This window comes from Collinsella aerofaciens (assembly GCF_015558785.1).
GTDB classification, from domain to species: Bacteria; Actinomycetota; Coriobacteriia; order Coriobacteriales; family Coriobacteriaceae; genus Collinsella; species Collinsella aerofaciens_P.
The window spans coordinates 22,008-70,394 of sequence record NZ_JADMOP010000012.1; the positions used below are offsets into that span (position 1 = coordinate 22,008).

A 48,387-nucleotide genomic window follows, 5' to 3' on the forward strand; every position below is an offset into this window, starting at 1 on the left:
GCACGGGGGCGTAGCTCAGCTGGGAGAGCGCTTGACTGGCAGTCAAGAGGTCAGGGGTTCGATCCCCCTCGTCTCCACCCGAGCATTGAATGAGGCTCCAACGCAAGTTGGGGCCTTTTCTTATTTATCGATTGACGCCATGTGTTGGTTGGGTAGCATCTTGGCGACATACCCATTGTTAATTACGAATATGAATGTTAATAACTTTACGTCTCTGGATGGCAAAGCTAGTTTGCAGCGCTAATAACAAAGAGGCCGGGCATAATGCCCGGCCTCAAAATACTCTGGTGGGCCCTCCGGGATTCGAACCCAGAACCCAGGGATTATGAGTCCCCTGCGCTAACCGTTGCGCCAAGAGCCCTTATGAACGGTGAATGCAATTCTAATAAAGCAACTCAGGCCTAATTTCTTCGCTTCACGTCGTGAAATACTACCATGCACGAGCAAGTCGCACAACGCAAGATCAAGTCCAATGCTAAACAACAACCAATCTAGGCGTGTCGCAGAAAAGACGTGTTTTAGAAAAAATTAAGGCCATTAATTCAGGGCTCCAACACATTTAACCGTGAAATCAAGCCGATGTCATTTCAAAACCATGCCGGTTTACTACGATGGATCGACGACTCCCGAGCACCGCGTGTTCTCCGTTTGCAAAACCACAGGTAGGGAGCCCGACGGTTGCACGAAAAGGCGTGCGTGGTTGAACATTCCTGATTCATCGTAGTAAACCGGCATAGTTCTGAGGCGCAGAGGAGGGGCGGTTCGCAATCGGACCCGATAATGGGACTGGCGGCGCACAGGAAACCCGGTTGCGCGGGGCAGGTCGTGTTCCGCGCGCGCCGGCGCGGGCGAAAGTTTTTCCGAAATTGTCCTTGCATCGGCGGGGGAGTTCCCGTATAGTACTTCTACACACGGGGGCGTAGCTCAGCTGGGAGAGCGCTTGACTGGCAGTCAAGAGGTCAGGGGTTCGATCCCCCTCGTCTCCACCCGAGCATTGAATGAGGCTCCAACGTAAGTTGGGGCCTTTTTTCATATAGGCATACAAGGTCAAAGGCGGCACCATGATCCTCCTGGTCGACAAGATCGAAAAAAGCTTCGGCGCACGCGTCCTCTTTAGCGGCGCGTCCTTCCAGATCAACCCCGGCGAGCGCTTCGCGCTCGTGGGCCCCAACGGAGCCGGTAAAACCACCATGCTCAAGATCATCATGGGCATCGACAGCCCCGACGCCGGCCAGGTCCAGTACGCCAAGGACTGCCAGGTGGGCTACCTAGAGCAGGAAACCAACCTGGAGCAAAAGGACACCACCATCCTTGCCGAGGTCATGGCCGCCGCCAAGGAAATTCGCCGCATGGGCGAGCGCGCCAACGAGCTGCAGGCCCAGATCACCGAGCTCTCCGAACAGGGGAAGGACGTCGACGCACTCCTCAACGAGTACGGACAGGTCCAGGACCGCTTTGAGCACCTGGGCGGCTACGAGCTCGAGAGCAACGCGCGCAAAATCCTGTCCGGTCTGGGCTTTAAGGTCACCGACTTTGAGCGCCCGTGCTCCGAGTTCTCGGGCGGCTGGCAGATGCGCATAGCGCTGGCCAAGCTCTTCCTGCGCCACCCCGACCTGCTGCTTCTGGACGAGCCCACCAACCACCTGGACCTCGAGAGCGTCCAGTGGCTGCGCGGCTTTATTGCCAACTACGACGGCGCCGTCCTCATCGTCAGCCACGACCGCGCCTTCATGGACGCCTGCGTCGACCACGTCGCCGCGCTCGAGAACCGCCGCGTGACCACCTACACCGGCAACTACAGCAGCTACCTCAAGCAGCGCGAGGACAACCTGGAGCAGATGCGCGCCAAGCGCGCCGCCCAGGAGCGCGACATCGCCCACATGCAGGTCTTCGTCGACAAGTTCCGCTACAAGCCCACCAAGGCCGCCCAGGCCCAGGAGCGCATCCGCAAGATCGAGCAGATCAAAAAGGAGCTCGTCATCCTGCCCGAGGGCCACAAGCACATCGACTTTAAGTTCCCCGACCCGCCGCGCTCCGGCGACATGGTCGTGGGCCTCGAGGGCGTCTCCAAGTCATACGGCGATAAGCACATTTACAGCGACATCGACCTCAAGCTCTACCGCGGCGAGCACGTGGCGCTCGTCGGCCCCAACGGCGCCGGCAAGTCCACGCTCATGAAGATCCTCGCCGGCCTTGAGCCGCCTACCACCGGCACCCGCGATTTGGGCACCAACGTGGGCGTGGCCTACTACGCCCAGCACGCACTCGAGGGCATGACCGAGTCCAACACAGTCCTGCAAGAGATCGACACCGTCACGCCCAAATGGACCGTGCCGCAGCAGCGCAGCCTGCTGGGTGCCTTCCTGTTTAGCGACAACGATTCCATCGAAAAGCAGGTCCGTGTCCTCTCCGGCGGCGAAAAAGCGCGTCTCGCGCTCGCCAAAATGCTCGTGGCCCCCGAGGCGCTCCTGTGCCTGGACGAGCCCACCAACCACCTGGACATCGACTCGGTGGACATGCTCGAGAACGCCCTGCAAAACTTCCCCGGCACCATCGTGCTGATCAGCCACGACGAGCACCTGGTGCGCGCCGTTGCCAACCGCGTGATCGACATCCGCGATGGCAAGGTCACGGTCTACGACGGCGACTACGACTACTACCTCTACAAGCGCGAGGACCTCGCGGCCCGCGCCGCCGCCGAGGCGGCAGGGGAGAGTGCGCCGGCCGCGACCAAGTCCGCTAAGGTCACCGCGGCCCAGCCCGACACCCCCGCCACCGCTTCCAAGCCGGCCGAGGGCAAAAAGACCAAGGAGCAAAAACGCGCCGAGGCCCAAGCCCGCGCCGCGCTCAACAAAAAGCTCAAGGGCGTGCGCAACCAGCTCAAGAAGATCGAGGCAGAGCTGGACAAAAAGCGTGCCCGCTATGACGAGCTTATGAAATTGATGGCGAGCGAAGAGCTTTATGCCGATCAGGATAAGTTCAACGCCGCGCTGGGGGAATATAACGGCCTTAAGCAAGAGCTGCCCAAGCTCGAAGACGAATGGCTGGAGCTTTCCACCCAGATCGAAGAGGAGACCGCGCGTGAGCTCTCGTAAGGCCGCTGCCGTGGCGATGAGCATCATCGCCATCGCCTGTCGCATCTGCGGCATCTTTATGAGCGCGATGACCGTGCTGCTGTGCTTTAGCGGCCTGACCGCCAAGCTGCAGATCGTAGGCTTTGTCGTTGAGCTTTCGCGCGCGCTGCCGAGCGCCATCGCCGGCTACGGAGTCATCACCTCACCGTTTGGCGGCGTGTTCCGCTTAGATTACGCCATCGTCGCTGTGATCCTGTTTGTAATTGACTACCTGCTCACGCGCGCCTCGCGCCGCGTCCGCTAGGGGAGTGCCATGTCCAGCAGCTACCTCATGAACCTACTTGCCAGCGCCGTCGCCGTCATCGTCGGCATCGTTATCCACGAAAGTGCACACGCCGCCGCGGCCTGGGCACTCGGCGATAAGACAGCCCGTTCGCGCGGTCGCGTGTCGCTCAACCCGCTCAACCATATCGACCCGTTTGGCACCATCATCCTGCCGCTGCTGATGCTCGCCGCCGGAGGCCCGGTGTTCGCCTTTGCCAAGCCGGTGCCTGTCTACCTCAACAACCTCAAGCACCCCAAGCGCGACGAGGTCCTGGTGAGCGTTGCCGGCCCCGCATCAAACATCGCCCTCGCGTGCCTCGCTGCCGCTCTCATGCAAGTAACGTACGGCAACCTCTATGCAAGCATGTCCTTTGCCGTAGCGTCACAGATCATGAACTTCGGCGCCAAGTTTATCGTGGTCAACTTGTCGCTCGCGTTCTTTAACCTCATCCCGATCCCGCCGCTCGACGGCTCGTCGATCATCGTGCCCTTCCTCAAGGGCAAGTCGCTCGCCAACTACTACCGCCTGCAGCAATACGCCATGCCCATCCTCATCCTGGTGCTGTACCTGCTGCCCATGTGGACCGGCATCGACGTAATCGGTCGCTATTTCGACGTTACCGTGTATCCGCTCGCTGAGCAGCTGCTTAACTTCGCAATCGCCGGCATCTAAGGTAAACTAACAGGTCGACCGTGCAAAACGGTCGTAACATGCACCCAAACCGCGCCGCGAAGGCGCCGTCAAAGGAGGTCGAAGATGTCGTATCGCGTGTCGACGCAGGTCTACAGCGGACCGTTCGACCTGCTACTGCAGCTGGTAACCCGCCAAAAAGTAGATATCGGCGCCATCTCGATCAGTGAGGTGGCCGAGCAGTACCTTGCCGAGGCCGAGCGCATCGAGGCGCTGGACCTGGACGTGGCGAGCGACTTTTTGCTGGTCGCGGCAACCCTTTTGGACATCAAGGCCGCCTCGCTGGTACCGCAGGAAGCCCCGCGCAAAGTCGATGACGACGATGACGAGTTCGACGAAGACCTCGAGGAGCTCAGCGCGCTTGACGGCGACGCCCTGCGAGAGGTCCTGATCCAGCGCCTGATTGCCTACAAGCAGTTTAAGGGCGCGGCTGCGGCCCTCGGTGCCCGCATGCAAGCCGAGAGCCGCATGCACCCGCGTGTGGCCGGTCCCGACCCGGAGTTCCTGGGGCTCATGCCCGACTACCTGGCTGGCATCACCCTGCGCGGCCTGGCCGTCATCTGCGCCGACCTGGACGGCAAGCGCCAGACCTTCCTGCTGGAAGCCGAGCATGTGGCACCGCATCGCGTGCCGCTCGACCTGACCGTGGCCTCGGTCGACCGCTTTACCATGGCGCACCAATCTTGCACCTTTCGCGAACTACTGGACGGCGATGCCACCACCGAGCAACTCGTCGTCACCTTCCTGGCCATGCTTGAGCTCGCCAAGCGCGGCTCGCTCACATTGAGCCAGGACGAGATCTTTGGAACCATTCAGATCAACCGCGTCGAGGGCGCCGAGGCCTATGTGCCCGGCGAGGGCCCCGAGCTCACCGAATAGGAGCGGCAACCATGTCAACCCTTTCTACCCTAGAGGCAAACAGCCTCAAAGGCGCTCTCGAGGCGCTGCTGCTGGTTTCGAGCGACCCCGTGAGCGCGCCCGCGCTGGCAGGTGCGCTGGATATCGCCCCCGGTGAGTGCGCATCGCTGCTCGCCGAGCTCAAAGTTGAGTACGAGGAGGCCAATCGCGGCTTTCAGTTGCGCGAAGTCGCCGGCGGCTGGCGCCTGTTTACACACCCCGCCTACCACGATGTGGTCGAGGCCTACGTGCTGAGCTGGGACACGCAAAAGCTGTCGCAGGCAGCGCTCGAGACCCTGGCCGTCATCGCCTACCACCAGCCCGTCACGCGTGAGGTGGTCAAGGGCATCCGCGGCGTCAACTCCGACGGCGTCATCGCATCGCTCGTGGACAAAGGCCTGGTACGCGAACTCGGCCGCGACCCCCAGCGCGGTCAGGCCATCATTTACGGCACGACCAACGCCTTTTTGGAGAAGTTTGGTCTGCGCTCCACCCGCGACCTGCCCGATCTGGAGCAGTTTGCCCCCGACGAGCAGTCGCGCCAGTTTATCCGTGAGCGTCTGAGCGGCCGCAGCATTCAATCCACGCTCGAGGAGCAGGCCGAAGACCTGGACGAAGAGCGCGAACTGCTCGATACCGATGTTGAGGACGCCGCAGATGAGGAAATCCTGACCAGCGTTGATAGCTCGGAGGATTTACATGACGAGAACTAACAAAGCAGAGGAGACGCGCACCGCAAGCGCCACGGACACCGCAGCACCCGGCGCCCAGACCGTCTACCCGCACACCATGCGCCTACAGCGCTTTTTGGCGCGCGCGGGCGTGGCGAGCCGCCGCGGCTCGGAGGACCTGATGACCGCCGGCCGCGTGACCGTCAACGGCCAGGTCGCGACCGAACTCGGCACCAAGGTCGACGTCGACCGCGACCACATTGAGGTCGACGGCATGCCTGTCAAGCTCAACCAGGGCGCCGTGTACCTGATGCTCTACAAGCCGACCGGCTACCTCACCACCATGAGCGATCCGCAGGAACGCCCCTGCGTGGCTGACCTGGTCCCGCGCGACCGCTTTCCGGGGCTCTTCCCGGTGGGTCGCCTGGACCGCGACACCACAGGCCTTTTGCTCTTTACCACCGACGGCGACCTGTCCCAGGACCTGCTGCACCCCAGCAAGCACGTCTACAAGACCTACCAGGCGCTCGTGGACGGCGAACTGTCCGACCGCGATCTTACACCGCTGCGTCGCGGCATCGAGCTCGACGACGGCCTGTGCCAGCCGGCGATCTGCCGCGTCATCAGCGCGCGCGAGGCCGAGGCTGTGGCTCCGCAAGGCGTCAAGCCCGGCACCACCGCCGTGGAGGTCATCATCCGCGAGGGCCGCAAGAACCAGGTCAAGCGCATGCTGAGCAAAATCCACCACCCGGTGATCCGCCTGCACCGCTGCAACTTTGCCGGACTGGAGCTCAAGGACGTGGCCAAAGGCTCGTGGCGCGAGCTCACCGACCGCGAGGTGCAGATCCTCAAGGCCGGCGGCATCCCGCCCAAGCAGGCCAGCTCCAAGCGCGCCACCGCATCCGCGACTAACACCGCCAGCCGCACCCGCCATCACGGCAGCCACGGCTCCGCGCCCAAGCGCAACACCTACCGCGAGCGCTACACGGGCTAGCCAGCCCGCCAATCCGTAGCGCCTGCGTCCCATACCAGCACGTCAACCACCGAAAGGAAGCATTGCATGATCGTCGCCATCGACGGCCCCGCCGGTTCCGGCAAGTCCACCATCGCCAAGGAGATCGCCCGCCAGCTGGGCTTTAACAAGCTCGATACGGGAGCCATGTATCGCGCCGTCACGTTCGCCGCGCTCGACCGCGGCATCGATCTGGACGACGAGGCGGCCATCGACGCCCTCGCCGAGCAAATCGAAATCCGTTTTACCAACGGCACCGGCGAGGACACGCGCCTGACCATTGACGGCAAGGACGCATCGGCTGCCATCCGCACCCCGCAGGTAGACGCCAACGTCTCCAAGGTCTCGGCCTACCCGGGCGTGCGCGCCGCCATGCTCATCCACCAGCGTCGTGCCGCCGAGGACCGCGATATCGTGGCCGAGGGTCGCGACATCGGCACCGTCGTATTCCCCAACGCGCAGGTCAAAGTGTTCCTGACCGCCGACCCGCGCGAGCGCGCCCGTCGCCGCGTGCTGCAGCGCCACCAGAACGATGCGCAGCCGCTCACCACCGAGCAGCTCGAGGCCGAGGTCGACGAGACCCTCGACGCCCTCAAGCAGCGCGACAAACTCGACAGCAGCCGCGAGGTCGCACCGCTCGTGCCCGCCGAGGACGCCGTGCACGTCGACTCCACCGCCCACACCATCGACGAGGTCGTCTCGATAATCGAGGGCCTCATCAACCAAAGGAGGTAGCCCATGCGCCTGTTTAAACAGACGCCCGAGGATTACTACAACGCCCCGTACGCCGAGTTCCCGGCGCTCATCCGCGGCACCGTCGTCGTGGTCATGGGCATCCTGTGGGTCTTCTCCAAGCTCATGTGGCGCTGGAAGGTCGAGGACGCCGACCTGCTGTTTGAGCGTCAGGAAGGCCGCGGCAGCGTGGTCATCTGCAACCACACCTCGATGGCCGAACTCTTGGCCGTGGAGACGGCGCTGTTCTTTGGCGGCCGCCGCATCCGCCCCATCTTTAAGTCCGAGTTTGCCAAGACCAAGATTGTGCGCTGGGCCTTTAGCCGCGTGGGTGGCATTCCCGTCGAGCGCGGCACCGCCGACATGAAGTGTCTGCGTGCCGCCCAGCATGCACTGCAGCGCGGCGAGGACGTCCTGATCTTCCCCGAGGGCACGCGCATCCGCTCGCGCGAGATCAAGCCCGAGGTCCACGGCGGCTTTGCGCTCATCGCCCAGATGGGCAAGGCACCCGTCAACCCGCTCGCCATCTGTGGTTGGTCCGACATTACGCCTAAGGGCAAAAAGCTCATGCGCCCCAAAAAGTGCTGGATCCGTGCCGGCAAGGCCATCTCGCTATCCGACGCACCGGCCGAGCTTAAACGCAAGGAGCGCCTGGCATGGTTTGAGTCCGAAGCCATGAATCGTGTCTACGCCATGCGCGATGACTTGTGCGCCGAGCATCCTGGCAGGTTCTAGCCATGGGCGAGGAAGTTATAAACACCGCCGAGGCTGTGCTCGGCAAGGCAGACGCCCCCATCATCGAAATCGCCGCCCACGCCGGCACCTGCTACGGCGTGCAGCGTGCGCTCGATATGGCCCTGGCGGCAGCCCCACAGGCGGGGGAGAACGCTCAGGTCCACACCCTGGGTCCGCTCATCCATAACCCCATCGTGGTGCGCGAGCTTGCCGAGGCGGGCGTCGGTCTGGCCGAGACCCTGGACGACGCCGCATCGGGCACCGTGATCATCCGCGCGCACGGCGTGGTGCCGCAGGTCATTGACGTCGCTCGTGAGCGCGGCCTTACCGTGGTCGACGCCACCTGCCCCTACGTGAAGAAGGTCCATGTGGCGGCCGAGCGCCTGGTGCGCGAGGGCTACCGCGTGATCGTCGTGGGCGAACCGGGCCACCCCGAGGTCGAGGGCATTCTGGGCCACGCCGGGGATGACGCTCTAGTCGTGAGCTGCGCCGCCGATGCGGACGCGCTGCCGCTCAAGGGCAAGGTGGGCCTGGTTGTGCAGACCACCCAAACTGCGCAGAACCTGGCCGAGGTTGTGGCCTCCATCACCCCGCGCGTGCAGGAACTGCGCGTGATCAACACCATCTGCGCCGCCACGAGCGAACGGCAGCAGGCAGCCGCAACCCTCGCCAACCGCTGTGATTGCATGGTCGTCGTGGGCGGCAAGAATTCGGGCAACACGCGCCGCCTGGCGCAGATTTGTGCTGACGTCTGCGAGCACACGCATCACATTGAGGAAGCTTCCGAGCTTGAGGCCGCATGGTTTGCCAACGCGCGCCACATTGGCATCACCGCCGGAGCCTCCACCCCGCAAGAACACATCGAACGCGCCGTTGCGCGCATCAAGGAGCTTTGCCGCTAATCATGGACCAGACCGTACCCGCATACGCCACCGAAGTGGCCGATTACGGGCGCAGCCGCGACCCCGAGCCGGGTGAGGGCGCGCTCGTAAAGAACGTGCGTCCCGAATCGCCCGCATGGGATGTGGGTATCGAGCCGGGCATGCGCGTGCTCACGGTCAACGGCGAGCAACTCACCGACATGATCGTCTGGCTTTGGGAAGCAGACGACGATACCGTCGAGCTGGAGGTTCTCGACCCGCGCGACGGCACTGTCACCCCCGTGGAGCTCGACCGTTTTCCCGGCGAGGATTGGGGTCTTGAGTTCGACGGCCCCATTTTTGACGGCATGCGTACCTGCGTAAACGCCTGCGTGTTCTGCTTTATGACGATGCTGCCCAAGGGCGGCCGCTCCACGCTCTACATTCGCGACGACGACTATCGCCTGAGCTTTTTACAGGGTAACTTTGTCACGCTCACGAACCTTTCCGACGAGGACGTGCAAAACGTTATCAATCGCAACATGAGTCCGATGAACGTGTCGGTCCATGCCGTGAGCTCCGACGTCCGCCGCCGCATGATGGGCCGCAACGCCCAGCGCGGCATGGACGTGCTCGAGGCCATCATGGCCGCCGGCATCGAGATTCATGCGCAGATTGTGCTGTGCCCCGGCATGAACGACGGCGAGGAGCTGGAAAAGACCTTACGCTTTTGCGAGGAGCACGAGCAGATCACCAGCCTGGGCATTGTGCCGCTCGGTTTTACCAAGCACCAGAACCGCTTTAGCTGGTCCTACAGCGACAAGCCCGAGCTGGCGCGCGAGACCATTGCCATGATTCGGCCCTTCCAGGACCGCGCGTACGAGCGCTTTGGCCGCCACACCTTCCAGATGAGCGACGAGTTCTACCTGGACGCCGGCATCGATCCGCCCGAGGCAGACTTTTACGACGGCTACCCGCAGTACTACGACGGCATCGGCATGATCCGCTCGTATCTGGACGAGACAGACGATGTCCTTGCCGCCGACGCTGAGCGCCTTGCCCGCGTTCGCAAGGCTATGACCGCCCGCAACCAGCGCCTAGTATGTCTTTCGGGCGCCAGCGCTCGCGATACCGTGGCGCGCTTCGTGGAGTCTCCACAGGGCCTTTCCGGCACCGTCACGGCCATCAAGAACCGCTACTTTGGCGGTAACGTGGACGTGACCGGCCTCATCGTCGCGAGCGATATCCTGGAGCAGCTGCCGCAAGACCTGTCGGGGGTTATGCTCTTTGTGCCTAAGCTCATGTTCAACGCTGACGGCATGACGCTTGACGAGTATCATCGTGACGATTTACTCGCAAGCCTTACCAGTCGCGGCGCCGAGGTTCATGTGGTGTCGACCATGCCGCATGAGCTGCTCGATACCCTGGAGCACATCCTTGGCATTGTGCCTGCCGACTCTAACACTTCCGCTGACCCTATCCATTAAAGGAGAGCAGATGAAACCTATCGTCGCCGTCGTTGGACGCCCCAACGTGGGCAAGTCCACGCTCGTTAACCGCCTGGCCCAGACCTCGGACGCTATCGTCCACGAGTCACGCGGCGTCACGCGCGACCGCTCGTATCACACGGCCGATTGGAACGGCCGCGAGTTCACCATCGTCGACACGGGCGGCATCGAGCCGCTCAAAAGCGACGACGTCTTCGCCACGTCCATCCGCGATCAGGCGCTCGCCGCCGCCGAGGAAGCCGCCGTCATCCTGTTTGTGGTCGACGGCCGCACCGGCGTCACCGAGGAGGACGAGTCGGTCGCCCGCATGCTCAAGCGCTGCGACAAGCCGGTCTTTCTGCTGGTAAACAAGCTCGATAATCCCGATCGCGAGAACGACAACATCTGGGAGTTCTATTCGCTCGGCATCGGTGAGCCCACGCCGCTGTCGGCCCTGCACGGCCACGGCACGGGCGACCTACTCGATGACATCGTGGCCCTGCTCCCCGAGGAAGAGGACGAGGTCGCCGACGAGTTCCCCGATGCACTGAATGTGGCCATCATCGGCCGCCCCAACGCCGGTAAGTCATCGCTGTTCAACCGCATCCTGGGTGCCGACCGCTCCATCGTGTCCAATATCGCCGGCACCACGCGCGACGCCATCGATACCGTCGTCGAGCGCAACGGCAAGCATTACCGCATGGTCGACACCGCGGGCATTCGCAAGAAGAGCACCGTATACGAGAACATCGAGTACTACTCCATGGTCCGCGGCCTGCGCGCCATCGATCGCGCCGACGTGGCGCTGCTTGTCGTCGACGCCTCCGTGGGCGTTACCGAGCAGGACCAGAAGGTCATGGGCCTCGCCATCGAACGCGGCTGCGCCATCGTCGTGCTGCTCAACAAGTGGGACCTGCTCGACGACGACCGTAAGCGCGAGGCCTGCATGGAGACCATCGACCGCCGTCTGGGCGTCATGGCTCCCTGGGCCCAGTACCTGCGCATCTCTGCCCTGACCGGCCGCAGCGTCGAGAAGATCTGGGCGATGGTCGATGCCGCCGAAAAGACGCGTTCGCAAAAGATCAGCACCTCGCGCCTCAACACGTTCCTCACCGACCTGCGCGAGTTTGGCCACACCGTGGTAGACGGCAAGCGCCGCCTGCGCATGCACTACGTGACCCAGACGGGCGTCAACCCGCCGACGTTCACGTTCTTCGTCAATCACAGCGACCTGGTCAACGACACCTACCAGCGCTACGTGGAGAACCGCATGCGCTCGACCTTCGACTTCGCCGGCACGCCCATTCGACTCTTCTTTAGGAAGAAGGAGCAAAAGGATGCATAATCCGATTCTTCTGACTGCCATCTGCGCCGTGGTCTCGTTCTTTATCGGAGCGATTCCGTTTGGTCTGATTCTGGGCCGTGTGTTCAACCACACCGACATCCGCAAGGCAGGCTCAGGCAACATCGGCACTACCAACGCATTGCGCGTGGCCGGCCCCAAGGTGGCCGCGCTCACGCTGCTGCTCGACTGCCTTAAGGGCGCCATCTGCGTCCTTATCGCGCGTCCGCTCATCGCGAGCGTGGGCTATGGCTTCCCTGTGAGCATCATGGCTCCCGGTGCCGCCGGCGACTGGATGCTCGGCGTCATTTGCCTGGCTGCCGTGTGGGGACACATCTTCTCGCCCTACCTTAACTTCCACGGCGGTAAGGGTATCGCCGTGGGCCTGGGTGTGATCCTTGCCTGGTACTGGCCCATTGGCCTGTCGCTGCTGGGCATGTTTATCGTGGCCGTCGCCATTACCAAGTTTGTGTCGGTGGGCTCGCTTGTCGCGGCCATCGGCCTTCCCATCGCTGCCTGCGCGGTCTTTCCGTACAGCAGCCTGGGCCTCAAGTTTTGCATGGCGATGATCGGCATCACCGTGGTGTGGGCCCATCGCGCGAACATCAAAAAGCTCATGACCGGTAAGGAGTCCAAGCTCTCGTTTACCAAGCGCGTCACCGAGCCCGACGATAAGTAGGAGAGAGTCATGAATGTTGCGCTGATTGGCTCCGGCTCCTGGGGAACCGCCGTCGCCGGCCTTGCCGCCGCGCGAGCCGAGCGCGTGATCATGTGGGCCCATAGCGAGCAGACGGCCGCCGGCATAAACGGCGAGCATCGCAACCCCCGCTATCTGGTGGACTATGTGCTGCCGGAAAACGTTGTCGCCACGACGGATTTGGCCCAGGCGCTCGACGGCGTCGAGGCCATCATCTTTGCCGTGCCCTCCACGCACCTGCGCGACGTCTGCCATCAGGCAGCACCCTTCATCGCCGCCGACACCCCGGTGCTCTGCCTCACCAAGGGCATCGAGCCCGAGTCTGGCCTGCTCATGAGCGAGGTCATCGCCAGCGAGATCGGCAACGAAGCACGCGTGGCGGCGCTCTCGGGCCCCAACCATGCCGAGGAAATCTGCCGCGGCGGGCTTTCGGCTGCCGTCATCGCCAGTGAAGACCAGCAAGTGGGGGAGACCTTTAAGGAGCTGCTGCTTTCCAAGGCCTTCCGCATCTACCTGTCGCAGGACATGACGGGCGTCGAGGTATGCGGCGCCATGAAAAATGTCATCGCCATCGTGTGCGGCATCTCCGCCGGTACCGGCGCGGGCGATAACACGCTCGCCCTCATCATGACGCGCGGTCTGGCCGAGATCAGCCGTCTGGTGCACGCCCGCGGCGGTCAGGCCATGACCTGCATGGGACTTGCCGGCATGGGCGACCTCATCGCCACCTGCACTTCGGAGCATTCGCGCAACCGCACCTTTGGCTACGAGTTCGCTCATGGCGTGTCGCTCGACGAGTACCAGGCGCGCACGCATATGGTGGTCGAGGGTGCCGTCGCGGCCCGCAGCGTCAGCGAGCTTGCCCGTTCACTGGGCGTAGACATTCCGCTCACCTTTGCCGTGGAGCAAACGCTCTACAACGGTGTTACTTTGGATAGGGCGCTCGAGATTCTCACCGACCGCGTCCCCTCTCAAGAGTTCTACGGACTCGCCGACTAGCGCAGAAAGGCTACTACCATGGGTTCCATCAAAATCGCTCCATCCGTCCTTTCGGCCGACATGGCCAACCTGAAGGGCGAGCTCGACAAGATCGCCGGTGCCGACTACGTGCACTTCGACGTCATGGACGGCCACTTTACCGGTAACCTGACCTTTGGCGTTGACATCCTTAAGGCCGTCAAGCGCTCCACCGACGTGCCGGTCGACGCGCACCTGATGGTGTCGAATCCCGACGAGACGGTCGATTGGTACGCCGACGCCGGTGCCGACATGATTACCATGCACTACGAGGCTTCCACGCACCTGCACCGCACGCTCACCCATCTGCAGCAGCGCGGTGTCAAGGCCGGTGTGGTGCTCAACCCCGCCACCCCCGTCTGCGTGCTCGAAAGCATCATCGACGTTGTCGACATGGTGCTACTGATGAGCGTTAACCCCGGCTTTGGCGGCCAGAGCTTTATCCCCGGTACCATCGCCAAACTGCACGAGCTCAAGGCCATGTGTGAGCGCCACGGCGTTTCGCCCCTCATCGAGGTCGATGGCGGAATCTCTTCCAAGAACATCGCCGAGGTCGTCAAGGCCGGCGCCAACGTGCTCGTAGCCGGCTCCGCCGTATTTAAGTCCGAAGATCCCGCCGCCGAGGTTGCGCTGCTGCAGAAGCTGGGCAATGAGGCAGCACAGGAGGCATAAACCCTTATGACCGCAGGTCAAAACCGCATACCCGTGAATCTTGACTATGCCGCCTCGACGCCCATGCGCGCCGAGGCGCTCCTTGCGCAGCGCGAGTACGACAACAGCGAGCTTGCCGGCGTCAACCCCAACTCGCTGCACTCGCTTGGCCGCAAGGCCGCCGCACGCCTGGAAGTCGCCCGTCGCGAGATCGCCCGTAGCTTTGGCGCACGCGTTCGCCCGTCCGAGATCATCCTTACCAACGGCGGTACCGAGGCCAACCAGCTGGCGCTGCTCGGTCTTGCCGAGGGCGCTCGTCAGCGCGATCGCAAGCGCGATCGCGTAATCGTTTCGGCCATCGAGCACGATTCGATTCTGGACAACCTGCCGCTGCTGCGTGCCGCCGGCTTTACCGTCGACTTGGTGCAGCCCTGCCGCGCGGGCTACATAGAGCCTGCCATGCTTGTCGAGCTGCTCGGCGACGACGTTGCGCTCGTGAGCATTATGGTCGCCAACAACGAGACCGGCATGGTGCAGCCTATCCGCGAGCTGGCCGCCGCCGCACATGCTGCCGGCGCCTTGTTTCATACCGATGCCATCCAGGGCTACTTGCACATTCCGCTCGATGTCACCGAGCTGGGCGTCGATGCCATGACCGTTGCCGCGCACAAGATCGGCGGCCCTGTGGCATCCGGTGCGCTCTACCTTAAGAACCGCACGCCGCTGCGTCCGCGCATCTTTGGCGGTGGACAGGAAGCCGGCCGTCGCGCCGGTACGCAGGATCTGCGCACGCAGCTGGCTTTTGCCGCTGCCGCTTCCGTGTTGCTGCCGAATGTGGGCCAGGAGCGTGCGACGCTGCAGGCCCTGTCCGACAAGCTCTACGCCACGCTTACGGCCCATCCTCGCATTCACGCCACGATGTGCGACTACGCGCAGGCCGATCGTCTGCCGGGTATGGTTTCAATCTACGTCGACGGCATGGACTCCGAGGAGCTCATCATCAAGCTCGATACCGCCGGCTTTGAGGTTTCGGCCGGATCGGCTTGTTCGAGCGGCAGCATGGACCCGAGCCACGTGCTCAGCGCCATGGGCATCGGCCGCGAGCAGGCATTGGGGTCGCTGCGCATCTCGTTTGATGACCGGGTGAACCCGGGCGATCTGGACGACTTTGCCCAGACGCTGTTGTCGATCGTAGGTGCCGCATGATCGTCGCCCAGCTCGAGCGTGCCCTGCTGACGCGCTACCCCAAGGCGGACGCCGAGGGCTGGGATCATGTTGGGCTATCTGTGGGAGATCCCGCTGCCGAGATCCGCGGTGTTGCCTGCGCGCTCGACGCGACCGAGGCCAACGTGCGCCGCGCTCTCGAGGCCGGCGCTAACGTGCTGCTGACGCATCATCCCATCTATATCAAGGCGCCCGAGGCCTTTTGTCCAGCCGATTCTACGCGTCCCCAGTGCAGCGCTGCACTGTACGAGGCGGCTCGTTGCGGCGTGAGCATCATCTCGCTTCACACCAACCTGGACCGCTCGCACGAAGCGCGCGTTCGCTTGAGTGAGTTGCTGGTCGCCGAGCCCATGAGCTCGCTGGAGCATGTGGACGAGCCTGAGCTCACCGGTCTGGGCACACTCGCGACCCTCCACGACGCCTGCAACCTGCGCAATCTCGCCAACCGTGCCGCCACGGCCTTTGGCAGCGATCCGCGCGTATGGGGCGAAGCCGAGCACCTGTGCCGCACCGTCGCCATTTTGGGCGGCTCCCTGGGCGACTTTGGAGAGCTCGCCATCGCCGCAGGCGCAGATGTTGTCGTGACGGGTGAGGCGGGCTACCACGTGGCGCAGGACCTTGCCTTGCGTGGCCTGAGCGTGATTCTGCTCGGGCACGACCGCTCCGAAGAGCCGTTCGTGGATATCTTGATGAACTCTGCAGTTGACGCTGGGGTCGACCCCCGTCATGCGATTAAAATACTGAACCCTTGCCAATGGTGGACTGTGACAAAAGGAGAGAACTTATGAGCGCCGGCGCTACGCTACTCAAGCTGCAACAGATCGATTTGGAGCTCGCCCGTAACAAGAGCGAACTTGCCAATATGCCGGAGCTCAAGGAGCTCGCCTCAAAGCGTAAGACCTATGTGAAGCTCAAGTCCGAGATGACCAAACTCTACGCCCAGCGCAAGGATCTGGACATTGAGCTCGACGACCTCAACACCACCGAGATCCAGACCAATAACGCCATCGAGGCTGCAAAGAAGCGTCACGTCGACGGCTCTGATTACCGCGAGGTGCAGGACCTGGAGAATGAGCTTGCCACCCTGGCCAAGCGTCTGGACAAGATCGAGCACACCCGCAAGGACGTCATCGTCGCCCATAAGGAAGCGCTCGACCGCGAGGCTCGCGCGCAGGCCATTATCGCTAAGTTCGAGGAGGGCGTGAAGGCAGATACCAAGGCCGCTCGTGCCAAGGCTGCCGATCTCCAGGCCCAGATTGACGCCGCTACCAAGGAGCGCACCGCGCTGGCTGCCACGCTGCCGACTGACGTGCTCACCGATTACGAGCGCCTGCTCAAGCAGTTCCGCGGCCTGGCCGTCGAGACCATTCAGGGCAACATCCCCACGGTCTGCCATACCGCGCTGCAGGCATCGTCCATGAGCGACCTAAACCACGACGGTAGTGAGATTACGCACTGCCCGTATTGCCACCGCCTGCTCGTGCTCCCCAGCAAGGAAGCTTAAATGATGACGGCGGCACCCAACAATTCAATGCAACTTGAGGGAAAAACGATCCTGCTGGGCATTACCGGCGGGATCGCCGCCTATAAGTCGTGCAATATCGTGCGCCTGCTGCAAAAGCGCGGCGCGCGCGTTAAGGTCGTTATGAGCGAGCATGCTACGGAGTTTGTGGGGCCGCTCACCTTCCGCGCGCTTACGGGCGAGCCGGTCGCTGTGGGCCTGTTCGACGATCCCTCCGACCCTATCCACCACATTTCGCTCGCGCAGGAGCCCGACCTGGTTGTCGTGGCGCCCGCGACGGCCAATATCATCGCCAAGATGGCCAACGGCGTCGCCGATGACCTTATCTCCACCACGCTGCTTGCCACGCCGCGACCCATCGTGATCGCACCCGCTATGAACAACGGCATGTGGAAGGCACCGGCGACGCAGGCCAACATGGCCACGTTGCGCGACCGTGGCGTCCATGTGGTGGGACCCGGCAGCGGCTACCTTGCCTGCGGCGACGTGGACACGGGGCGCATGAGCGAGCCCGAGGACATCGTCGAAGCCATCTGCGAGGTGCTCAACCCCGCGCCCCAGGACCTTGCAGGCAAGCGCATCGTGATCACCGCCGGTCCTACGCACGAGCCGATCGATCCGGTGCGCTTTATCGGCAACCGGTCTTCGGGCAAGATGGGCATCGCACTGGCAGGGGAGGCCGTACGCCGCGGCGCTGCGGTCACGCTCGTGCTGGGGCCGACGTCACTCGACGTGGGTCGCGGCGTGGAGTGCGTGCGCGTGCAGACCGCCGCAGAGATGCTGCAGGCGGCGCTGGGTGCCTTTCAGACGGCCGATGCGGCCATTTGTGCAGCCGCCGTCGCCGACTACACCCCCGTATCCCCTGCGGACCACAAGCTCAAAAAGGCCAACGAACGCTTGGATCGCATCGAACTGGTCGAGACGGTCGATATTTTGGCCGAGCTTTCACGCCAAAAGGGCGAGCGCCGTGTGATCGGATTTGCAGCCGAGACCGATAACGTCGTGGAGTACGCTAAGCGCAAACTTGCCCGCAAGGGCTGCGATGCGATCATCGCCAACGATGTCTCGCGCGCCGATTCGGGCTTTGGAACAGACACCAACAAGGCCTGGATTGTGAGCACAGCGGGTACACAGGAACTTCCCGTACTAACAAAACCCCAGCTCGCAGATACAATTTTAGACTTGCTCAAAAATAATTAAAAAAGTTCTTGCACAAGTCCAAAGTTTCGGGTTAATATACTCCTTGTTGCGAGTGAGAGCAGAGCAACAAACAAAAGCTTCGGGACGTGGCGCAGCTTGGTAGCGCACTTGACTGGGGGTCAAGGGGTCGCTGGTTCGAATCCAGTCGTCCCGACCAGAAGTTTGCAGGTCAGGCACCTAGTGCCTGACCTTTTTTTATTAAGAATCAACGGGGTAAGCAACAAAGAATCAACAGCTTTCTTGATCGATACCTTCGCTCAACAAAAACCTGTACGTCAGCCTCCAAATACGACAATTTTCGACATGTTTGGAGGCTGACGTACATAAATACGGTACATTCACGTTGCGACAGCGTCCTCCACATGTCTGGACTCTCTATGCTTACGCTGGATAGACATCGCCAGAACGGGTATAGTATCGAAAGTTTTGTCGTTTACCAGCGGGGGAGTCCTGTGGGCATCAAAAAGAAGATCAAACAGGAGCTTATCGGCACTTCCGATTACCCGTCGAATAAGATCTTTACGATCTCCAATTTCATTACCTTTACGCGCCTGGTCCTCACGCTCGTCTTCCTGTACCTGTTTGTGACGGACAACAACCGTGTCGTCGCCATTGTCATCTATGCCATCGCGGCTTCCACCGACTGGATGGACGGCCAGATTGCCCGCATGACCAAAACGGTCTCGTGGCTCGGCAAGGTTATGGATCCCATCTGCGACCGTGCGCTGTTGTTTACCGGCGTGCTGGGCTTGGTGGTCCGCGGCGAACTGCCCATCTGGGTCTGCGTGCTCATCATCGGCCGCGATATCTACCTGGGCATCGGTACACTCATCGTGCGCCACTACCACCGTCGTCCCATTGACGTCGTCTTTCCCGGCAAGATTGCCACCGCGCTGCTCATGACCGGCTTCTCGCTCATGTTGCTTGGCTTTCCCGTCGTGGACGGCTGGCGACTGCTGCCCGCCGCGTTCACGGCTTTTCCGGGCCTCAACGGCAGCTCGGTGCCCCTCGGCATCTTCTTTGTGTATGGCGGCGTGATCTTCTCCATGCTCACCGCTGTCATCTATTCCATTAAGGGAGGGGCGGCCATTAAACAGGCCATCGCGCATCCCGAGGACGAGGACACCGACTTTCTCAACCCCGAAATCGAAGACTGATTCATTGGGGTATGATTACGTACGGTTCATTCTTTGCGGCACGTCCGCGTTAGATAGGGGTTGTCATGGACAACAAGGTTAACAATATGCCTCAGAACGATAAGACCGCGGACGCTACCTGCGTTTTCCGCGTTCCTTCGAGCGATGTCACCGTTCCCGACCTTATGGCCAACGTGCGCATCACCGCTCCGGTTCTGTCCATCGTCAAGGGTCCGCAGACCGGAGCTGCCTTTGAGCTCGAGGACGACGTGACCACCATCGGCCGCGATCCCGCGAACGGCATCTTCCTCAACGACATGACCGTCTCGCGCAGCCACGCACGCATTATTCGTGAGGGCCTGGGCGCCCGTATTGAGGATCTGGGCTCGCTCAATGGTACGTGGGTTGACGGCGCCATCGTCAACGGTGCTCCGCTGCACGACGGCTCTTCCGTTCAGATCGGTACGTTCACGCTCATCTACCACGAGAGCACGCCGGAGCGCATCGAAACCGGTGAGTAGGTAATGGCCGAACGCAACTATCTGAGTATCGGCCAAGTCGTCAACCTTCTTCGAGGCGCATACCCCGATCTATCGAACTCAAAAATTAGATTTCTAGAAGATGAGGGGCTCATCACCCCTCATCGTACGCCTAAGGGGTATCGCCAGTACTCCAAGGAAGACGTTGATCGTCTCGAGGTCATCCTGCACCTGCAGAAGACCCGCTATATGCCGCTCAACGTCATTAAGCAGCGCTTGGAAAACGCAACGGACCTGTCCACTTTGGCTTACGAGGTGGGTCTTCTGTCCGATGTTCCGCTTAAGACGGAGCCCAAGGAGACCAAGCAAAAGCTGCATCCCATCGAGACTATTCCCGATATGCTCGGCGTCGAGATTTCGTTTATCCGCTCCCTTGCCGAGAACGATCTTATCCGCATCATCAAGAGCCCGCAGAACCGAGAGCTCGTCGATGGCCGAGATTTCCCGATTATCCGTTACTGCTCGGAGCTGTCGCGCTTCCACATTGAGCCGCGCAACCTGCGTCAGTACGTTTCGTCGGCAAATCGCGAGTCTTCGATGTTTGAGCAGGTTCTCGTGAGCATGCTCGGCATGGATACCTCCGATGACGAGCGCGACGCCAAGCTCGAGCGCGCTTTTAAGAAGCTGCACGACCTCACCGAGGGTGTTCACACCGCGCTCCTTAAGAACCGTGTCTTTGAGTCGCTCAACGCCGTGGTCGAGGACGCTGACATCGATGCCCTCGATGAGGAGATCGCGCGTTCCGAATCCACCAAGGCTAAAAGCGATGCGACAAGCGTCCCTGCGGTTGCCGCGCACGACGAGTCGCTCGTGCAGCCGTCCAAGGTCGTCGTTCCCTCGCATAGCTCGTCTGCTAACACGGGCAAATAACCGCCGTTCACCCGGCAATCCATGAAAGGTCACCCATGTACGACTTCGAATCTCATATCGTCGATATCCCCGACTATCCCGAGGCCGGAGTCGTCTTTAAGGACATCACGCCGCTCTTTGGAAATCCCGAGGCCCTGAAGGCCATGGTGGATGCCTTGGCCGAGCATTTTGCCGACATGGGCATTACCAAGGTCGTAGGACCCGAGGCCCGCGGTTTTATGGTGGGCGTGCCCGTGGCCGTCGCCCTGGGTGCCGGCTTTGTTCCCGCACGTAAGCCGGGCAAACTGCCGCGCAAGACGGTAAGCGAGAGCTACGAACTCGAGTATGGAACGGATTCTATCGAAATCCACGCCGATGCCATCAGCTCTAAAGATACCGTGTTGATTCTGGACGACTTGGTCGCGACGGGCGGAACCGTCGAGGCAACAGGTAAACTGGTGCGAGATATGGGCGCAAAGCTTGTGGGTTACGGTTGTATCCTTGAGCTTGCGTTTCTCAACCCGCGCAAGAAGCTCACGCCTTCTAACGAGGACGTTGAGCTCTTTAGCCTGGTAACGGTGGACTAGCCGCTACCCTTAGATACCGGAAAGGAAGCTACATGCGCACAGCAAACACGCACAGAAACATGGCACGCTGCGCTGCTACGGCAACCCTCGCTTGTGTTTTGGGCCTGGGCCTCGTGGCTCCGGCCTACGCCGATACCGCATCCGACCTTGCCGCTGCCCGTACCAAACTCGAGCAGATTGGCACCCAAACCCAGCAAATTCATGAAGAGCTCTCCGCACAGACGCAGGAGCTTGATCAGACTGCAGGCGAGATCACGCAAAAGCAGCAAGAGATTGCCGAGGGCCAGGCAAAGCTTTCGTCCTACGTTGCCGGTGAGTACAAGACCGGCGGTCTGAGTCTCCTTCAAGTTCTGACGGGCGTCGATGATCTGGGCGATATGCTCAACCGTCTGTTCTACTACGGCAAGGTTTCCGACAAGCAGGCCCAGACCATTCAGGAGGTCAAGGACCTTAAGCAGCAGCTCACCGATAAGCAAGCCGAGCAGGAGAAGAACGTCGCCGCGACGCAGAAGAAGGTCGACGAGCTCAATGCCCAGCAGGCTGAGGCCCAGAGTGTCGTGAACTCCCTGGATTCACAGCTGCAGGCCGAGCTTGCTGCCGAGGCCGAGGCCAACGCCGCGCTTCAGGCTGGCATCAATGCCAGCACCGCCGAAAAGGCCACGGTGAGCAACGACACCGCCGGTACGACCGAGAACACCAATAATGGTGGCGGCACGACCAATAATGGTGGCAGCAATACGCCTGCGCCCGCTCCCGCTCCTGCCCCCACGCCGCAGCCCGTGACGCCCGCTCCGGCTCCGACGCCTTCCGCACCGAGCCAGTCCGTTGACGGTGGTACCGTTGTTTCGCGCGCCTACAGCAAGCTCGGTTATGCTTATTCTTGGGGCGGCATTGGACCGAACAGCTTTGACTGCTCCGGTTTTGTAAGCTACTGCCTCACCGGCCGTTATTGCCGCCTTGGCACCACGGGCACCTTTATGGGCTGGACCCGCGTGTCCGATCCCCAGCCTGGTGACGTCGTGGTTAACTCTTACCACACAGGCATCTACATTGGTAACGGCCAGATGATCCATGCTTCCGACTACAAGACGGGCGTCATCATCAGCTCCGTCGCAGCCGGTATGAACAACAACTACATCTTCGTACGCTACTAATTTATTACTGCAGCGAACGAACGTGGGCCTTGCGATCTTGAGTCGCGAGGCCCATTCTTTTTGCCCCTACCGTTTGCCTTAAGATCAGCACGGCTATCTAGTATTCAAAACTAGATAGCCGTCCAATTGATGAGAAAGACGGCTATAATTGTTGAGGAACAAGTAGAAAGGACCCTCAATGAGCTGGGCGCTTATCTCCGATTCGAGCTGCAATCTTCGCGATTGGCAGCCAACCGCACCTCATACCACCTTTGCATTTGCACCCCTTAAGATTCGAGTGGGGGAGCGTGAATTTGTTGACGACCTGACGCTCAACGTGCACGAGCTCAATTGTGCCGTGCAGGCAGAGTCGAGCGCTTCTTCGAGCGCCTGTCCAAGCGTAGGGGAGTGGACTGAGCTCTTTAAGCTCGCCGACAAGACGATCTGCATGCCCATCTCCGAGGGCGTCTCTGGAAGCTACAATGCTGCCGCTACGGCACGCGATATGGTACTTGCCGAAGAGCCCAACCGTCAGATTCACCTGGTCAACTCGCGGGCAGCGGGCGGCAAGATGGACCTGATCTTCTTACTGTTTGATCGTTATCTTGCAAGTAACCCGGACGTCTCCTTTGAGGACGCCTGCGCCTATTTCGATAGCTTGGAGCAGAACAGCAAGATCCTCTTTAGTTTGTGCAATTACGAAAACCTTGCAAAGGCCGGACGTATCCCTAAGGCGGCCGGCGTTATTGCCAACAAGCTCAATATCCGCATATTGGGCACGGCGAGCGAGGCGGGCAAAATTGAACTCGTTGGGCACACGCGTGGCGAAAAGAAGATGCTCACCAAGATTGTCGACACCATGGAGGCCGAGGGCTTTACTGGCGGTGAGGTCGTTATCGACCATGTTGAGAATGAGGCGGGCGCCCAGGCGCTTGCCAGCCGCATTGTGGAGCGCTGGCCAGGCTCCAAGACCATCATCATGCCCTGCAACGGCCTAGATTCTTATTACGCCGAGATGCACGGCCTCATCATCGGCTACGGCATGGACGTGGCTTCGGGCCGATAATGTCCAACTAGACAAACGCACGGGCGGGATAAGGGGCCACTGGCCCCTTATCCCGCCCGTTTTATACCTCGGTTAGCTATTAAACCCATTGAACTTTAGATAGCTCATCAGGTACGCCTTCGAAACGAAGGACGATACTGCACTGCGTACAAGCAGCGACTCGCGCGTAACCTGATGTGCGGTATCGGGCACGGGAGTCTGCTCGACGGAAAACGCCGCACGAATCGATGCCTCAAGTTGATCGACAACATAATCAAAGGCGGTCGGAGCGTCGTAGCTCAAGCGCTGAATATTAAAGAGTGCCTGAACCGCAGCGATGGGCAGCACCTGCTTAAAGATACAAATGGCGATGAGACGCGCAATCTGCTCACGGCCATACTGCTTTTTAACCGGCGCGGGAACGAGGCCGACCTTCACGTAGTTATTGATCATCGATGGCGTGATAACGGGCTGCTCTACGCAAATCGAAAGCGGCTCCATCCAAAGCTCAACATATTCAATAACCTGATCGCGATAGAGCGTTACATTGGGCAGCTGGTCATAGCGTGGCAGGCTCAAAGCGTTGAGTTTACCCACCATATCGGACTGAATAAATGCATCCGGCAGCACCGTCGGCTGAATATCCTCGGGCTTAATGCTGACCGATGTATCGGACATCGGGATAACATGTTTAACATGGTTCATAACAGGCCTCCGTTCGTTTTCTATATTGTATTCTAGGTTATCTAGTCTTGCATACCACATAGCCGCTAAGTAAAAGTGGTTGGACAGCACATTGAAGCACCGTCCAACCACTTTGTTTAAAGATAGCAACCTTACATAAGATATATTATCGTACTTATCCGCGTAGGAAAGCGTATGCGCTGGTTGCTGCTATGGCTCCGTCCGAAACGGCGGTCACAACCTGGCGTAAACGCTTGGAACGGATATCGCCGGCTGCGAATAAGCCGGGCGTACGGGTGGCCATCGAATCGTCGGTAACAATGCCGCCGTCGGGAGCCAGATCGACTAGACGCTCAACAAGCTCGGTATGTGGCTGCGTGCCCGCAAAGACAAAGATGCCAAAAGAGCCAGGTTCAAAGGACTCAGCGTGCATTTCACCAGTCGCATTGTCCTTGAACGTGATTGTGGTGGGCATCGATTCACCAGAAAGCTCAACAATACTAGTTTGGTACCTAACTGAAATATTGTCCTTAGCAAGTACCTTATTCACAACGCCCTCGGGTGCACGGAACTGATCGCGACGCAGCGCGATGGTCACGCTGCTGGCGATTTCTGACAAGAACAGGGCTTCCTCGCATGCGGCATTGCCGCCTCCGATAACAAAAACCTGCTTGCCACGGAAGAACATGCCGTCACACGTCGCGCAATACGAAATGCCACGACCGCGATACGTATCCTCGCCAACAAAACCAGCAGGACGCGGCGTGGCACCCATGCACGCAATGACGCTCTTGGCCGTTGTGTCGCCCATATCATGATGGATGGTAAATTGAGCCGCATCGGCATCGTAATCGACGCCCGTCACCATACTCCATTCAACCTGAGCTCCCAGGCCTTCAGCATGCTGTTGAAACCGCTCACCGAGCTCGGTACCGCTCAGCAGCGGAATGCCAGGATAATTCTCAATCTCGTTGCTCGTGGCAATCTGTCCGCCCGACATGCCCTGCTCAAGGACAGTCGTCGTCAGGTTGGCGCGCGCCGCATAAATGGCGGCAGCATATCCCGCAGGGCCGCCACCGATAATCGCAACATCGATTGTCTGATCGGTAGTCATGAAGAGTCCTCTCGTCGAAACGTTGTCGTTCTTTGCGCTCATACCCAAATTTACGTGAACATGACACTCATGCACTACAATGATAAATCGCGTAACAAAGCTGAAGGGGAGTTATCGATGGATCAAACGCAGACGGGCAATAGCGCTCCCCTGCCCATGCAAGCCACTCCCCAACCGGAGCAAATGACCGTTTTACCTGCACAAAAACCCCTGGTAACCATTGTGCACGCATCGGTTGGATCGGGCCACAAAGCCGCCGCCAACGCGATTGCACAAGCATTTGACCTTATCCGCGGCACCAAAGGAATCCCTGAGGATATTGAGATCGAAGTCCTAGATATCCTCGATTTTGGACGCATTAGGTTCGATGGTAATAAAACAGCAGCGTCGTTTACCGGCGCCACGCGTCCCATTTACGACCTGACCTGGCGATATACGCTTACAGGACATCTGCTCTGGGGCGGCGGCACAGCATGGTCACGAATTATGTTCCCCGCCTTCAACGAATACGTCCGGACCCGCAGGCCCATAGCCGTGGTCGCAACACACATTACGGCGGCCAACGTCGCTGTGGGCGCCCGCGTCATCACGGGTATCGATTACCCGGTCATCTGCGTGCCGACCGATTACGAAGTCGAAGGCTTTTGGCCCCACAAGGACACCGACCTATTCTGTGTAGCCAACGAGTTTATGGCCGAAACGCTGCGCCCGCGCAAGGTTCCCGAGTCAAAGATCCGCATAACGGGCATCCCCATCCGAGCCGGTTTCGATACCGATTACAAACGCGAGGATGAGCTGAGCAAGTTCAATCTCCCCATAGACAAAACCGTCGTATTGGTGATGGCCGGCGCCAGTTTGCCCCAACCATACGTGCGTTTCCGCGCCGCGATGGACCACACGCTCCCCTTCTTACGCAGCTTTGAGGACATGCACTTTGTCTTTTTACCGGGCAAGGATAAGGAATACGCCACCCGACTCAAAACGCTCTTCGACGCCATGAAGCTCGACAACGTCACGGTTCTGGACTACGTGGACGACATGGCGGCCCTCATGCACGGCTGCGACCTGGCAATCCTCAAATCGGGCGGACTCACGGTCACCGAGTGCCTATGCGCACATCTACCGATGATCCTGCTGGGCAAGTCCTATGGCCAGGAAAAGGCCAACACCACAATGCTCACCGGCATGGGCGCCAGCATGCATGTCACCACCGCACGCGAGCTCATCGTGACGTTGCGCCATCTCCACGATCATCCGGAGTCGCTCAAGGCACTGCTCATCAATGGCGAAGTCCTGCGCCGTCCACGCGCAGCCGAAGACATAGCCATCGCAACCATGGAGCTCGTAGGCAAACCCCAAAAGCGCAAACGAGCTTTCTGCCGCTTCTACTGGGGCGAAAAACCCGCGCATATCCGCTAGCACCGGACTGTCCGCCGTGGCGCAGGCCGCCCACACATATCATTCCATGCTCAAACATTCTCGCTTCGCTTCGCTCGCTGCGAAACTGCGCGTGGAACGATATGTGTGGGCGGCCTGCGCCACGGCTATACATACGCATTAGCAGCCATATCGGTTACCCTACTAAAAGCAGCAAAGGGAAACTCGAAAACAAGAAATCAAAGTAATCCGATCTGACAAAGGAGCCGTCTCTTTGTCAGATCGGATTACTTGTTAGACACAGCTTCTAGATACAGCATTAGGCTTCAGATGGAAAGCCATAACCGATTGCGAGCATGTAAACGTAGCTCGCCCCTGGGATGCCCCTATATATCGTCCCGCGCGCAGTTTCGCAGCGCAGCGAGAATGTTTGAGCACGGGATGATATATAGGGGCATCCCAGGGGCGAGCGGACATTACGACACTCCGTTCAACGAAGCAAAAGACTAAGCGACGCCGCTGGAGCCGAAGCCTCCGTTGCCTCGGTCGGTTTTGTCTAGCTCGTCTACCTCTATGAGGTTGACCGTGGGGACTTCTTGGATGACGAGTTGGGCTATGCGGTCGCCATTGTTGATTTGGATGTTGTTGGAGGGATCCAGGTTGATGAGGATAACCTTGAGTTCTCCTCGGTAGTGGGCGTCGATGAGGCCCGGCGTATTGACTATAGACAGGCCCTGCTTGATGGCCAAACCGCTTCGGGGCTGGACGAAGCCGGCGTAGCCATCGGGCAGGGCGATGGCCAGCCCAGTAGAGACCAGACGGCGTTCGAAGGGCTTCAGAATGCAGTCCTCGTTGGAGCGCAAATCCAAGCCGGCATCGGTGGGATGGGCGTATTTGGGAAGCTCGACGGTGGGGTCGAGACGCTTTATGTTGACGGTAATGTTGGACATGGAATCACCTTAGCTTGTCGAGCTCTTGCAGAAACTCATCGACGTCTTTGAAATCGCGATAGACCGAGGCAAAGCGGATGTAGGCCACTTTATCGATCTTGGCCAACCGCTTAAGAACCATATCGCCCAGCTCATGGGACGTAACGGCCGTAAGCGTACGGGAGCGAAGCTCGACCTCAATATCGTCAATGATCTCATTGAGCTTTTTAGTGTCGATATCTCGCTTGATCGTGGCGCGCATCAAACCGACCAGCAGCTTATTGCGATCGAACCGTTGCTTGGATCCGTCTGACTTAATGACCTCGATAGGGTCTTCACAACGCTCAAATGTCGTAAAGCGATAATTGCATGAGCAGCATTCGCGACGGCGCTTGATGGTGTTATTAGATTCCTGCATGCGGGAATCAACAACGCGGGTATGTGCCTTGCCGCATTTAGGACAGCGCATGGTACCTCCTCTAAAACGATTACAAGGGTACCATGCGACGGTACTTAAATCTTAGGAACGTGCGGGAACTTTAAGATGCGCACCGGCATCGAGCGAGCCATGCTCCAGGTGATTGACGTTGCGGATCATATCAGAGGTCTCCTGCGTGGAAAGACCTTCAATCGGATGCTCCTGGGCAAGCGACCACAAGGAATCGCCAGACTGAACACGGACGGTCTCATAGGTAACGTTAGATGCCGACTCGGCATATGCGGCGTGACGAGCGCTGAAGATCGAGGTAGCAAGTACAAAGAAGAGCGTGAGCGCAACGGCCAGGGCGACAATCGTCGAAGCCTTTAGGGCAACGGGGGCCGAAGTCGTGGCGACGCACTGGTTGCGGACGGGCTTGCCAGGCAGTGTTTGGAAACCAGATCGGCCGCCTTTAACAACCGTGAAAGCCGGCGCCGCAGGCGTCTCGAGCTTAAGGGCGAGGTTTCCCTGGACCATATCCGTTGCGTTCATCATGTTCTCCTCTCGCGTGTTTTGCTGAGAACAGTTTTATCAAGCCGCGCGGACAAAAATGTCTAGCGCGAGAACGAATGTTCGGTTATTATTATCTTCGAACAGTTGTTCCTGTCAAGCAATAATCGAACATTTGTTTGACATTGGCAGAGAGGATCCCCTGATGGCTCGCAAAATTACCAAGCGTCAGCAGCAGATTTACGACTTCATCAAGGAATATCAGCAGGAGAAGGGCTATCCGCCCAGTGTGCGCGAGATGGCATCGGCCGTAGGCCTCTCCTCCCCCAGCACGGTGCATGCTCATCTCTCTGCCCTGGAGGCTCGAGGGCTGCTCAAGCGCGATGCCACCAAGCCTCGCGCCCTAGAGCTTTTTGATGAGGACGGATCTTCAGTCTCGATTTCCAAATCCGATGAACCCACAGCGCCCCGCGGAACGGTCTCGCTGCCGCTCGTCGGTCGCGTCGCGGCTGGGATTCCCATTCTGGCCGAGCAAAATATCGAGGACACCTTTACCATCCCGACCGAAATCGCCACAGACCAGGGCTCTTTTATCCTTGAAGTGCACGGCAACTCAATGATCAATGTCGGCATCTACAACGGTGACTACATTATCGTTCGCGAGCAAAAGAGCGCCATGAACGGCGAAATCGTCGTGGCCATGATCGATGGCTCGGCGACCGTCAAGACGTTCTACAAGGAGCAGGGGCGCGCGCGCCTGCAGCCCGAGAACGACACCATGGAGCCCATCTATGCGACGAACCCCGTTATTTTGGGTAAGGTTGTCGGTTTAATGCGCCGGTTCTCGTAATGCAAAAACGCATCACCATATTTGACACCGTCCGCGGGTTTACGATGCTATCGATGGCAGGTTTCCACGCCTGCTACGATTTGGCCTACCTATATGGATGGGATATACCATGGTTTACCGAAACGGTTTTCCAGGATATCTGGCGCGCTAGTATCAGCTGGGTATTTTTGTTTATCGCCGGTTGGATGTGCACGCTCTCGCGTAATAACGGTAAGCGCGCCCTCAAATACGCAGCCGCAGCCTTGGTCGTATGGATGGCAACTACACTGGTGTCAGTCGACGATTCGGTAAACTTTGGCATCATTTATTGCATGGCAGCGTGCACCGCGGTGGTTGCACTCACCCGTCCGCTACTCCAAAAATTACCGGGCTCGTGGGGCATCGCAGTGTGCCTTGTTCTTTTTACCCTAACCTGGGGCATTCCAAAGGCGGTCTACCCACTCCCCTACCTGGCATGGCTTGGATTCCCGGGCCCGGATTTTGTTTCGGGAGACTACTATCCGCTCATTCCATTTGTCTTTATGTACCTTACCGGCTTCTTTACTGCCCAGGCAGCACAAGCATCAAGCCACGAAGCGCCGGCATGGGCATACGCCAATCCCATCCCGGCGCTCGCAGTCCTCGGTCGGCATGCCTTACCGTTCTACCTACTTCATCAGCCTGTCATTCTAGGCGTGCTAGAGCTCGTTTATTCCGTACGATAGCGCTCAAGACGCGGCGCGATTCGGGCCGGCATCTTTGCCACAATGCGAACGCCGTCCTCTAGATATTCCTCATGCAGAAGGGTTCCCTGCTCATGCACCAGCGTAATGAGGGCGCCCTCGCGATACGGGATATCAGCGGAGAGCAACACATCGGTGGCAGCCGCCTCACGAGCAATACGGTCAACGAGATCGTCGAGCCCCTCGCCCGTCTGGGCCGAGAACAGCACGGCCTCGGGATAGCGACGATGGAAACTCAAGCGATCGACGCTATCGAGTAGGTCGATTTTATTGAACACCGTAAGCGTCAAACGCTCGCCGGCACCGATCTCGTCAAGAACGCAATCGACTGCCTCGAGCTGGCGCTCGTAGTCCTCGTCAGAGGCATCCACAACTTTAAGGATCAGGTCGGCACCAAGGACCTCAGACAGCGTGGACTTAAAGGCATCAACGAGACCATGCGGTAGCTTTTGAATAAAGCCAACGGTATCGGTAATGGTCATGCCACGACCACCGGGCAAGCGATACGAGCGCGTCGTCGGATCGAGCGTGGCAAACAATTTGTCCTGTGAAAGCACCGTAGACCCGGTCAGGCGATTGAGCAACGTCGACTTACCGGCATTGGTATAACCGGCTAAGGCAACGCGAAACGCCGGCGACTCGATACGACTCTTTGACTGGACAACACGGCGCTGTTCAACCTGCTTGAGCTCGCGACGAAGAGCGGCAATCTTGTTGCGAATCAAACGTCGGTCAACCTCGAGCTGGCTTTCGCCCTGACCAAAGCGCGAACCAATGCCACCGCGTGTCTGCTCTTTTGCAAGATGGCTCCACATACCGCGCAAGCGGGGCAACAGATACTGCAATTGGGCTAACTGCACCTGCAGACGGCCCTCACGGGTCTGAGCGTGCAGACCAAAGATATCGAGAATCAACGCCGTACGGTCGATAATCTTAACCGGTTCGCCCACGGCTTTCTCCAGATACGACTGCTGCGAGGGCGTTAAATCGTCGTCGAAGATAACAACATCGGCATCCATACGATGCACGAGCCCGCAAAGCTCCTCAACCTTACCGGAACCGATAAACGATTTTGGATACGGCTTAACCAGACGCTGTGACAAACGCGCCACGCACTGAGCGCCAGCCGTATGGGCCAGGCGCTCAAGCTCGTCAAGCGAGCGATCGAGCGGCCAGGCGTTATCGCGCCACTCAACTCCGACAAGAACGGCACGTTCGGGCGCAGGAGCCGTTGGAACGAGGGGAAACCGAGCCATTAGACCGCCTCGATACGGTGAAGGATATCCTCAACGACCTCATCGATCGTAAACTCGTCCATATCGAACCACACGATACGGTCATCGCGTTTAAACCACGAAAGCTGACGCTTGGCATAGCGACGCGAACGCGACTTGATGAGTTCGCGAGCCTCATCCATAGAAATCACGCCGTTAAGGGCATCGATAATCTCTTTATAGCCAATCGCCTGCATCGAAGTCAGGGCATCTCCCAGCCCCTGGTCCATAAGACCGCGAACCTCATCAACAAGACCCTGCTCAAACATCAGATCGACGCGTTGGTTAATACGCTCGTAAAGCGCCTCACGATTACGCATCAACCCAAACCACAGAGCGTGATAATGCTCGCGCGGAACACTAAACTGCGACTTTTGCTGCGCGTAGGACACACCATCATCGTGCATTTCGAGCGCGCGAATCACGCGACGAACATTATGGGGGTGGATGACCGCAGCGGACTCGGGGTCACGCTCGGCAAGCAGCGCGTGCAGCGCTTCCTCGCCAATGCGTTCGGCAAGCTCCTGATACCCCGCGCGGCGATCGTCCTCAAGCTCGCCTGAGGGAAAATCCATTTCATCCAGGGCGGCCTTGAGATACAGGCCTGTGCCCCCGCAAAACACCGGTAGGCGGCCCTCGCCCAGCAAGCGCTCAACATGCACACGAGCGTCTGCCTGATACAGCGCTGCAGAATATGCAACGCCCGGTTCAACAATATCGACCAGGCGTAGAGGCGCCGTGCATTCCTCTGGTGCCATCTTGGCAGTGCCGATATCCATGCCTCGATAGATTTGCATCGCGTCACACGACAGCACTTCGGACGAAAGGCGAGCCGCCAAACGATCTGCGACATCACTTTTACCAACCGCCGTCGGACCGACAATCGCAACGGCGGAAAGACCTGCCCCGGGAGAAATCATTAGCGCGGCTCGCCCACAACGGATCCGGACAGATACCACGTCTTGGCAACATCGATGTCAACATCGACAATCTTGCCAATCAACTGATCGATGCTGTAGCCCTCGGGAATCGGTGCATGAACGGTCTGATTCTTAGGACTCTTGCCCAGCAGCACCGCGTCATTCTTTTTGCTCGTACCCTCAATAAGCGCCGGCACAACGGTGTGGAGCTCACCTTGGTTATACTCATGCGCAGTGGTCTCGATAACCTCCACCAGACGGTTGAAGCGCTCAAGAATCACCTCATGCGGCGTGGGATCGTCAATCTCGGCGGCCGGAGTACCGGCGCGCTTGGAGTAGATAAACGTATAGGCCTGAGCATAACGGACCGTCTCGGCAAGCGAGAGCGTCTGCTCAAAGTCTTCCTCGGTCTCGCCGGGGAAGCCCACGATGATATCGGTCGAAAGCGCGATATCGGGCATGCGATTGCGGATGCGATCGACAAGCCCCAGATAATCCTCGCGCGTATAGCGACGGTTCATCTCTTTAAGGATGCGCGTCGAGCCCGACTGAACTGCCAGGTGCAGTTGCGGCATGACGGCAGGCGTCTCGGCCATAGCGTCGATGGTCTCGGGCAGCAGGTCTTTGGGGTGCGAGGAAGTAAAGAAAATACGCTCTACACCCGTATCGCCCACGGCGCGCAGCAGGTCGGCAAAGCGCGGCTTGCCAAACAGGTCGCGACCATAGGAGTTGACGTTTTGACCCAGAAGCGTAATCTCACGCACGCCCTGGCGTACTAGACCGGTCACCTCGTCGACAATCTCCTCGAAAGGGCGACTCTTTTCGCGACCGCGCACATACGGCACGATGCAATAAGTGCAGAAGTTATTACAGCCCGTCATAATGGGGACCCAGGCGTGATACTGGGTCTCACGATGCCACGGCATGCTCATAGCATCCGTGTCCTCGTGCTCATTGGTGCGAATATGACGCTTGCCGTCCAAGAATGCCTCGGCAATGAGCTCGGCCACATGCGCGATGGAATGCGTGCCAAAGATGACATTGACGTTATCGACGTTGGTGAGCAGTCCCTCGCCGTCGCGCTGTGCGATGCAGCCGCCCACGGCGACCACGCGCTTGCCCGAAGGCGAAGGCGGGAGGCTCTTACAAGAGTTGCACTGACCGTACAGGCGAGTATCGGCGGCCTCACGCACACAGCATGTCATGAAGACAACGATATCGGCATGCTCGGGATCGAGCGCCATGAGGCAACCATACGAATCGAGCAGACCGCTCACGCGCTCGGAATCGTGCTGATTCATCTGGCAGCCAAAGGTGCGGATAAAGTAGGTTTTACCGGCAAGAATATCGCGTACGGAACGCTGGTCCATGTGCATAAGTCCTAACGATGGAAGGGAGGCGAATCGAGGCAAGCAGAAGCTATGCCACAGGCTTAACATCATCCATGACGACGTTATCCATAGCAGCTCGATTGATCTGGTGAACGTAGATAGAAAGGCGGATGGCCGTGCGCGACTCCCCGTTAATGAGGATGTCGGAGAACACGGGCGCGCAGGAAATATCAAAACCGGTTGGAATCAAAAAACCGCGCGCGATAGCCACGGCCTTAATGGCTTGGTTGACCGCACCGGCGCCGACACACTGGATGTTGACGGGTACACCATCCTTGACCATGCCGGCGATGGCGCCGGCAACGGACGCGGGCGATGATTTGCTTGATACCTTCAGGCAATCCATGAAGAAACTCCTGCGTTTAAAAGTACGTTTTAACTGCAATAACTGTATCGTACCGAGTGGAATCGGTAAAGGCACTATTCCTCTTTGGCAAGATCGAAGGTCACGGTGATTCGATCACGCGAAACACGAATCTTTGGGTCGCCGCAAAGGTTGAGATAGTACCGGGCGGCAAGGTCATTAAAGTCGCGCTCCACAGCACGCGAAAACTGTGCCATGTCATCCTTGGCAATACGTAGCCCGCGACGATCCTTCGCGAGATCGACAGGAGCCGGCGCATGCGAGGACGAATCACGCTCGCGCAGCAGACGCGCAGTCACACCGCGAACGGGCTTAATCTGCCCTGCCAAAATGCGATGGGCCGTGCGCTCAGACATCTCAAGACCCAAACCCGAACAGATACGGATAAAGTCCTCGGCATCAGAGGCAAGTCCTAAACGGTCGACAACCGGAAGCTCGCTCTCGTCATCAATGAACAGGAGACGCGACGTATCGAGCCGACTTGACGCCTGAGCATAAAGGGTCGCGGCAATCTCAGACGGAGAACCAAGATAGACATCGCAACCACGCAACTCCTCGAGCGCAAACTCACAAGCAGCGCGAATAATATTATGCGGGCCGCGAGCACAGACATAACGTCCGTCCTCATCCTTGACGGCCTGGGGCCAGCTGGACTGATCGGCACGCTCACTGAGGCGGTCGGCCGCAACGCTCACCTTAAAGGCCGAGCCAAGGTCGACACCAGACGTGACCACACGGGCCTCGTCGGTGTTCTGCTTGATCGAAAACAATGCCATGCCACGACCGTGAACGCCCCAACGGTCCATCTTCATGCTCTCGAGCTTGGAGGTAACGCGGGCATCGAAGATTCGCTCTTGCATATCCTGCGGAACACCCGAACCGTTATCCAGAAAGACAAGCGTGCGGACGCCATCTTCCTTGGTCGTAGCGAGATAGACTTTGTCGGCGCCGGCATCGCGAGCATTACGGAGCATTTCGATGACGATATCCTCGACATGCTGAATGTCGTGCTTTGCCTGGCGCCGCTCGGCTTCCGAAACGCGGAGGCGGACATACCCCTCGCCAAGGTTCTCCTCGACGCGAAGGTTGCCCTCCCCCGACATCGACGCGATAAATGAGATGAGCTCGTTCGCGTCGCTCATGTTATTTAGCGATATCGACAGCGCGGCTCTCGCGAATCACGACGACGCGCACCTGACCGGGATACTCCATCTCTTCCTCGATCTGATGGGCGATATCGTGAGCCAGGACCGTGGACTGGGCATCGGAGATCTTGTCCGGCTGAACCATGACGTGGACCTCGCGACCAGCCTGCATGGCATAGGTACGCTCGACGCCTTCATGGGAGTTGGCGATCTCCTCGAGCTTCTCAAGACGCTTGATGTAGTTCTCGGCAGACTCGCGACGGGCACCGGGGCGAGAAGCAGAGACAGCATCAGCGGCCTGTACCAGGACATCGAGCACCGTGTTGGGGTCGACATCGGCATGGTGAGCCTCGATAGCATGAACGATAACGGGCTTCTCGCCATAACGGCGGGCAAGCTCGGCGCCAATCACAGCATGCGGGCCCTCAACGTCGTGGTCGATGGCCTTGCCCAGGTCGTGCAGAAGACCGGCGCGCTTGGCGGTCACAACATCCAAACCAAGCTCGGAGGCCATCACGCCGCAAAGGTCGGAAACCTCAAGCGAGTGCTGCAGCACGTTCTGACCAAACGAGGTGCGGTAGCGCAGAGCGCCCAGGGTCTTGACGATCTCGGGGTGCAGGTCGTGGATACCGGTATCGAAGGCGGCCTGCTCGCCGGCCTCGCGCACACGCTGCTGAACCAAGTCGGCAGCCTTGTGATACATCTCCTCGATGCGGGCGGGGTGAATACGACCGTCGGCAATGAGATTCTCGAGCGCCACACGGGCAGTCTCACGACGGACCGGATCGAAGCTCGAAAGCACGACGGTCTCGGGGGTGTCATCAATCACGAGGTTGACACCGGACACCTGCTCAAAGGTGCGGATGTTGCGACCCTCGCGACCGATGATGCGACCCTTGAGGTCATCGGAGGGAATATGAACGGAAGTAACGGTGACCTCGGCGGTATGGTCGGCGGCGCAACGCTGAATCGCCAGGGAGAGAATCTCCTGAGCGGTCTTGTGGCACTCGGCGCGGACCTGCTGCTCGGACTCGCGGATGATGGTGGCCGCCTCGTGGGTAACCTCGCCGCGGACCTTGTCGAGCAGCTCCTTGTGAGCGTCCTCGCGCGTAAGGTCGGCAATACGCTCAAGCTCGGAAGTCTGCTTGGCGCAGAGCTCCTCAAGCTCGCGAGAGCGCTTCTCGACCTGACCGGCCTGGCTGGACAGCTGATGCTCACGCTTGTCGAGCGCATCGTTGCGACGATCGAGCGATTCCTCGCGCTGCATCACGCGGTTTTCGAGCGTGCGAATCTCGTTCTTACGCTGCTTGTCCTCGGCTTCGGCGGCCTGCTTGTTCTTGATGATCTCTTCCTTAGCCTCGAGCAGAGCCTCTTTTTTGAGGGTCTCGGCCTGACGCTTAGCATCACCGATCAGGGACTCTGCCTGCGCGTGTGCCGACTGGATCTTTTCGTCGGCCTCGTGAAGACTACCCTGCTTGGCGGTGCGCATGTAGGCAATGGCGGCGATGGCACCCAAAACGATGCCAACGAGCGCTGCAATGATAGGCATGCTCACTCCTTTTTATGGATTCGTTACACAGCAAAGCGAACCGTCCTTACGAACGGCTCGCGACATTTGAGTAATATGGGCGCAGCTTATGCGGGTCGGATACAGATAAACATATAAACAAACTCATCACAGATGAGCACATATCACAAAGCAAATGACAGTAAATATCCTACGTTGAACCGCAACAACTGTCAAATAAACGCACCCGGCACGGCGCCAATCAAGCGGTGAACGGCAGGGGCGTACCATGCGCACGCTTACACGGCGCATTCCTCGCTTGAGGCATCGAGCCGCACCTTAACGGCATCGGCGGCGATGTGATACGAAAAGCCCTTACCCATCAAAAACCTGACGAGCTTTTCGAATGCACGCGCTTCGGGAACGCGACGTTTAGCGAGCAAGGCCGACGCACGAGCCAAGTCGTCATCCACGGCAAAATAATCCTCTGGATACCCGGGGATATCGTCAAGTACGACATGACGGCGCTTGAGTTCAGCCTCGATCTTACGCTGTCCCCAGCCGCGACGCTTACGCTCTTCAATAAAGTACGAACAAAAGCGGTTCTCATCCAAAAAACGATACTCGGTCGCTCGAGCAACTGCAAAATCGATCGCAGGCTGTCGAAAGCCATAGCGCGCCAACTTATCGCGCACCTCGCCCGTGGCATGATCGCGGCGCGAAAGCATCTCGGTCACCATGGTGAGCGCACATTTACGTTCGATAAGCTGCACAGCCTCGCGAAAGTCATCCCAATCACAGGGAAGATCGGGGCGGTTCTTAACGTACAGGCGCGCCACGCGCACGGGAATCCAAATGGAACGTTCAAAACCGCCCTCGAGATCGCAATCGATATGCGCGCAGGGCTTTTTAGACGCATAACCGCTCGAGAACGAGGAGGCCGCCTTCTTATCGGGAAAGACGACCGTGGCCTCGGTCACCGTATACGACATGTCGGCATCCGCTACTCGTCGTCATCGTCGAGCATCGCGGAACCATCGATGGCGTACAGCTCATCAAACTCCTCGGGGGCAGCCTGATCGGTCAACTCAACCTCGGAGGGGGCATCGTCGTCATACTCAAGACCGCAGGCAAGGCGAACCTTGTGCTCGATCTCGTCGGCGCAATCGGGATGCTCACGCAGGAATGTCTTAGCGGCCTCGCGACCGTTGCCGAGCTTATCCTCGCCATAGGCAAACCAGGACCCCATCTTTTTGCAGATGCCGCACTCGACGGCCATATCCAGAATCGAGCCCTCTTTGGAGATGCCGGTGCCATACATGATGTCAAACTCGGCCGAGCGGAACGGAGCGGCCACCTTGTTCTTAACGACCTTGGCACGAACGCGATTGCCGATAACCTCGTCCTTGAGCTTGATGGTATCGATTTTGCGAATGTCGATTCGCACGGAAGAGAAGAACTTGAGAGCACGGCCGCCCGTGGTGGTCTCGGAGTTGCCGAACATGACGCCGATCTTCTCGCGCAGCTGGTTAATGAAGATGCAGGTCGTGTTGGACTTGGCAAGCGAGCCGGCAAGCTTGCGGAGCGCTTGGCTCATCAAACGAGCCTGCAGACCCACCGTCGTGTCACCGATCTCGCCCTCGATCTCGGCACGCGGAGTCAAGGCGGCAACAGAGTCGACGACGATGGCGTCGATGGCACCGGAGCGCACAAGCATATCGACGATCTCGAGCGCCTGCTCGCCCGTATCGGGCTGGGAAATCAGGACCTCGTCGATATCGACGCCAATGCGCGCGGCATAGGTGGGATCAAGCGCATGCTCTGCATCGATAAATGCCACGACACCGCCCATGGCCTGCGCCTCTGCAAGAATCTCGAGCGAAAGCGTCGTCTTACCGGAGGACTCGGGGCCATAAATCTCGACGATACGGCCGCGCGGCACGCCGCCGATACCCAAGGCGGCATCGAGCGCCAGAGAGCCCGTCGGAATAGCCTCAACCTCGAGCTCGGGACCGCCGTCGCCATACCTCATAATAGAGCCCTGGCCGAACTTCTTCTCGATCTCGGCCTTGGTGGTGGCGATCATCTCGTCGCGCTCTTTACCCGTCGTGCGTGCATGAACGGTACGTACGGGACCTGAATTCTTGGCCATGAATAGCCCTCCTCTTAACAACCTGAAACGATAATAAACGAACGGCTGTTCGTGGTCAACCGTTCAGATTCATCATATTCACCCGACCATTCCAAAACCCGACCAAACGCCAACCAATCACCGACCAAACGCGTGACCACGCCAATCACAAATGCGAGTGCACGAACAAATTTATGCCATGTACCAGCGCAAACGTAATTCCCGTCAAAGGTCCCTATCTCCACAATTAAGGGGCCCTAAGGCCCCTTAAACCATGTCTATTCCATAGAATTGAGCACACGGACAATGCGTCCCAAAGCCTCCGCGACCGCATGGGCACGAACACACGACCGATCGCCCTCGTAATAACAGCGCGCAGACTCGACAACCGGCGCTACCCCATCGGCCGCGCGATACGCCCAGCCAATATAGAACGTGCCGGCGGGGTCTTGCTCGGTGCCACCACCGGGTCCAGCGTAGCCCGTTGCGCTTACGGCTATATCGCTCTGATAGAGGTCCAGCGAGCCCGCGGCCATCTCACGTGCCGTCTGGTGCGACACGGCGCTAAACCGATCGAGCGTTTCCTGCTCGACGCCGAGCACGCGATGTTTAATCTCATCGCAGTAGGTCACCGCACCGCCACGAAGCACCGCCGAGGCACCCGGGATATCGGCAATCGTCGAGGCGATCATGCCCGCCGTCAGCGACTCCGCCGTCGACACCGTCACACCACGGGCACTTGCGCGCTCGACAATATCGCGCGCCAGCTCCTCGTTGTTTGCGGCAATCTGCAAATAAGGCTCCGTCATACCCACCAGGACCTAGACCGAAAAGACGATCTTGCGGCAGTTCCAGAAGTACTGGGCGCCCGAGATAACGGTCAGGACAACGGCAACAGCGTACAGGAAGCGTGAGACGCCATAGACACCGAGCAACAGCTCCGCAGGCCCCAACTGGAGGCCGGTCATAGCAAAGACGCACAGGTAACCGCAGATGGAGACCATCGTGGTTGCCGTCTTGTACTTGCCGAGCTTATCGGCGGCAACGACCACGCCGGCAGCACTCGCGACCATGCGAAGGGCGCTCACCAGCAGCTCACGGAACAGGATAATGAACACGGACCACACGGTCACCGCGCCAAAATCCAAGAACAGCAGAAGGGCCGAGAACACGAGCAGCTTGTCGGCGATGGGGTCCAAGAACTTGCCGAAATCGGTAATCTCGTTGCGCGAGCGCGCCAGATAGCCATCGACCTTATCGGTGCACGACAGAATCGCGTACAAAATAAAGGCGGCGGCTGCAAGCGGACCGTCAAAGGTGCTCCAGTCCGTACCGGCAACGCTCGCGTGAGACAGGGCCGAGACGATCATGAACACCGGGATAAAGACGATGCGAACGCACGTCACGATGTTGGCGGGCGTCCAAACACTCGTCAGTTCCTTATTACTCTCGTTTGCCACGACGCTCTCCTACTCCACAACATGACCGATAAGCTCATAGCAGAAGCTATCGGTAAACTCGACGGTCAGAATATCGCCCACGGACGCCTCGCTGGCGTCCAGATGCACCGCGCCATCGGAATCGGGCGCCTGGAACCAGGCATGGCCGATCAGCTCGGCGCCGTCCTCGGCCTCCTCGATGCCATCGACGATCACCTGGGCGCGCTCGCCCACATGGGCTGCCGTGGCGGCAAAACCGAGCGACTCAGCCAGATCCATGGCCTCCTGGGCGCGCTCGAGCTTAACCTCCTCATCGACCTGTCCGTCCATCTTGGCGGCCAGGCTGCCCTCCTCACGCGAGTAGGCAAAGACGCTCGTGTAGTCAAAGCCGACGGTGTCCATAAAGTCGATAAGGTCGCGGAACTCGTCGTCGGTCTCGGTCGGGAAGCCGACCATGGCCGTAGAGCGAATCACGATGCCGGGGATGCGCTCACGAAGGTCGCGGAACAAATCCTCGAGCTCCTGGCGCGAACCGGAACGGCGCATGGCCTTGAGGATGCGCGCGTCGCAGTGCTGTACGGGGATATCGATATAGGGCAGCACCTCGGGCGTATCGCGAATCGTCTCGATAAGCTCGTCGGTCATGCCCTCGGGCTGCAGATAGAGCACGCGGACCCAAACATTGTGCGGACGTACGGCCTCGGCGACGGCACGCAGCAGCTGCGCCAGATTGCGAGGCGAGCCCTCGGCGACATCCTCGTCGGCAAAGTCGGTGCCCCAAATGCCTGTGTCCTGACCGATCAGCACGATCTCGCGCACACCGCCGGCAACCAGATCGCGCACCTCGGAGATAATGCTTTCGGCATTGCGCGAATGATAGCGACCGCGAATATAGGGGATCATGCAGAAGCTGCAAAAACGATTGCAGCCATCGGAAATCTTGACGTAGGCAACGGCGCCCTCGACGGTACGCTTGACCTGCGGGATATAGGCTGCAATCTCACGCTCCACGCCAAGCACGCCATCGATGACAGAAACGATACCGTCTTCCTCATCGGCCTTCACAAAGGCCGCGACCTCGGGAAGCTCGTCGGGCAGGTCATCGCCGTAACGAGACGGCACGCAACCGCACATGACGATAGGGCAGGCGCGAACGCCGTCCTGCACCTCGTTAGCGAGCTCGAGCGTGGTCTCGATGCTCTCGGACGTCGCTGAGGCGAGAAACGAGCATGTGTTGACGATAGCGATATCGGCATCCTGCGGATCGAATGCTTCCTCGTAGCCCGCAGCGGTCAGCAGCGAACGCATGCGGTCGGTATCGACCTCGTTCTTGGCGCAGCCAAGGGTGATATAGAGTACGGAACCCAACGGAGTATCCATGTTGGAGAGCGGTCCTTTCGAGTAAATTAGCGGTAGTTGGTAAACTGCAGCGGCTGACCGTAGTCCTGGTCGCGCAGGAACTGAATCACCGTCTGCAGCGCGTCCTTGGAAGCAGAGGAAACGCGCAGCTTATCGGCCTCGATGGTCACCTTGACCTTGAGCTTTTGATCCTTGATGTCCTTATTGATCTTCTTGGCGGTCGCCTGGTCGATGCCCTCGACGATATGGCCGAGCACGCGCACGGTACCGCCCGAAGCCGCCTGCGGCGCGTCCCAAGAGACAGCCTTGAGGTCGATGCCGCGCTTGATGAGCTTGGAGCTCAGCACGTCAATGATCTGCTTGGAAACAAAATCGGCCGGGGCATTGATCGTAAAGAGCTTGTCACCCTTCGAAAGCTCGATGGTGGCGCCGGAATCCTTAAGGTCATAGCGCTGAGAGATCTCGCGAGTGGTCTGCTGGAAAGCGTTATCGACCTCCTGCATATTGACCTCGGACACAACGTCGAAGCTGGAATCTTTAGCCATGGTTCTTCCTTTCGGTACGGGGAGCCTTAGTAGCTGTCGTACGAATAGTCAACTAATCGTTTGCTGCCTGGCCGTCGGATGCCGTGTCGGTGCCGTCGGCAGACTGAGCATCGGCGCCGTCGGCAGACTGGGCGTCGGTGCCGTCGACAGCATCGGTGCCGTCGGTACTCTCGCCGTCCTCGGAGTCTGTGGTCTCCTTCTTGGGAACGGTAATGGTCACGCGCGCCACGCCCGATGTCTTGGTGTCATAGCGAACCTTTTCGCCGTTCTTGGTAACCGTGACATCGGAGGGCTTGGACGTGGTGATCTCGATCGAGGACTCAGGCGTGTACTCCTGCTCAAAGGGGCCGGTCGCCTGGGCGCCGTAGACCGATTTACCGTCGACCTTGACCTCAATCCAGGCGGTCTTGCCCTTGGCAACGGAAACCTTGACCTTAATGACCTCGTCCTCTTCCTTTTTTACCGTCGCCTTGGCGGCATCGGAATCGGCAGAATCCGTCGCATCGTCGGTGCCTTCATCCTCGTCAACGGATTCGGTCTTCTTGGAAGACTTCTTGGTCGTCGTCTTAGTGGCCGCGGGCGTCTCGGGCGTCGACTCGGGTGCAGAAGAGCCGCAGCCACGCAGGAGGACCACGATGAGCAAAATCAGCAAAAGTGCCACGGCACCGATGCCGGCGTAGATGATGCGCGGATCGAGACCATTGTTCTGAGGAGCACGTCCACCGCCGCGCCCGCGATTGGAGCCGCCACGACCATTCCCCTGCGGCATACGGCCGCGACCGCTATCGGGACGACCACGATAGCCGCCCTGGCGCTGCGAGCCGCGCTGGCCCGAACGCGGCGCAAGCTCACCACGGTTCTGATAGCCACGCTGTCCAGAGTGAGGCGCCGAAGAGCGCTGCCCGTAAGGCTGCGATTGCGAACGGAGGCGCGGCGTCACCTGCGTGGTATCGGCGTCGGCGTAACCACCGCGGGAACGCCCGGCAGAAACTCCGCGATAACCACGACCGGAGTAGCCTCCGTCGCCGTAACCGGCGCGAGGATCGCGACTCAACCCGCGAGCGGCGGGAAGCGCACGGTCATCCGGCATGGGCGTACTGCGAAAGCGATCTCGCTGAGAACGAATCTCCTCGCTGGAGCCCGTCTCGGTGATGTAGCCCGCCTGCGGAGGACGTTGACCGTACCGCGTCGAGCGACCACCCTGAACCATCAGAAAGCGTCCGTTATCGACCGACGAACGCGAGTTAACGTAGCCGGCAGCATCCTGAAAACGACCGCCCTGCTGCGAGGTCTCGCGCTCGTATGCCATGAGGTCATCAAAATAAGCGTTGACGACCTCGCGCGGGTTAAGTCCCAAAAAGCGAGCGTAGCTCGAAATCATGCCCTGCGCATAGCCACGCGGGGGCATCGATGCAAAGTTGCCGGTCTCGAAAAACTCGATGATCTGCGGCCTGATTTTGATGGTGTTGGCGACCTGCTGGATGGAAAGGCCCATCCGGCGACGCTGCTCGAGCAGCATGTCACCAAAGCGTGCAGCCATCAGAATCCTCCAAACTCACGATCTTCACGTGCCATCTCGGCGTCGACAGACTCCAGCGCGGCGAGCCCCTCCTCGTCCAGCAGGACCTCGCGCGGCTTGGAACCATCGGGCGGGCCGACGACACCCTTTTCTTCCAGCATGTCCATAATACGCCCGGCGCGTGCATAGCCAACCTTGAGTCGGCGTTGCAGGCCAGATGTGGAGCCCAGCTGCGATTCCACCACAATATGGGCGGCCTCCCAGATAAGCGGGTCGTCATCTTGCGGCTCGGCAACGCCCGTGCGAACAATGCCGCCACCAGCCATGGACATGGAAGCAGGCGCCACGGCGGACAGAATCTCCTCGTGATAGTCGGGCTCGCTTTGCGACTTAACGAACTCGACGATCTCGTTGATCTCGTCGTCCGAGACAAAACAGCCCTGGATACGGCGGGGCTTGCCCCAGTCGACCTTGGAGAACAGCATATCGCCCAAACCGGTGAGCTTTTCGGCGCCCATCTGGTCGATAATGACGCGGGAATCGATGCCCGTAGCCACGTTAAAGGCGATACGGTTGGTGATGTTGGCCTTAATGAGGCCCGTCACCACGTTGGAGCTGGGGCGCTGCGTAGCCACGATAAGGTGAATACCGGCGGCACGGCCCAGCTGGGCGATACGGACGATCGAGGCCTCGACATCCTTGCCGGCGACCATCATCAGGTCCGAAAGCTCGTCGATGATGATGACCAGATAGGGCATCTTTTGCGGCGGGTTATCGTAATGCTCAAACTCGCCGGCGGCCTGCTTTTCGTTATACGTCGAGATCTTGCGAACGTTGAGGCGCTCGAACACCTTCAGGCGACGCTCCATCTCGGACACGGCCCACTGAAGTGCACTGGCAGCCTGCTTGGGCTCGGTCACCACGGGCACGTAGAGATGCGGCAGGCCGTTATAGCCCGCAAGCTCGACGCGCTTGGGATCGACCATGATCAGGCGAACGTCCTCGGGAAGAGCGCGCATGAGCAAGGTCGTGATGATGGAATTGATCATCACCGACTTACCGGAACCGGTGGTACCGGCAATCAGCAAGTGGGGCATCTTAGCGAGGTCGGCGACAACCGGCGTGCCCTCGGCATCGCGGCCGATGGCGAGCTCGAGCGGACCGCCCTTAACATAGGGCAGCACGTCGCCCAGATTGACGTTTTGGCGCTTGCGATTGGGGATCTCGATGCCCACGAGCGAGGTGCCGGGAATCGGCGCGAAAATGCGCACCGACTGGGCGGCAAGCGAAAGCGCGATATCGTCCTCGAGGCTCGAGATCTTGCTCACGCGCTCGCCCTCGCCGGGCTGCAGCTTAAAGGTCGTGACCGTGGGGCCGGCAATCCAGCCGACGACGCGAGCGCTACGGCCAAACTCGAGCAGGGTAGACTGCAACGACTCGGCAGTCTGTTCCAGTTCCTTATCAGAAGACGCGGAGGACGCCGACTGCGGATTGGCGTGCAGGATTTCGAGCGGCGGGAGCTTGAGGCCGTCCTCTTGTTCGCCCTCGACACCGGCAGCAGTACCGTCCGCTCCCCCATCACCGGCTGCAACAGGAGCAGCTGAAGTCGTAGAGCTGGAGGCATCGGCAACCTTGGGATGCTTTAGGAAGTCGGGAATCTGCGGAGCTGCCGAAACGGGATTCACGGCAAACGGCGGTTCTGACTCGTCAGCATTGTCCGGGTCATCTTCTATCGAAAACTGTCCGGTGACCTGTCCTGCCTTGGCACGGCGACGCGGCAGCAAGGTTGTCTTGGCGGTCTCGAGCGGAGTCTCGTCGTCCTCGTCATCGCCCTCGGTGAGTTCGATTTCGCTATCGGACCAAGACGGGTCGGGCTCGCTCGTGTTGAGCTTGGGCGCGGCCTTGCCCTTCTTGGCATGACGACGCGGCAGCAGCGTGGTCTTAGCGCGCTCGGCCTCCACGGCCTCGGACACGTCGACAAACGGGTCATTGTCCTCGTCGTCATCCAAAACCGGGTCGGCATCGCCTCCCATGACCGTGGTCACCGCGGCATCAGTTCCCTTCTGGCGCAGAATGCTCAGGTGCGGACGGGCGACGCCGGGAACCGACAGGGCCTCTTCGTCGCCCCACGGGCTCACATTGACATCGGCACGACGGCGCTCGGCAAAATCGGCGGCGCGATCGCGTGCGGAGCGCAAAACGCCGCCCACCGAAAAGCCGATAATGACCAGGCCAACGACGACAAGCCCAAGCAAGACAACCATGGCAATAGGTTTACCCAGGGCGTTTTGCAAGGTACTTGCGATAAAGGCGCCAATGTAGCCGCCCGACGCAGATAGGTTTTGCGGCGTAAACATGAGGTCGCACGAATCGCTCGTGCCCGGCACCATCAGCGACAGGATAGAGACAATGGCCACAAACACCACGGCGCCACCCGCGACCGAGCGAATGTTGAGCGGCGAGTCCTCACCCAAAAAGAGCGTGGCGGCAAACAGCAAGATGACGATCGGCAGCACGTAGGCGCCCAGGCCAAAGCCAAGGTGGTAGAAACCGGCAACCGCAGCTGTCACGGGCGCCGTTGCCGGGGAAATCACGGCAATAAAGGACGCAATCGCCAAAACGGCAATGACCACGCCGGCGATATCGCGATTGGCCGAAGGCTCGACCAGGGGCTCGAACTCATCGAACTCGGACTCGTGGCCCTTATTGGCACGCAGATGGGAACCGGCACCCTTAGCAGATGCCGGTTGGTTGTTGGCTTTGTTGCCTTTGGCGTTTTGTGCAGATCCGCGCGCCAAACTAAACCTCCATGACGACCGGGATGATCATCGGACGGGTGCGCGTACGGCTCCAGATAAAGTTGGAGAGCGAATCGCGCACGGCTTTGCGAATAGCATCGGAGCCGCTGCTGGTAAAGGTAAACTTACCCTTCTCGATCGTTTTCATGATGGCTGCTGAGGCATCCTCGGAGAACTGGTCGTCGATGGCAAACGAAACACCGCGGCCCGAGAACTCGATAGCCTCGATCTTCTTATGCTTGAGCGAGACGATGGCAACGGCCGTGACCATACCGTCATTGGCGAGCTTTTGGCGATCGCGCAGGACAATGGGGTCGGTGTCGCCGATGCGCAGACCGTCAACATAGACGACGCCGGACTCGACGGGCGTACCGCGCTTGACGATACCGCCACGCATCTCGAGCGTGTCGCCGTTATCGAGGATAAAGATGTGATCATCCTTGATGCCCATCTTACGAGCAAGCTGGGCATGGGCGCGCAGATGCACGGCCTCGCCGTGAACCGGCATAAAGTAGGTGGGCTTGGCCATGGCCATGAGGAGCTTGAGTTCCTCCTGGCTGCCGTGCCCCGAGACGTGAACGAGGGCGCGGGACTTATCCCAGACGTCGCAGCCAAGCTTGGCCAGGCTGTTGACGACCTGCTGAACGGCCTTCTCGTTGCCGGGAACGGGAGTTGCCGAGAGAATGACGGTATCGCCTTCGTGGATAGAAAGCGTCTTGTGCTCGCCGTTGGCCATGCGGGACAGGGCCGACAGCGGCTCGCCCTGCGAACCGGTGCACATGACGACGATCTTGTCGTCGGGCAGGTTATCGATATCGAAGGCATCAATGATATCGGCATCGTCGATGTTGAGGTAGCCCAACTCGCGCGCCACGCGGGTGTTGGTGAGCATGGAACGTCCAGTCACGACGACCTTGCGGCCGCACTTGCGGGCGGCGTCGCAGATCTGCTGCAGGCGATGGATGTGGCTCGAGAACGACGCGACGAACACGCGACCCGGGGCGTTCTTGATGGCATGCAGCAGGTTGGGACCAACCTCGGCCTCGGACTTGGTAAAGCCCGGAACCGTGGCGTTGGTGGAGTCGGAAAGCAGCAGGTCGATGCCCTGCTTGGCAAAGCGGCTGATGGCGGCATAGTCGGGCGTGACGCCGTCGATGGGCGTCTGATCGAGCTTAAAGTCACCCGTGTGCATAACGGTGCCCTGGTTGGTGCGAATGAACACGCCCAGTGCACCCGGAATGGAGTGCGTCATGGAGAAGAAATCGAGCGAGATGCCACCGAGATTGACATGGCTTCCGCCCTTGACCTCGCGGAACTTAGGTGCGCGGATGCGGAACTCGGAGAGCTTGCCCTCGATAAAACCGAGCGTCAGCTTGCTCGAGAAGATGGGCACCTTGTTGTTGAGATCCTGCAGCAGGTACGGAAGCGAACCGGTGTGGTCCTCGTGGCCGTGGGTGACGATGATGCCGCGGAGCTTCTCCTCGTTCTCCAGGACATAGGTGTAGTCAGGAAGCACCAGGTCGATACCGGGCTGGGAGTCATCCGGGAACATGAGGCCGGCGTCGACGAGCACCATGTCGTCGCCGCACTCGAAGACCGTCATGTTCTTACCGATGCCGTCAAGGCCGCCGAGCGGAATGATCTTCAAGGGAGATGATTTTTTAGCTGCCATAGGTGAGTGTTGTTTCCTTTCTTCGAAACGGGTCTGGAACAACCGACGGGGCGCTTCTGGCAAACCGACCGCCGGGAACGTACAAACATGCATCACAGATTCGACGCAGTAACCTCAGTATGATACCCATTTGCACAACAACAGACCACCCATGCATCAAAGCCCCATCTGAACTGGTCTATCCCGCCGGTCTGGGGCCATCGGGGGCCGGGGCGGGTTAAGTTTGCTGCTCTACAGTCCTGCGCAAGACGGAAAGCACATTAAGTGCTTTCCTTTGCGTGCGGAACTCGCGAC

At 59.6% G+C, this 48,387-nt stretch carries 47 protein-coding genes and 4 tRNA genes; 30 read left to right on the forward strand and 21 right to left on the reverse strand.

The annotated features are described in order from the left end of the window. The first annotated feature begins 4 nt into the window (after positions 1-4). Positions 5-77, forward strand: a tRNA-Ala gene (locus I2G40_RS06690). 208 nt (positions 78-285) lie between these two features. On the opposite strand, the gene I2G40_RS06695 is transcribed toward I2G40_RS06690, so the two are convergent. Beyond that, positions 286-361: transfer RNA gene (locus I2G40_RS06695), tRNA-Ile, on the reverse strand. Between the two features lie 552 nt (positions 362-913). Here I2G40_RS06695 and I2G40_RS06700 point away from each other — a divergent pair. From I2G40_RS06700 to I2G40_RS06825, 26 genes are all read left to right on the forward strand, one after another. Beyond that, positions 914-986, forward strand: a tRNA-Ala gene (locus tag I2G40_RS06700). A gap of 75 nt (positions 987-1,061) precedes the next feature. Beyond that, positions 1,062-3,095, forward strand: a complete 2,034-nt coding sequence (locus tag I2G40_RS06705) for an ABC-F family ATP-binding cassette domain-containing protein (protein WP_195544569.1) — start codon at positions 1,062-1,064, stop codon at positions 3,093-3,095. Further along, on the forward strand, positions 3,082-3,378 hold the full coding sequence (locus I2G40_RS06710; protein ID WP_324252579.1) for a hypothetical protein: 297 nt from the start codon (positions 3,082-3,084) through the stop codon (positions 3,376-3,378). Before I2G40_RS06705 ends, I2G40_RS06710 begins: the two co-directional genes overlap by 14 nt. 9 nt (positions 3,379-3,387) lie before the next feature. Continuing rightward, positions 3,388-4,071: a site-2 protease family protein gene (locus I2G40_RS06715; protein ID WP_195544570.1), complete on the forward strand. Its 684-nt coding sequence runs from the start codon at positions 3,388-3,390 to the stop codon at positions 4,069-4,071. A gap of 84 nt (positions 4,072-4,155) precedes the next feature. Further along, on the forward strand, positions 4,156-4,968 hold the full coding sequence (locus I2G40_RS06720; RefSeq protein ID WP_195544571.1) for a segregation and condensation protein A: 813 nt from the start codon (positions 4,156-4,158) through the stop codon (positions 4,966-4,968). A gap of 11 nt (positions 4,969-4,979) precedes the next feature. Continuing rightward, a complete protein-coding gene (gene scpB / locus I2G40_RS06725) occupies positions 4,980-5,699 on the forward strand; it encodes an SMC-Scp complex subunit ScpB (protein ID WP_195544572.1) in 720 nt (239 codons plus the stop codon). Then, positions 5,686-6,651 (forward strand): pseudouridine synthase, encoded by a 966-nt coding sequence (locus tag I2G40_RS06730; RefSeq protein WP_195544573.1) that lies wholly within the window; start codon positions 5,686-5,688, stop codon positions 6,649-6,651. The genes scpB and I2G40_RS06730 overlap by 14 nt, the downstream gene beginning before the upstream one ends. Positions 6,652-6,717: 66 nt before the next feature. Continuing rightward, positions 6,718-7,404 carry a (d)CMP kinase gene (gene cmk, locus I2G40_RS06735; protein WP_195544574.1) on the forward strand — a complete coding sequence of 229 codons (687 nt, stop codon included), beginning with the start codon at positions 6,718-6,720 and terminating at the stop codon, positions 7,402-7,404. A 3-nt stretch (positions 7,405-7,407) separates the two neighbouring features. After that, positions 7,408-8,136 (forward strand): lysophospholipid acyltransferase family protein, encoded by a 729-nt coding sequence (locus I2G40_RS06740; RefSeq protein WP_195544575.1) that lies wholly within the window; start codon positions 7,408-7,410, stop codon positions 8,134-8,136. A 2-nt stretch (positions 8,137-8,138) separates the two neighbouring features. Continuing rightward, positions 8,139-9,038: a 4-hydroxy-3-methylbut-2-enyl diphosphate reductase gene (locus I2G40_RS06745; protein WP_195544576.1), complete on the forward strand. Its 900-nt coding sequence runs from the start codon at positions 8,139-8,141 to the stop codon at positions 9,036-9,038. 2 nt (positions 9,039-9,040) lie between these two features. Then, the gene (locus tag I2G40_RS06750; protein ID WP_195544577.1) at positions 9,041-10,483 is read left to right on the forward strand and encodes a DUF512 domain-containing protein; all 1,443 of its coding nucleotides are present in this window, start codon (positions 9,041-9,043) and stop codon (positions 10,481-10,483) included. 10 nt (positions 10,484-10,493) lie between these two features. Then, positions 10,494-11,828, forward strand: coding sequence for a ribosome biogenesis GTPase Der (der, locus tag I2G40_RS06755; RefSeq protein WP_195544578.1), 1,335 nt, complete (start codon positions 10,494-10,496; stop codon positions 11,826-11,828). Beyond that, positions 11,821-12,504, forward strand: coding sequence for a glycerol-3-phosphate 1-O-acyltransferase PlsY (plsY, locus tag I2G40_RS06760; RefSeq protein ID WP_195544579.1), 684 nt, complete (start codon positions 11,821-11,823; stop codon positions 12,502-12,504). Before der ends, plsY begins: the two co-directional genes overlap by 8 nt. 9 nt (positions 12,505-12,513) lie before the next feature. Beyond that, positions 12,514-13,521 carry an NAD(P)H-dependent glycerol-3-phosphate dehydrogenase gene (locus I2G40_RS06765; protein WP_195544580.1) on the forward strand — a complete coding sequence of 336 codons (1,008 nt, stop codon included), beginning with the start codon at positions 12,514-12,516 and terminating at the stop codon, positions 13,519-13,521. Between the two features lie 18 nt (positions 13,522-13,539). Continuing rightward, positions 13,540-14,211, forward strand: a complete 672-nt coding sequence (gene rpe / locus I2G40_RS06770) for a ribulose-phosphate 3-epimerase (RefSeq protein WP_195544581.1) — start codon at positions 13,540-13,542, stop codon at positions 14,209-14,211. 6 nt (positions 14,212-14,217) lie between these two features. Then, positions 14,218-15,396, forward strand: coding sequence for a cysteine desulfurase family protein (locus I2G40_RS06775; protein WP_195544582.1), 1,179 nt, complete (start codon positions 14,218-14,220; stop codon positions 15,394-15,396). Further along, the gene (locus tag I2G40_RS06780; RefSeq protein ID WP_195544583.1) at positions 15,393-16,202 is read left to right on the forward strand and encodes a Nif3-like dinuclear metal center hexameric protein; all 810 of its coding nucleotides are present in this window, start codon (positions 15,393-15,395) and stop codon (positions 16,200-16,202) included. The genes I2G40_RS06775 and I2G40_RS06780 overlap by 4 nt, the downstream gene beginning before the upstream one ends. Next, entirely contained in the window at positions 16,199-16,918 is a 720-nt protein-coding gene (locus I2G40_RS06785; protein ID WP_195544584.1) for a zinc ribbon domain-containing protein, read from the forward strand. Before I2G40_RS06780 ends, I2G40_RS06785 begins: the two co-directional genes overlap by 4 nt. 3 nt (positions 16,919-16,921) lie before the next feature. Continuing rightward, entirely contained in the window at positions 16,922-18,136 is a 1,215-nt protein-coding gene (gene coaBC / locus I2G40_RS06790; protein ID WP_229090695.1) for a bifunctional phosphopantothenoylcysteine decarboxylase/phosphopantothenate--cysteine ligase CoaBC, read from the forward strand. A gap of 80 nt (positions 18,137-18,216) precedes the next feature. Further along, positions 18,217-18,293, forward strand: a tRNA-Pro gene (locus tag I2G40_RS06795). Between the two features lie 295 nt (positions 18,294-18,588). Beyond that, positions 18,589-19,293, forward strand: a complete 705-nt coding sequence (locus I2G40_RS06800; RefSeq protein WP_195544585.1) for a CDP-alcohol phosphatidyltransferase family protein — start codon at positions 18,589-18,591, stop codon at positions 19,291-19,293. Positions 19,294-19,358: 65 nt separating this feature from the next. Further along, entirely contained in the window at positions 19,359-19,793 is a 435-nt protein-coding gene (locus tag I2G40_RS06805) for an FHA domain-containing protein (protein ID WP_195544586.1), read from the forward strand. A 3-nt stretch (positions 19,794-19,796) separates the two neighbouring features. Continuing rightward, positions 19,797-20,681 (forward strand): transcriptional regulator FtsR, encoded by an 885-nt coding sequence (ftsR, locus tag I2G40_RS06810; RefSeq protein WP_195544587.1) that lies wholly within the window; start codon positions 19,797-19,799, stop codon positions 20,679-20,681. 35 nt (positions 20,682-20,716) lie between these two features. Then, a complete protein-coding gene (locus I2G40_RS06815) occupies positions 20,717-21,247 on the forward strand; it encodes an adenine phosphoribosyltransferase (protein WP_195544588.1) in 531 nt (176 codons plus the stop codon). A 32-nt stretch (positions 21,248-21,279) separates the two neighbouring features. Beyond that, a complete protein-coding gene (locus tag I2G40_RS06820; RefSeq protein ID WP_195544589.1) occupies positions 21,280-22,401 on the forward strand; it encodes a C40 family peptidase in 1,122 nt (373 codons plus the stop codon). 178 nt (positions 22,402-22,579) lie between these two features. After that, positions 22,580-23,446 carry a DegV family protein gene (locus tag I2G40_RS06825; RefSeq protein ID WP_195544590.1) on the forward strand — a complete coding sequence of 289 codons (867 nt, stop codon included), beginning with the start codon at positions 22,580-22,582 and terminating at the stop codon, positions 23,444-23,446. Positions 23,447-23,518: 72 nt separating this feature from the next. On the opposite strand, the gene I2G40_RS06830 is transcribed toward I2G40_RS06825, so the two are convergent. Together I2G40_RS06830 and I2G40_RS06835 are read right to left on the reverse strand one after the other, a co-directional pair. Beyond that, on the reverse strand, positions 23,519-24,130 hold the full coding sequence (locus I2G40_RS06830) for a DUF1836 domain-containing protein (RefSeq protein WP_195544591.1): 612 nt from the start codon (positions 24,128-24,130) through the stop codon (positions 23,519-23,521). Between the two features lie 154 nt (positions 24,131-24,284). Beyond that, positions 24,285-25,223, reverse strand: coding sequence for an NAD(P)/FAD-dependent oxidoreductase (locus tag I2G40_RS06835; RefSeq protein ID WP_195544592.1), 939 nt, complete (start codon positions 25,221-25,223; stop codon positions 24,285-24,287). Between the two features lie 222 nt (positions 25,224-25,445). On the opposite strand from I2G40_RS06835, the gene I2G40_RS06840 reads away from it, so the two are divergent. Next, entirely contained in the window at positions 25,446-26,642 is a 1,197-nt protein-coding gene (locus I2G40_RS06840; protein ID WP_324252580.1) for an MGDG synthase family glycosyltransferase, read from the forward strand. 464 nt (positions 26,643-27,106) lie between these two features. On the opposite strand, the gene dut is transcribed toward I2G40_RS06840, so the two are convergent. Genes dut through I2G40_RS06855 form a run of 3 tightly spaced genes read right to left on the reverse strand, consistent with a single transcriptional unit; the run spans position 27,107 to position 28,499 of the window. Further along, the gene (gene dut, locus I2G40_RS06845) at positions 27,107-27,550 is read right to left on the reverse strand and encodes a dUTP diphosphatase (protein ID WP_195544594.1); all 444 of its coding nucleotides are present in this window, start codon (positions 27,548-27,550) and stop codon (positions 27,107-27,109) included. 4 nt (positions 27,551-27,554) lie between these two features. Further along, complete coding sequence (gene nrdR, locus I2G40_RS06850) at positions 27,555-27,998, reverse strand: transcriptional regulator NrdR (protein WP_055285168.1); 444 nt, start codon at positions 27,996-27,998, stop codon at positions 27,555-27,557. A 51-nt stretch (positions 27,999-28,049) separates the two neighbouring features. Beyond that, entirely contained in the window at positions 28,050-28,499 is a 450-nt protein-coding gene (locus I2G40_RS06855) for a LysM peptidoglycan-binding domain-containing protein (protein WP_195544595.1), read from the reverse strand. A gap of 163 nt (positions 28,500-28,662) precedes the next feature. Between I2G40_RS06855 and lexA the strand changes: the two genes are divergently transcribed. Next, positions 28,663-29,307, forward strand: a complete 645-nt coding sequence (lexA, locus tag I2G40_RS06860) for a transcriptional repressor LexA (protein ID WP_195544596.1) — start codon at positions 28,663-28,665, stop codon at positions 29,305-29,307. Next, positions 29,307-30,011 carry a heparan-alpha-glucosaminide N-acetyltransferase gene (locus tag I2G40_RS06865; protein WP_195544597.1) on the forward strand — a complete coding sequence of 235 codons (705 nt, stop codon included), beginning with the start codon at positions 29,307-29,309 and terminating at the stop codon, positions 30,009-30,011. The genes lexA and I2G40_RS06865 overlap by 1 nt, the downstream gene beginning before the upstream one ends. Here the strand turns inward: I2G40_RS06865 and hflX are convergent. The 15 genes from hflX to I2G40_RS06940 form a co-directional block, all read right to left on the reverse strand. Beyond that, positions 29,996-31,285, reverse strand: coding sequence for a GTPase HflX (hflX, locus tag I2G40_RS06870; protein WP_195544598.1), 1,290 nt, complete (start codon positions 31,283-31,285; stop codon positions 29,996-29,998). The genes I2G40_RS06865 and hflX overlap by 16 nt on opposite strands. Beyond that, on the reverse strand, positions 31,285-32,223 hold the full coding sequence (gene miaA / locus I2G40_RS06875; RefSeq protein WP_195544599.1) for a tRNA (adenosine(37)-N6)-dimethylallyltransferase MiaA: 939 nt from the start codon (positions 32,221-32,223) through the stop codon (positions 31,285-31,287). The genes hflX and miaA overlap by 1 nt, the downstream gene beginning before the upstream one ends. Then, entirely contained in the window at positions 32,223-33,593 is a 1,371-nt protein-coding gene (miaB, locus tag I2G40_RS06880; RefSeq protein WP_195544600.1) for a tRNA (N6-isopentenyl adenosine(37)-C2)-methylthiotransferase MiaB, read from the reverse strand. Before miaB ends, miaA begins: the two co-directional genes overlap by 1 nt. A gap of 49 nt (positions 33,594-33,642) precedes the next feature. Then, positions 33,643-33,960 carry a stage V sporulation protein S gene (locus tag I2G40_RS06885; protein WP_006235982.1) on the reverse strand — a complete coding sequence of 106 codons (318 nt, stop codon included), beginning with the start codon at positions 33,958-33,960 and terminating at the stop codon, positions 33,643-33,645. Positions 33,961-34,034: 74 nt separating this feature from the next. Beyond that, positions 34,035-35,120: an ATP-binding protein gene (locus I2G40_RS06890; RefSeq protein ID WP_006235981.1), complete on the reverse strand. Its 1,086-nt coding sequence runs from the start codon at positions 35,118-35,120 to the stop codon at positions 34,035-34,037. A gap of 1 nt (position 35,121) precedes the next feature. Then, complete coding sequence (rny, locus tag I2G40_RS06895) at positions 35,122-36,672, reverse strand: ribonuclease Y (protein ID WP_195544601.1); 1,551 nt, start codon at positions 36,670-36,672, stop codon at positions 35,122-35,124. Between the two features lie 257 nt (positions 36,673-36,929). Then, on the reverse strand, positions 36,930-37,622 hold the full coding sequence (locus I2G40_RS06900; protein ID WP_195544602.1) for a regulatory protein RecX: 693 nt from the start codon (positions 37,620-37,622) through the stop codon (positions 36,930-36,932). Positions 37,623-37,633: 11 nt separating this feature from the next. Next, positions 37,634-38,782 carry a recombinase RecA gene (gene recA, locus I2G40_RS06905; RefSeq protein ID WP_195544603.1) on the reverse strand — a complete coding sequence of 383 codons (1,149 nt, stop codon included), beginning with the start codon at positions 38,780-38,782 and terminating at the stop codon, positions 37,634-37,636. Between the two features lie 257 nt (positions 38,783-39,039). Further along, the gene (locus I2G40_RS06910) at positions 39,040-39,555 is read right to left on the reverse strand and encodes a CinA family protein (protein ID WP_229090692.1); all 516 of its coding nucleotides are present in this window, start codon (positions 39,553-39,555) and stop codon (positions 39,040-39,042) included. 27 nt (positions 39,556-39,582) lie between these two features. Further along, a complete protein-coding gene (gene pgsA, locus I2G40_RS06915; protein ID WP_229090698.1) occupies positions 39,583-40,131 on the reverse strand; it encodes a CDP-diacylglycerol--glycerol-3-phosphate 3-phosphatidyltransferase in 549 nt (182 codons plus the stop codon). A gap of 99 nt (positions 40,132-40,230) precedes the next feature. Next, positions 40,231-41,580: a 30S ribosomal protein S12 methylthiotransferase RimO gene (rimO, locus tag I2G40_RS06920; protein WP_195544606.1), complete on the reverse strand. Its 1,350-nt coding sequence runs from the start codon at positions 41,578-41,580 to the stop codon at positions 40,231-40,233. A gap of 26 nt (positions 41,581-41,606) precedes the next feature. Next, positions 41,607-42,104 carry a YajQ family cyclic di-GMP-binding protein gene (locus I2G40_RS06925; RefSeq protein ID WP_022094699.1) on the reverse strand — a complete coding sequence of 166 codons (498 nt, stop codon included), beginning with the start codon at positions 42,102-42,104 and terminating at the stop codon, positions 41,607-41,609. Between the two features lie 52 nt (positions 42,105-42,156). Next, a complete protein-coding gene (locus tag I2G40_RS06930; protein ID WP_195544607.1) occupies positions 42,157-43,644 on the reverse strand; it encodes a helix-turn-helix domain-containing protein in 1,488 nt (495 codons plus the stop codon). Continuing rightward, positions 43,644-46,421, reverse strand: a complete 2,778-nt coding sequence (locus I2G40_RS06935) for an FtsK/SpoIIIE family DNA translocase (protein ID WP_229090693.1) — start codon at positions 46,419-46,421, stop codon at positions 43,644-43,646. Before I2G40_RS06935 ends, I2G40_RS06930 begins: the two co-directional genes overlap by 1 nt. Position 46,422: 1 nt before the next feature. Then, positions 46,423-48,093, reverse strand: coding sequence for a ribonuclease J (locus I2G40_RS06940; RefSeq protein WP_117746567.1), 1,671 nt, complete (start codon positions 48,091-48,093; stop codon positions 46,423-46,425). Positions 48,094-48,387: the final 294 nt, after the last annotated feature.

Coding starts and splice junctions, on each gene's coding strand:
- I2G40_RS06705 (WP_195544569.1), top strand. CDS start 1,062: ATGATCCTCCTGGTCGACAAGATCGAAAAAAGCTTCGGCGCACGCGTC.
- I2G40_RS06715 (WP_195544570.1), top strand. CDS start 3,388: ATGTCCAGCAGCTACCTCATGAACCTACTTGCCAGCGCCGTCGCCGTC.
- I2G40_RS06720 (WP_195544571.1), top strand. CDS start 4,156: ATGTCGTATCGCGTGTCGACGCAGGTCTACAGCGGACCGTTCGACCTG.
- scpB (WP_195544572.1), top strand. CDS start 4,980: ATGTCAACCCTTTCTACCCTAGAGGCAAACAGCCTCAAAGGCGCTCTC.
- I2G40_RS06730 (WP_195544573.1), top strand. CDS start 5,686: ATGACGAGAACTAACAAAGCAGAGGAGACGCGCACCGCAAGCGCCACG.
- cmk (WP_195544574.1), top strand. CDS start 6,718: ATGATCGTCGCCATCGACGGCCCCGCCGGTTCCGGCAAGTCCACCATC.
- I2G40_RS06740 (WP_195544575.1), top strand. CDS start 7,408: ATGCGCCTGTTTAAACAGACGCCCGAGGATTACTACAACGCCCCGTAC.
- I2G40_RS06745 (WP_195544576.1), top strand. CDS start 8,139: ATGGGCGAGGAAGTTATAAACACCGCCGAGGCTGTGCTCGGCAAGGCA.
- I2G40_RS06750 (WP_195544577.1), top strand. CDS start 9,041: ATGGACCAGACCGTACCCGCATACGCCACCGAAGTGGCCGATTACGGG.
- der (WP_195544578.1), top strand. CDS start 10,494: ATGAAACCTATCGTCGCCGTCGTTGGACGCCCCAACGTGGGCAAGTCC.
- plsY (WP_195544579.1), top strand. CDS start 11,821: ATGCATAATCCGATTCTTCTGACTGCCATCTGCGCCGTGGTCTCGTTC.
- I2G40_RS06765 (WP_195544580.1), top strand. CDS start 12,514: ATGAATGTTGCGCTGATTGGCTCCGGCTCCTGGGGAACCGCCGTCGCC.
- rpe (WP_195544581.1), top strand. CDS start 13,540: ATGGGTTCCATCAAAATCGCTCCATCCGTCCTTTCGGCCGACATGGCC.
- I2G40_RS06775 (WP_195544582.1), top strand. CDS start 14,218: ATGACCGCAGGTCAAAACCGCATACCCGTGAATCTTGACTATGCCGCC.
- I2G40_RS06780 (WP_195544583.1), top strand. CDS start 15,393: ATGATCGTCGCCCAGCTCGAGCGTGCCCTGCTGACGCGCTACCCCAAG.
- I2G40_RS06785 (WP_195544584.1), top strand. CDS start 16,199: ATGAGCGCCGGCGCTACGCTACTCAAGCTGCAACAGATCGATTTGGAG.
- coaBC (WP_229090695.1), top strand. CDS start 16,922: ATGACGGCGGCACCCAACAATTCAATGCAACTTGAGGGAAAAACGATC.
- I2G40_RS06805 (WP_195544586.1), top strand. CDS start 19,359: ATGGACAACAAGGTTAACAATATGCCTCAGAACGATAAGACCGCGGAC.
- ftsR (WP_195544587.1), top strand. CDS start 19,797: ATGGCCGAACGCAACTATCTGAGTATCGGCCAAGTCGTCAACCTTCTT.
- I2G40_RS06815 (WP_195544588.1), top strand. CDS start 20,717: ATGTACGACTTCGAATCTCATATCGTCGATATCCCCGACTATCCCGAG.
- I2G40_RS06820 (WP_195544589.1), top strand. CDS start 21,280: ATGCGCACAGCAAACACGCACAGAAACATGGCACGCTGCGCTGCTACG.
- I2G40_RS06825 (WP_195544590.1), top strand. CDS start 22,580: ATGAGCTGGGCGCTTATCTCCGATTCGAGCTGCAATCTTCGCGATTGG.
- I2G40_RS06830 (WP_195544591.1), bottom strand. CDS start 24,130: ATGAACCATGTTAAACATGTTATCCCGATGTCCGATACATCGGTCAGC.
- I2G40_RS06835 (WP_195544592.1), bottom strand. CDS start 25,223: ATGACTACCGATCAGACAATCGATGTTGCGATTATCGGTGGCGGCCCT.
- dut (WP_195544594.1), bottom strand. CDS start 27,550: ATGTCCAACATTACCGTCAACATAAAGCGTCTCGACCCCACCGTCGAG.
- nrdR (WP_055285168.1), bottom strand. CDS start 27,998: ATGCGCTGTCCTAAATGCGGCAAGGCACATACCCGCGTTGTTGATTCC.
- I2G40_RS06855 (WP_195544595.1), bottom strand. CDS start 28,499: ATGAACGCAACGGATATGGTCCAGGGAAACCTCGCCCTTAAGCTCGAG.
- lexA (WP_195544596.1), top strand. CDS start 28,663: ATGGCTCGCAAAATTACCAAGCGTCAGCAGCAGATTTACGACTTCATC.
- I2G40_RS06865 (WP_195544597.1), top strand. CDS start 29,307: ATGCAAAAACGCATCACCATATTTGACACCGTCCGCGGGTTTACGATG.
- hflX (WP_195544598.1), bottom strand. CDS start 31,285: ATGGCTCGGTTTCCCCTCGTTCCAACGGCTCCTGCGCCCGAACGTGCC.
- miaA (WP_195544599.1), bottom strand. CDS start 32,223: ATGATTTCTCCCGGGGCAGGTCTTTCCGCCGTTGCGATTGTCGGTCCG.
- miaB (WP_195544600.1), bottom strand. CDS start 33,593: ATGGACCAGCGTTCCGTACGCGATATTCTTGCCGGTAAAACCTACTTT.
- I2G40_RS06885 (WP_006235982.1), bottom strand. CDS start 33,960: ATGGATTGCCTGAAGGTATCAAGCAAATCATCGCCCGCGTCCGTTGCC.
- I2G40_RS06890 (WP_006235981.1), bottom strand. CDS start 35,120: ATGAGCGACGCGAACGAGCTCATCTCATTTATCGCGTCGATGTCGGGG.
- rny (WP_195544601.1), bottom strand. CDS start 36,672: ATGCCTATCATTGCAGCGCTCGTTGGCATCGTTTTGGGTGCCATCGCC.
- I2G40_RS06900 (WP_195544602.1), bottom strand. CDS start 37,622: ATGTCGTATACGGTGACCGAGGCCACGGTCGTCTTTCCCGATAAGAAG.
- recA (WP_195544603.1), bottom strand. CDS start 38,782: ATGGCCAAGAATTCAGGTCCCGTACGTACCGTTCATGCACGCACGACG.
- pgsA (WP_229090698.1), bottom strand. CDS start 40,131: ATGATCGTCTCGGCCCTGTCTCACGCGAGCGTTGCCGGTACGGACTGG.
- rimO (WP_195544606.1), bottom strand. CDS start 41,580: ATGGATACTCCGTTGGGTTCCGTACTCTATATCACCCTTGGCTGCGCC.
- I2G40_RS06925 (WP_022094699.1), bottom strand. CDS start 42,104: ATGGCTAAAGATTCCAGCTTCGACGTTGTGTCCGAGGTCAATATGCAG.
- I2G40_RS06930 (WP_195544607.1), bottom strand. CDS start 43,644: ATGGCTGCACGCTTTGGTGACATGCTGCTCGAGCAGCGTCGCCGGATG.
- I2G40_RS06940 (WP_117746567.1), bottom strand. CDS start 48,093: ATGGCAGCTAAAAAATCATCTCCCTTGAAGATCATTCCGCTCGGCGGC.